This is a genomic window from Amycolatopsis sp. NPDC114484 (assembly GCF_055633755.1).
This window is the reverse complement of the sequence record NZ_JBVKDQ010000008.1, coordinates 1-55,613: the sequence shown is the minus strand read 5'-3', so window position 1 is coordinate 55,613 and position 55,613 is coordinate 1. Positions and strand designations below refer to the sequence as shown.

General features: G+C 69.0%; 58 protein-coding genes and 2 pseudogenes (1 of these 60 running past the window's edge). 36 read left to right on the top strand and 24 right to left on the bottom strand.

Translation table 11 applies throughout. The features are described 5' to 3' along the window. The 18 genes from ACZ7SW_RS20725 to ACZ7SW_RS20640 all read left to right on the top strand — a co-directional run. Positions 1 to 444 carry the 3' portion of a hypothetical protein gene (locus ACZ7SW_RS20725; RefSeq protein WP_470232055.1) on the top strand. The gene continues 129 nt to the left of window position 1, outside the view, so 444 of the gene's 573 nt are visible here — the last part of the coding sequence; its start codon lies beyond the left edge, outside the window; its stop codon occupies positions 442 to 444. After that, on the top strand, positions 441 to 845 hold the full coding sequence (locus ACZ7SW_RS20720) for a DUF6093 family protein (protein ID WP_470232054.1): 405 nt from the start codon (positions 441 to 443) through the stop codon (positions 843 to 845). The genes ACZ7SW_RS20725 and ACZ7SW_RS20720 overlap by 4 nt, the downstream gene beginning before the upstream one ends. Before the next feature lie 17 nt (positions 846 to 862). Further along, positions 863 to 1,234, top strand: a complete 372-nt coding sequence (locus ACZ7SW_RS20715; RefSeq protein WP_470232053.1) for a hypothetical protein — start codon at positions 863 to 865, stop codon at positions 1,232 to 1,234. Continuing rightward, positions 1,231 to 1,647: a hypothetical protein gene (locus tag ACZ7SW_RS20710; RefSeq protein ID WP_470232052.1), complete on the top strand. Its 417-nt coding sequence runs from the start codon at positions 1,231 to 1,233 to the stop codon at positions 1,645 to 1,647. Before ACZ7SW_RS20715 ends, ACZ7SW_RS20710 begins: the two co-directional genes overlap by 4 nt. A gap of 2 nt (positions 1,648 to 1,649) precedes the next feature. Then, the gene (locus tag ACZ7SW_RS20705; RefSeq protein WP_470232051.1) at positions 1,650 to 1,988 is read left to right on the top strand and encodes a hypothetical protein; all 339 of its coding nucleotides are present in this window, start codon (positions 1,650 to 1,652) and stop codon (positions 1,986 to 1,988) included. Between the two features lie 5 nt (positions 1,989 to 1,993). Next, positions 1,994 to 2,248: a hypothetical protein gene (locus ACZ7SW_RS20700; protein ID WP_470232050.1), complete on the top strand. Its 255-nt coding sequence runs from the start codon at positions 1,994 to 1,996 to the stop codon at positions 2,246 to 2,248. Between the two features lie 6 nt (positions 2,249 to 2,254). Further along, on the top strand, positions 2,255 to 2,734 hold the full coding sequence (locus ACZ7SW_RS20695) for a phage tail tube protein (RefSeq protein ID WP_470232049.1): 480 nt from the start codon (positions 2,255 to 2,257) through the stop codon (positions 2,732 to 2,734). Positions 2,735 to 2,821: 87 nt separating this feature from the next. Then, a complete protein-coding gene (locus tag ACZ7SW_RS20690) occupies positions 2,822 to 3,409 on the top strand; it encodes a hypothetical protein (protein WP_470232048.1) in 588 nt (195 codons plus the stop codon). Continuing rightward, positions 3,406 to 3,723: a hypothetical protein gene (locus ACZ7SW_RS20685; protein ID WP_470232047.1), complete on the top strand. Its 318-nt coding sequence runs from the start codon at positions 3,406 to 3,408 to the stop codon at positions 3,721 to 3,723. The genes ACZ7SW_RS20690 and ACZ7SW_RS20685 overlap by 4 nt, the downstream gene beginning before the upstream one ends. Next, entirely contained in the window at positions 3,716 to 7,294 is a 3,579-nt protein-coding gene (locus ACZ7SW_RS20680; protein ID WP_470232046.1) for a hypothetical protein, read from the top strand. The genes ACZ7SW_RS20685 and ACZ7SW_RS20680 overlap by 8 nt, the downstream gene beginning before the upstream one ends. Before the next feature lie 10 nt (positions 7,295 to 7,304). After that, positions 7,305 to 8,198, top strand: a complete 894-nt coding sequence (locus ACZ7SW_RS20675; RefSeq protein ID WP_470232045.1) for a phage tail family protein — start codon at positions 7,305 to 7,307, stop codon at positions 8,196 to 8,198. A gap of 15 nt (positions 8,199 to 8,213) precedes the next feature. Continuing rightward, entirely contained in the window at positions 8,214 to 9,323 is a 1,110-nt protein-coding gene (locus ACZ7SW_RS20670; protein ID WP_470232044.1) for a hypothetical protein, read from the top strand. After that, positions 9,320 to 10,474 (top strand): hypothetical protein, encoded by a 1,155-nt coding sequence (locus tag ACZ7SW_RS20665; RefSeq protein ID WP_470232043.1) that lies wholly within the window; start codon positions 9,320 to 9,322, stop codon positions 10,472 to 10,474. Before ACZ7SW_RS20670 ends, ACZ7SW_RS20665 begins: the two co-directional genes overlap by 4 nt. A gap of 8 nt (positions 10,475 to 10,482) precedes the next feature. Next, positions 10,483 to 11,241, top strand: coding sequence for a hypothetical protein (locus tag ACZ7SW_RS20660; protein WP_470232042.1), 759 nt, complete (start codon positions 10,483 to 10,485; stop codon positions 11,239 to 11,241). Between the two features lie 46 nt (positions 11,242 to 11,287). Then, positions 11,288 to 11,521, top strand: a complete 234-nt coding sequence (locus tag ACZ7SW_RS20655) for a hypothetical protein (RefSeq protein WP_470232041.1) — start codon at positions 11,288 to 11,290, stop codon at positions 11,519 to 11,521. After that, positions 11,518 to 12,258: a hypothetical protein gene (locus ACZ7SW_RS20650; protein ID WP_470232040.1), complete on the top strand. Its 741-nt coding sequence runs from the start codon at positions 11,518 to 11,520 to the stop codon at positions 12,256 to 12,258. Before ACZ7SW_RS20655 ends, ACZ7SW_RS20650 begins: the two co-directional genes overlap by 4 nt. Then, the gene (locus ACZ7SW_RS20645; protein ID WP_470232039.1) at positions 12,255 to 13,163 is read left to right on the top strand and encodes a peptidoglycan recognition protein family protein; all 909 of its coding nucleotides are present in this window, start codon (positions 12,255 to 12,257) and stop codon (positions 13,161 to 13,163) included. Before ACZ7SW_RS20650 ends, ACZ7SW_RS20645 begins: the two co-directional genes overlap by 4 nt. Next, on the top strand, positions 13,160 to 13,468 hold the full coding sequence (locus ACZ7SW_RS20640) for a hypothetical protein (protein ID WP_470232038.1): 309 nt from the start codon (positions 13,160 to 13,162) through the stop codon (positions 13,466 to 13,468). Before ACZ7SW_RS20645 ends, ACZ7SW_RS20640 begins: the two co-directional genes overlap by 4 nt. Positions 13,469 to 13,535: 67 nt before the next feature. On the opposite strand, the gene ACZ7SW_RS20635 is transcribed toward ACZ7SW_RS20640, so the two are convergent. From ACZ7SW_RS20635 to ACZ7SW_RS20615, 5 genes are all read right to left on the bottom strand, one after another. Further along, positions 13,536 to 13,775 (bottom strand): hypothetical protein, encoded by a 240-nt coding sequence (locus ACZ7SW_RS20635; protein ID WP_470232037.1) that lies wholly within the window; start codon positions 13,773 to 13,775, stop codon positions 13,536 to 13,538. Between the two features lie 76 nt (positions 13,776 to 13,851). Then, positions 13,852 to 14,148: a hypothetical protein gene (locus ACZ7SW_RS20630; protein ID WP_470232036.1), complete on the bottom strand. Its 297-nt coding sequence runs from the start codon at positions 14,146 to 14,148 to the stop codon at positions 13,852 to 13,854. A 699-nt stretch (positions 14,149 to 14,847) separates the two neighbouring features. Beyond that, entirely contained in the window at positions 14,848 to 15,144 is a 297-nt protein-coding gene (locus ACZ7SW_RS20625; protein WP_470232035.1) for a hypothetical protein, read from the bottom strand. Continuing rightward, positions 15,141 to 15,392, bottom strand: a complete 252-nt coding sequence (locus tag ACZ7SW_RS20620) for a hypothetical protein (protein ID WP_470232034.1) — start codon at positions 15,390 to 15,392, stop codon at positions 15,141 to 15,143. The genes ACZ7SW_RS20625 and ACZ7SW_RS20620 overlap by 4 nt, the downstream gene beginning before the upstream one ends. A gap of 62 nt (positions 15,393 to 15,454) precedes the next feature. Next, a complete protein-coding gene (locus tag ACZ7SW_RS20615) occupies positions 15,455 to 16,645 on the bottom strand; it encodes a helix-turn-helix domain-containing protein (RefSeq protein ID WP_470232033.1) in 1,191 nt (396 codons plus the stop codon). A gap of 255 nt (positions 16,646 to 16,900) precedes the next feature. On the opposite strand from ACZ7SW_RS20615, the pseudogene ACZ7SW_RS20610 reads away from it, so the two are divergent. Then, positions 16,901 to 17,659, top strand: a pseudogene (locus tag ACZ7SW_RS20610) (dicarboxylate/amino acid:cation symporter); the annotation flags it as partial. Positions 17,660 to 17,701: 42 nt separating this feature from the next. On the opposite strand, the gene ACZ7SW_RS20605 reads toward ACZ7SW_RS20610, so the two are convergent. After that, the gene (locus tag ACZ7SW_RS20605) at positions 17,702 to 18,421 is read right to left on the bottom strand and encodes a hypothetical protein (RefSeq protein WP_470232032.1); all 720 of its coding nucleotides are present in this window, start codon (positions 18,419 to 18,421) and stop codon (positions 17,702 to 17,704) included. Between the two features lie 50 nt (positions 18,422 to 18,471). Between ACZ7SW_RS20605 and ACZ7SW_RS20600 the strand changes: the two genes are divergently transcribed. The 5 genes from ACZ7SW_RS20600 (at position 18,472) to ACZ7SW_RS20580 (ending at position 22,932) form a co-directional block, all read left to right on the top strand. Further along, positions 18,472 to 18,771 carry an SAV_915 family protein gene (locus ACZ7SW_RS20600; protein ID WP_067590001.1) on the top strand — a complete coding sequence of 100 codons (300 nt, stop codon included), beginning with the start codon at positions 18,472 to 18,474 and terminating at the stop codon, positions 18,769 to 18,771. 101 nt (positions 18,772 to 18,872) lie between these two features. Beyond that, positions 18,873 to 20,666: an acetyl/propionyl/methylcrotonyl-CoA carboxylase subunit alpha gene (locus ACZ7SW_RS20595; protein WP_470232031.1), complete on the top strand. Its 1,794-nt coding sequence runs from the start codon at positions 18,873 to 18,875 to the stop codon at positions 20,664 to 20,666. Positions 20,667 to 20,720: 54 nt separating this feature from the next. Further along, positions 20,721 to 21,278: a DUF1707 SHOCT-like domain-containing protein gene (locus ACZ7SW_RS20590; protein WP_470232030.1), complete on the top strand. Its 558-nt coding sequence runs from the start codon at positions 20,721 to 20,723 to the stop codon at positions 21,276 to 21,278. An 8-nt stretch (positions 21,279 to 21,286) separates the two neighbouring features. After that, entirely contained in the window at positions 21,287 to 21,670 is a 384-nt protein-coding gene (locus tag ACZ7SW_RS20585; RefSeq protein ID WP_470232029.1) for a DUF1707 SHOCT-like domain-containing protein, read from the top strand. Beyond that, positions 21,655 to 22,932 carry a histidine kinase gene (locus ACZ7SW_RS20580; RefSeq protein ID WP_470232028.1) on the top strand — a complete coding sequence of 426 codons (1,278 nt, stop codon included), beginning with the start codon at positions 21,655 to 21,657 and terminating at the stop codon, positions 22,930 to 22,932. The genes ACZ7SW_RS20585 and ACZ7SW_RS20580 overlap by 16 nt, the downstream gene beginning before the upstream one ends. A 1-nt stretch (position 22,933) precedes the next feature. Here ACZ7SW_RS20580 and ACZ7SW_RS20575 read toward each other — a convergent pair whose 3' ends face one another. After that, a complete protein-coding gene (locus ACZ7SW_RS20575) occupies positions 22,934 to 24,457 on the bottom strand; it encodes a class I adenylate-forming enzyme family protein (RefSeq protein WP_470232027.1) in 1,524 nt (507 codons plus the stop codon). A 79-nt stretch (positions 24,458 to 24,536) separates the two neighbouring features. On the opposite strand from ACZ7SW_RS20575, the gene ACZ7SW_RS20570 reads away from it, so the two are divergent. Further along, positions 24,537 to 25,070, top strand: coding sequence for a GNAT family N-acetyltransferase (locus ACZ7SW_RS20570; protein ID WP_470232026.1), 534 nt, complete (start codon positions 24,537 to 24,539; stop codon positions 25,068 to 25,070). Between the two features lie 33 nt (positions 25,071 to 25,103). Here ACZ7SW_RS20570 and ACZ7SW_RS20565 read toward each other — a convergent pair whose 3' ends face one another. Next, positions 25,104 to 26,873, bottom strand: a complete 1,770-nt coding sequence (locus ACZ7SW_RS20565; RefSeq protein ID WP_449669599.1) for a glycerol-3-phosphate dehydrogenase/oxidase — start codon at positions 26,871 to 26,873, stop codon at positions 25,104 to 25,106. 207 nt (positions 26,874 to 27,080) lie between these two features. On the opposite strand from ACZ7SW_RS20565, the gene ACZ7SW_RS20560 reads away from it, so the two are divergent. Both ACZ7SW_RS20560 and glpK read left to right on the top strand, forming a co-directional pair. Next, on the top strand, positions 27,081 to 27,830 hold the full coding sequence (locus ACZ7SW_RS20560; protein WP_470232313.1) for an MIP/aquaporin family protein: 750 nt from the start codon (positions 27,081 to 27,083) through the stop codon (positions 27,828 to 27,830). Between the two features lie 22 nt (positions 27,831 to 27,852). Next, positions 27,853 to 29,361 (top strand): glycerol kinase GlpK, encoded by a 1,509-nt coding sequence (glpK, locus tag ACZ7SW_RS20555; protein ID WP_470232025.1) that lies wholly within the window; start codon positions 27,853 to 27,855, stop codon positions 29,359 to 29,361. A gap of 1,013 nt (positions 29,362 to 30,374) precedes the next feature. Here glpK and ACZ7SW_RS20550 read toward each other — a convergent pair. From ACZ7SW_RS20550 to ACZ7SW_RS20530, 5 genes are all read right to left on the bottom strand, one after another. After that, positions 30,375 to 31,172 carry a VOC family protein gene (locus ACZ7SW_RS20550; RefSeq protein ID WP_470232024.1) on the bottom strand — a complete coding sequence of 266 codons (798 nt, stop codon included), beginning with the start codon at positions 31,170 to 31,172 and terminating at the stop codon, positions 30,375 to 30,377. A gap of 82 nt (positions 31,173 to 31,254) precedes the next feature. Then, positions 31,255 to 31,839, bottom strand: a complete 585-nt coding sequence (locus ACZ7SW_RS20545; protein WP_470232023.1) for a class F sortase — start codon at positions 31,837 to 31,839, stop codon at positions 31,255 to 31,257. 59 nt (positions 31,840 to 31,898) lie between these two features. After that, on the bottom strand, positions 31,899 to 32,537 hold the full coding sequence (locus ACZ7SW_RS20540; RefSeq protein ID WP_470232022.1) for a hypothetical protein: 639 nt from the start codon (positions 32,535 to 32,537) through the stop codon (positions 31,899 to 31,901). 197 nt (positions 32,538 to 32,734) lie between these two features. Next, positions 32,735 to 33,187 carry a hypothetical protein gene (locus ACZ7SW_RS20535; protein ID WP_470232021.1) on the bottom strand — a complete coding sequence of 151 codons (453 nt, stop codon included), beginning with the start codon at positions 33,185 to 33,187 and terminating at the stop codon, positions 32,735 to 32,737. A 78-nt stretch (positions 33,188 to 33,265) separates the two neighbouring features. After that, positions 33,266 to 34,669 carry an NAD(P)H-quinone dehydrogenase gene (locus ACZ7SW_RS20530; RefSeq protein WP_470232020.1) on the bottom strand — a complete coding sequence of 468 codons (1,404 nt, stop codon included), beginning with the start codon at positions 34,667 to 34,669 and terminating at the stop codon, positions 33,266 to 33,268. A gap of 131 nt (positions 34,670 to 34,800) precedes the next feature. On the opposite strand from ACZ7SW_RS20530, the gene ACZ7SW_RS20525 reads away from it, so the two are divergent. Further along, entirely contained in the window at positions 34,801 to 35,253 is a 453-nt protein-coding gene (locus tag ACZ7SW_RS20525) for a gamma-glutamylcyclotransferase family protein (protein WP_470232019.1), read from the top strand. 626 nt (positions 35,254 to 35,879) lie between these two features. Here the strand turns inward: ACZ7SW_RS20525 and ACZ7SW_RS20520 are convergent. The 5 genes from ACZ7SW_RS20520 to ACZ7SW_RS20500 all read right to left on the bottom strand — a co-directional run bounded on the left by ACZ7SW_RS20520 (position 35,880) and on the right by ACZ7SW_RS20500 (position 42,873). Then, complete coding sequence (locus ACZ7SW_RS20520) at positions 35,880 to 37,166, bottom strand: amidohydrolase (RefSeq protein WP_470232018.1); 1,287 nt, start codon at positions 37,164 to 37,166, stop codon at positions 35,880 to 35,882. 190 nt (positions 37,167 to 37,356) lie between these two features. Beyond that, positions 37,357 to 37,671, bottom strand: coding sequence for a hypothetical protein (locus ACZ7SW_RS20515; RefSeq protein WP_470232017.1), 315 nt, complete (start codon positions 37,669 to 37,671; stop codon positions 37,357 to 37,359). 175 nt (positions 37,672 to 37,846) lie between these two features. Beyond that, on the bottom strand, positions 37,847 to 38,839 hold the full coding sequence (gene meaB / locus ACZ7SW_RS20510; protein WP_470232016.1) for a methylmalonyl Co-A mutase-associated GTPase MeaB: 993 nt from the start codon (positions 38,837 to 38,839) through the stop codon (positions 37,847 to 37,849). Positions 38,840 to 38,842: 3 nt separating this feature from the next. Beyond that, the gene (scpA, locus tag ACZ7SW_RS20505; RefSeq protein WP_470232015.1) at positions 38,843 to 41,011 is read right to left on the bottom strand and encodes a methylmalonyl-CoA mutase; all 2,169 of its coding nucleotides are present in this window, start codon (positions 41,009 to 41,011) and stop codon (positions 38,843 to 38,845) included. Further along, entirely contained in the window at positions 41,008 to 42,873 is a 1,866-nt protein-coding gene (locus tag ACZ7SW_RS20500) for a methylmalonyl-CoA mutase family protein (protein WP_470232014.1), read from the bottom strand. The genes scpA and ACZ7SW_RS20500 overlap by 4 nt, the downstream gene beginning before the upstream one ends. A 124-nt stretch (positions 42,874 to 42,997) precedes the next feature. Between ACZ7SW_RS20500 and ACZ7SW_RS20495 the strand changes: the two genes are divergently transcribed. Next, entirely contained in the window at positions 42,998 to 44,848 is a 1,851-nt protein-coding gene (locus ACZ7SW_RS20495) for a serine/threonine-protein kinase (RefSeq protein WP_470232013.1), read from the top strand. A 73-nt stretch (positions 44,849 to 44,921) separates the two neighbouring features. Here ACZ7SW_RS20495 and ACZ7SW_RS20490 read toward each other — a convergent pair whose 3' ends face one another. Beyond that, positions 44,922 to 45,542, bottom strand: a complete 621-nt coding sequence (locus tag ACZ7SW_RS20490) for a MerR family transcriptional regulator (RefSeq protein ID WP_470232312.1) — start codon at positions 45,540 to 45,542, stop codon at positions 44,922 to 44,924. Positions 45,543 to 45,657: 115 nt separating this feature from the next. Between ACZ7SW_RS20490 and ACZ7SW_RS20485 the strand changes: the two genes are divergently transcribed. The 3 genes from ACZ7SW_RS20485 to ACZ7SW_RS20475 are packed head-to-tail and all read left to right on the top strand — an operon-like array spanning position 45,658 to position 47,857. Continuing rightward, complete coding sequence (locus tag ACZ7SW_RS20485) at positions 45,658 to 46,650, top strand: hypothetical protein (protein WP_470232012.1); 993 nt, start codon at positions 45,658 to 45,660, stop codon at positions 46,648 to 46,650. Next, complete coding sequence (locus ACZ7SW_RS20480; protein WP_470232011.1) at positions 46,647 to 47,075, top strand: ABA4-like family protein; 429 nt, start codon at positions 46,647 to 46,649, stop codon at positions 47,073 to 47,075. The genes ACZ7SW_RS20485 and ACZ7SW_RS20480 overlap by 4 nt, the downstream gene beginning before the upstream one ends. Beyond that, positions 47,072 to 47,857, top strand: coding sequence for a purine-nucleoside phosphorylase (locus tag ACZ7SW_RS20475; RefSeq protein ID WP_470232010.1), 786 nt, complete (start codon positions 47,072 to 47,074; stop codon positions 47,855 to 47,857). The genes ACZ7SW_RS20480 and ACZ7SW_RS20475 overlap by 4 nt, the downstream gene beginning before the upstream one ends. 48 nt (positions 47,858 to 47,905) lie before the next feature. Here the strand turns inward: ACZ7SW_RS20475 and ACZ7SW_RS20470 are convergent, their stop codons facing one another. Next, positions 47,906 to 49,057, bottom strand: coding sequence for a glycosyltransferase (locus ACZ7SW_RS20470; protein WP_470232009.1), 1,152 nt, complete (start codon positions 49,055 to 49,057; stop codon positions 47,906 to 47,908). Between the two features lie 57 nt (positions 49,058 to 49,114). On the opposite strand from ACZ7SW_RS20470, the gene ACZ7SW_RS20465 reads away from it, so the two are divergent. Then, positions 49,115 to 50,743: a phospho-sugar mutase gene (locus ACZ7SW_RS20465; protein WP_470232008.1), complete on the top strand. Its 1,629-nt coding sequence runs from the start codon at positions 49,115 to 49,117 to the stop codon at positions 50,741 to 50,743. A 10-nt stretch (positions 50,744 to 50,753) separates the two neighbouring features. Continuing rightward, complete coding sequence (locus ACZ7SW_RS20460; protein ID WP_470232007.1) at positions 50,754 to 51,203, top strand: flavodoxin family protein; 450 nt, start codon at positions 50,754 to 50,756, stop codon at positions 51,201 to 51,203. 469 nt (positions 51,204 to 51,672) lie between these two features. Here the strand turns inward: ACZ7SW_RS20460 and hisS are convergent, their stop codons facing one another. Both hisS and ACZ7SW_RS20450 read right to left on the bottom strand, forming a co-directional pair. Further along, positions 51,673 to 52,968, bottom strand: coding sequence for a histidine--tRNA ligase (gene hisS / locus ACZ7SW_RS20455; RefSeq protein WP_470232006.1), 1,296 nt, complete (start codon positions 52,966 to 52,968; stop codon positions 51,673 to 51,675). A gap of 36 nt (positions 52,969 to 53,004) precedes the next feature. Then, positions 53,005 to 53,388 carry a hypothetical protein gene (locus ACZ7SW_RS20450; protein ID WP_470232005.1) on the bottom strand — a complete coding sequence of 128 codons (384 nt, stop codon included), beginning with the start codon at positions 53,386 to 53,388 and terminating at the stop codon, positions 53,005 to 53,007. A 160-nt stretch (positions 53,389 to 53,548) separates the two neighbouring features. On the opposite strand from ACZ7SW_RS20450, the gene ACZ7SW_RS20445 reads away from it, so the two are divergent. Both ACZ7SW_RS20445 and ACZ7SW_RS20440 read left to right on the top strand, forming a co-directional pair. Further along, the gene (locus ACZ7SW_RS20445) at positions 53,549 to 54,001 is read left to right on the top strand and encodes a hypothetical protein (protein ID WP_470232004.1); all 453 of its coding nucleotides are present in this window, start codon (positions 53,549 to 53,551) and stop codon (positions 53,999 to 54,001) included. Positions 54,002 to 54,041: 40 nt separating this feature from the next. Further along, positions 54,042 to 54,395 (top strand): hypothetical protein, encoded by a 354-nt coding sequence (locus ACZ7SW_RS20440; RefSeq protein WP_470232003.1) that lies wholly within the window; start codon positions 54,042 to 54,044, stop codon positions 54,393 to 54,395. Positions 54,396 to 54,526: 131 nt separating this feature from the next. Here the strand turns inward: ACZ7SW_RS20440 and ACZ7SW_RS20435 are convergent, their stop codons facing one another. Together ACZ7SW_RS20435 and ACZ7SW_RS20430 are read right to left on the bottom strand one after the other, a co-directional pair. Then, the gene (locus ACZ7SW_RS20435) at positions 54,527 to 55,450 is read right to left on the bottom strand and encodes a LysR family transcriptional regulator (RefSeq protein WP_470232002.1); all 924 of its coding nucleotides are present in this window, start codon (positions 55,448 to 55,450) and stop codon (positions 54,527 to 54,529) included. 23 nt (positions 55,451 to 55,473) lie between these two features. Beyond that, positions 55,474 to 55,613, bottom strand: a pseudogene (locus ACZ7SW_RS20430) (IS5/IS1182 family transposase); the annotation flags it as partial.

Genomic DNA, 55,613 nt, shown 5'->3' with positions numbered 1-55,613 from the left:
CTGACCCAGGTCGTGGACGACACGGTCACGCTCGTCGGGACCCGCGACGCCTGGTTCGACCTGCCGCAGCGGCCCGTCACCGCGGTGACCGCCGTCGCGCTCGACGGGATCGCGGTCGCCGACTACAAGCAGTTCGGGGCGCGGCTGTGGCGGCGCGACCGGTGGGCGGCCTGCCACGACGAACCGTCCGCGGTCACCGTCACCTACACCCACGGCTACGCCGACGGGAACCCGCAACTCGCTCTTGCGCGCGGCGCGGCGCTCGCGCTGGCCGCGCAGGTGTTCACCAACCCGGCCGGCACGGTCGGGATGTCGATCGACGACCTCCGGCTGCAGTTCGCTCAAGGATCCTCGGGCGTGCTCGCCGGCGTGATCCCGGACTCGCTGCGCCGCACGCTGCGCCGCACCTACGGACAGCGGGCCCGGCTGGTGAGGATCGGATGAGCATCGCCGTGCGCCTCGCGGCCGCCGGGCGGCGCCAGGCCGAGAACCTCATGGTCGACACCTGCCGGATCCGCGCGGTCACCGGCGAAACCACCGACCCGACCACCGGCCAGGTCACCCCGACGTACGGGGACCCGGTCTACACCGGGAAATGCAAGATCCAAGCCCAGAAAGCGGCGTTGCCGTCCACCCCGGACGCGGGCGAGCACAAATGGGCGGTCGTCCCCTTGGAACTGCACCTGCCCATCGTCGGCACGGCCGCGGTCCGGACCGGGCTGGTCGCGGAGATCACCGCCAGTGTCGACCCGGCGAACGTCGGCCGTGTCTTCCGGATCCGAAGCGGGGACAGGAAAAGCCTGCAGACCGCACTCCGCTGCCAAGTGGAGGAAATCACCGGCTGAACCCTCTGGAGGTGCCCGTGTCCGACGTGGACATGTCGCAAGTCGACCAGCTGGCGCGGGACCTCGAAGCGGTGCCGAAGGAAACGCTGCCCAAGTTCAAGAAGGTCGTGAGCAAAGGCGCGGTGAACGTCAAGAACGGGATGCGTGCCGACGCGACCGGGCACCGGATGTACCCCCATTTCCCGCGCAGCATCAGCTACGACACCACCGACCAAGGGCTGGGCGCGGAGATCGGGCCGGACAAGGACATGATCCAAGGCGACCTCGGCAACTTATTGTATTTCGGCCGCTCGGACACCTCGCCCGTGCTCGACCTCAACGCGCCGCTGCACAAGGAAGAACCGCGGTTCGCCGACGCGCTCGCCGACGTCGCCGAGGACATCCTGTGACCGGGCCAGTCGCTGCGCATCGAGCAGCGGTGAAAGCGCTGCTGGCACCGTGCACGATCGCCGGTTACGCGGGCGGGCAGGTGCCGGGTCGGCCGACGTTCCCGTACTGGGTGCTGTTCATGGGCACCGGGATGGACCGCGAAACGAAGCTGTGCCGTGAGCCGGACGAGATGGTTTTCCGTTTCCAGGTGACATCCGTCGGTCTCACCGACGACGCGGCTGCGGTCGTGGTCGACAAGACGCGGGCGCTGGTGCTCGGCATCCGGCCAGTCGTCGCGGGGTGGAAATGCAACCCCATCCGCAAGGAGATGGAACGCCCGATTCGTGAGGACCGGGACGTCACCGACACCGCCACCAACCGCCACCCGCTTTTCGGTGTGGATACCTACGTTTTCGAGTCCTGGAAGGACTGATCATGGCAACTCTCGCGCAGGTGCAGGCGAAAATCGGCGGCACCGTGCTCACCTCGACCGCCGCGACGGTCGGGCCGGACAAGGTCCAGCCTGGCGACTCCGGCGGCTCCGTGTACGTGGTCGTGCAGAACGGGGGCGCGTCGGCGATCACCGTCGCCGTCGCCGACCCGGGCAAACCGAAATACGGGCAGACGCTGCCCGCGATCACATCAGTGTCCGTGCCCGCAGCCGGGCTCGCGGTGCTGGGCCCGATCCAGTCGGACCTCAAGCAGTCCGACGGCTACGTGAACCTCACCGCGTCGGCGACCGCCTCGGTCAGCTTCTACGCGTTCCGGGGCTGATCGGCATGAGCAACGAACTCGTCCGCGCGAAGCACTACCCCACCGGGCACGTCGCGGCGCTGCCCGCCGACGCGCTCGAACTCGGCATGTGCCCCGGCTGGGCGGGGGTCGAGGGCCCGGTGCCGTCCGGGCCGAAGGTCGCACTCGACCTCGACCCGGGCGATGCGGCAGACCAGGAGCCGCCGCAGGACGCCGACGGCGGAACGCCGCCGGACAGCAGCAAGTCCGCCGACGCCAAGTCGGCCGAAAAGAAGGAGTAACCCGTCATGGCCGACATGCTTTCCGACGGCAACAACAAGGTCACTTTCGTTCCTGTGGTCGCGAACCTCGCGGCGCCGACCGTCGCGGAGCTGACCGGCGGCACGTCGCTGGAGTGCCTGATCACCGCCGACGGCCTCGACATCTCCACCGATGAATCGGTGGTGTCGGTGCCGAAACTCTGCGAGACGATCGACGCCGAGCAGCCGGGCCGCGCGAAGACCCAGATCAAACTCACCTGTGTCCGCAAGGACGTCCCCGCCGAGGACGTGGCGTGGACGCTGCTGCAGCGCGGCCTCACCGGGTACCTGGTGGTGCGCCGCGGAATCCCGGTCACCACCGCGTACGCGACCGCGCAGAAGGTCGAGGTGTACCCGGTCAAGGCCGGTGTGCGGCGGCCGATGAAGCCGGAAGCGAACGGCGTCGAGAAGTTCGAGAGCCAGCTGTACAACACCGCCGCGGCGAACCTCGACGCGGTCGCTGCCTGAGACCCCGGGCCGCCCGGTCCTCGACTCCCGGGCGGCCCGGCCTTTCCCTCCAGAGTCGAGAAAACCCCTGAGTCGAGGAGAACCACTGTGGACATCGACGCCCTGATCGCCAGCGCGAAATTGCCTGAAGCGACAGTGTCTCTCTGCTTGCGCCCGGACCTGCGGACGCAGTGGGAGCAGTTGGACTACGACCTGGCTGGAGCACGTACAGCGCGGACGACCATGGCACCGTCGGCACGCGAGATGGAATTGGCAGCGGAGATCAAGGCTCTTGAGGCCGAGATCGCGGAGCACACGCTGCAGGTGCGGATGCGGGGCCTCGGCCACAAGGCATGGGTCAAGCTTGTCGCGGCACACGAACCGCGCGAGGACAAGCCTGGCGACCAGAACATGGGCATCAACGTCGAGACCTTCGTGCCTGAGCTGATTCGCGCCGAGATCGTCGAACCCGAGTTGACGTTCAGGCAGTTCGAGAAGCTGGTCGAGGTCATCACCGATCGGCAGTACGACGACCTGGCCAACACGGCATGGGAACTCGGGCGCGCAGACCGGAGCGGCCCGGTTTTCAGCCACGCCGCGTCGCTGGTGATGCCCGACTCCGGCGAGACCTCGCGGCAGCAGTCCGACTCGGGATCGCGCCCAGCCGGTTCGCGGGCGAAGAACCGCAAGAGTTGACGGAATACCACTACGACGAAGCCGGTCGGCTGGTTCGGTCGGTCACCACACGCACTCCGGAGTGGACGGACACTGATCGGTCGATGGTTCTGGCCTACCTCGACTTCGAGCAGATGAGCTGTCCCGGATGCGGCGGCTTTCTACCTGAGACCACCGCCGATGAGAACGAGGGGCGGTATGTGGCCGAGCCTCCGGGCCGATGCTACCGCTGCCACGCGATCGAGCAGCAACGCGAGAAGTACAGCGACGACACCGTGCCGTTCCCGCGGGCGCTCGTCTTGTGGGTTGCGAAATTGAGGAGGCGGAATGGCTGACCGGACCGTCTCGGTAAAGCTGCGCGCGGACATCGCCGACTACGTTGCGAAAATGCGGTCGGCGGGCAAGTCCACGCGAGACCTCGAAGCAGCGGGCCGAGACCTCCGGAAGGCGCTCGACGAGGAAGAGGACGCCGCCGGCCGCGCGCGCGTGTCCGAAGCGAAGTTGGCGGAGGTACGCAAGAACTCGAAGTCGACCGTCGCGCAGTTGGCGCAGGCCGAGGAAGAGCACGCGTCGAACCTGCGCAAAGTCGAGGCCGCGTCGGTCCGGACGAAGGAAGCGACCGAGCGCTACGCCAAGGCGCAGAAGGATTCCGCTGACGACGTCGACAAATCAGGGAAGCGCGTCGAGAACATCCTGTCCCGTGTCGCGGGCCGGGCGAACGCTGCGTTCGACGCGAAAATGTTCCTTGGCTTGAGTGCCGGGCTTCCGGCCGCAGCTGCAATCGGCGCGGTCGGTGTGACCGCCGCGTTGGGAATCATGGCCGGTGGTTTCGCTGCACTCGGCGTCTGGGCCGCGTCAAGCAACCAGGACGTGCAGCAGCAGTTCGGCGACCTCACCCAGCGCGTGCAGACCGACGTGCGGGAAATGGCGAAGCCGATCCGCGGCGAACTGACCGCCGCGATTGGTGACATGTCGGAGGGCTGGAACGAACTCCGCCCCGCGGTGCAGACTGCAGTTCGGGGGTCTGCGCCCTACATCCGCGAACTCACCGGTGCTGCGATCGACTTCGCCGAGAATGCGATGCCTGGAGTCGTCGACTCCATCGAGGCCGCCGAGCCGATCGTGGCAGGCATCCGGGACTTCACCGGCCAGGCAGGGCAGGGCTTCGGCGATTTCGCGCGCAACGCCTCCAAAGGCAGCAAAGACGCCGGACTCGCGATGCGGGACCTCGGGGGGATCACGCACGACCTGCTCGGCGAGACCGGGACACTGCTCGCGAACCTCGCCGGCGGAGCGCACGGCACTCTTCCGCAGTTCGGCGGGGCGCTGCACCAACTGCTCGGTGTCGCGAACACGCTCACCTCTGACGGGATGCCGGTCCTCACCAGCACGACCAATGCGTTCCTGGGCACGGTCGGCGGCGGCCTGAACCTCGTCAACGGGTTCGCCTCCGGCCTCGGGTCTTGGGCGGCACCGCTGGGTTCGGCGGGCGGGTCGCTGCTTGCGACAAACGGGATCGCGAAACTGTTCGGCACCAGCTTGGGAGAGACCGGCTTCGGGCTGAACGCGTTCGCGACGAAGCTCGACCAGACCGGCAACAAGACGTCCCCCTTCAAGGAAGCCCTTGCGAAGGCCGACAAGGAAGGCAACTCGAAGTTCAAGGCCGGACTGAAGTCGGTGGTGTCCGGCGGATTCAACCCGCTCGGCATCGCGCTGGTCGCTGGAGGGTTCCTGCTCGACGCGTGGGGCGAGAAGTCCCAGCAGGCGGCGCAGAAAGCCGCCGAGTTCAGCGCGGGAGTCGCGGACATCAAGGGCACGCTTTCGGGCTCCACCGCTGCGGTGACAGCCAGTACTCGCGCCCGGGCGGCGAACCGGGTCGAAACCGAAAAGCTAGGTGTCTCGCAGCGCACCGCTTCGCAGTTGCTGTCGGAGTACGGGATCAGCAGTCAGACCGTCACCGATGCGATGACGAATTCGGCTGGTGCGCTCGGCCGATTCAACTACCTGATCGAGAACAACATCCAGGGCGTCGAAAAGGCCAAGCTGTCGCAGGACGACTGGAACACGTTGGCTCAGGCCAACATCTCGACGCAGGACCTCACCGCGCTGGCCGCTGGCCGGTCGGCAGCGGGGTACAAGAGCCTCGCGGACGCCGTTCAGAACACGTCCGGTTCGACCGACGACTACATCAATAAGCTGCATTCCATCTTCGGAACGATCGAGCAGGCCACGCAAGGGCAGCGGGATCTCGCCACCGAGGTGAACGATCAGGCCGCGCAGACGAAAAAGGCGCAGGACGAACTCCGACGGTTCAACACCACCCTGTCGACGTCGAGCGGCACCATCAAGCAGTCCACCGGCGACGTGCAGATGATGTCCGCTGCACTGGCGGTGCTGGGCGACGACACGAAGTCGGTGTCGGACCAGGGCAGCGGGCTGCTGACCGTCCTCGACCAGTTGTCCGGCAAGACAACCACGCTTTCGGCCGCGCAGGCTCAGTCCACGAAAGCGTTCGACGATGCCGACAAGGCGATCAAGAACATCAAGGACTCAGGCAAGAAGCTGAAGGGCTCGTTCAGCGATTTGGTATCCGGCAGCGGAGGAATCAACGGGCTCACGGCCGCGGGGGCGAACCTGCAAGGGGTGTTCGGGTCGCTGTCGCAGGCGATGGGCGCTGAGGTGGCCGCGACATTCGCCGAGTCGAAAGCGCGCGGCGACGACCTGTCCATTTCGCTCGACAAGACCGGCGCGGTCGTCGAGCGGACACGGCAGAAGTTCATCGACGCAGCCAAGGCCGCCGGGCTGAATTCGGACCAGGCGAACGCACTAGCCGACAAACTCGGGTTGATCCCGCAGGAAGTGTCAACGCAGTTCCTGTTCAAGGGCGACACCCAGTTGCAGGCCAGGGTCAGCGACGTGCTGAACCAGCTCAAAGCGATACCGAAGAACCACTCGGTTCACCTAGCTGTCGAGGACAAGGACGCCGCCGAGGCGCTGAAGTCCCTCGGCTACAAGGTGACGACCCTGCCCGACGGGTCTTTCGATGTCCGAGCGAACACCATCCCCGCCGAGACCGGCATTACCCTGGTCGTCGACAAAGCCAACCGCGCCAAGGGAACCATCACCCTCGACGCGAACGCGGTCCCCGCCGACGGGAAGCTGTCGTTCCAGATCCGGAAAGCCGACGGCTCGACCGGCACCGTCACCTACGACGCCCGCAACAATCCCGCCGACGGGAAGCTGCAGGTGTTGGTGCAGAAGGTGAACGGCAGTTGGGGCTGGATGAACATCGACGCCTTCAACTCGGCAGCCAAGAGCGTCATCGGTGACACCGTCCGGGTCGCGAACGACTCCAAGGGATACATCAAGGTCGGCGCCAACACCAGCGAGGCGCTGTCGTCGATCTACAACGTGACCAACGGGAACTACACCGCGACAATCTCGGTGAAGACGACCTACCCAGACGGGCACGTCAGCGTTTCCAAGGCGACCGCTGGATACGCCGACGGCGGCATGATCACCCACCAGGGCGCGAAGCGGTACGCGAGCGGCGGTGCTATCGACGCCACTGCAGGTGGCCTGATCTTCGGGCCGGGCGGTCCGCGCCAGGATCTCATCCCGCTGTGGGGATCCAACCGGGAGTTCATGGTCAACGCAGCGGCGACAGCGCGGAACCTGCCGCTGCTCAGGGCGATCAACCGCGGTGAGGATCCGTTGGTGCAACGGCAGATCATCAGCGGAGCGGCATCGGTCCAGCAATTCTCTCCGCGGATCGTGATCCAGCAACCGGCCGCGCCCGCGGGCCGGGGCGGTGGCCAGCCGAACGTCACGATCAACACGGCCGAGGCGGATCCGCATCGGGTCGCGGCGATGGTGTCGAGCCAGCTCGCGTGGATGCTGCGGTGAGGGGGCTCGCATGCCGTTGACCGACACGATGCAGGAGACCTACACGATCGGGTCGTGGGCGGCCGGCGGCACCGACGAGTTCGGGTGCCGCTGGTCTGTCCCGACCACCGACCTGCACGACGGGACCTCGTCCAAGCCGCATCTCACCGAGCGGCCCTTCGGGATCGGCGCCTATCGGTCCCGGTCGTACCAGGCCGGACGGTCTCTGTCGTTGCAGGGCTGGTGCATGCCTCAGGTCGAGCCGTCGTGGCCGTTGCTGGTCGCGGCGCGACGGCGGCTGATGGGTCTTTTCCCGATGGGATCGCAGCAGTTGCTCGTGGTGGACGACGGGGTGTCGCCCCGGCAGATCATGGTCGAGCGGGCCGAGTCGAAACCGAAGTGGGAAGTCTGGCCGGGCAACGGCGGCGCCGACTGGCAGCTCGATCTCTACGCTGCGGATCCGCGTTGGTTGTCCACAGTGGAACGATCGGCGCAGGCGTCGCTGGCGACGGGTGTGACGGATGGTCTCGACTGGGGCAGCGGCGGCCTGGATTGGGGAAGCGGCGGCCTGGATTGGGGCGCGAGCGCCGGGACGAACGTGCTGGCGCTGCAGAACGACGGCGACGAGGTCACCTGGCCGCTGCTGACGATCACCACCCCGTCCAGCTGCCAGAACCCGACCTTCACCGACCCGGTCACCGGCGGAATCCTCGCCTACATCGGGACCGTCACCGCGGGCCAGACCCTGCGGATCGACTGTTCGCCGTTCTCCGCGACGCCGGTGACGCTCGACGGGATCGACCGCACCGGCGCGCTCGGCTCGGCGAAGTTCATCAGCATTCCGCCCGCCAGCACGCGGGCGATCCAGTTCACCGGCATCGGCGTGGGCGCGGTCGTCGCGACCTGGCGCGATGCGGACGAATAGCGAGAGGGGGCGGTCATGGCTGCAGTGAACGCGGACGGCGATGGCGTGTGGACCGCGATGCCGCGCAGCAACAGCGCCCGGCTCGGGAGAGCCTTGTTGCAGGCGTTGTTCCTTGGCGGGTCGACGAACTCGCCGTTGTCGGCGGTCCGGTCCGGTTTGCTGTCCACCGCGTCGGACGGGACCGCTGCCTACGACGGCCGGGTGACCGTCCAGTCGGGACGGACGTTGGCGGTGAACCCGGTGATCGCGATCGTCGGGCGCGCGGGGCAGGGCGCGTACATGGGGTGGACGTTGCCGCCCGCGCGGACGGTGACCTGCGACGCGCCGCCGGCGACGAACCCGCGCAACGACATCGTGATCGCCCGCGCCTACGACACCACGCTCTCGGACATCATCCAGGGCGGCGGGACGATCCCGATGCGGATCGAGATCGTCACCGGCACCCCGGGCGCGACCCCGGTGGACCCGGTCGCCTGGGACAGTCTCGGCCTGATCACCAGCATCCCCGGCGGCGGCGGCGGTGTCGCGATCCCGCTGGCGCGCGCGCAGGTGTCGACCGGCGGCACGGTCACGCTGAGCGACCTGCGCCGCGGCACAGGTTTGATCGGCGGCGTGCGGGTGCTGCTTCCCGGCGACAGCCTCAGCGATCCGTCGTTCATGCCCGGGGACCTGACGTGGTTCAACGGCATGCGGGTGTGGGACGGCACCGTGCACCGGGGGATCACCCCGCTGAACTACCAGACTCCGGTGTGGGCTTCGGCGACGGCGAGCGTCTTCCCGTACGCGCTGGGCAGTGTGTCCATTCCGGATCCGGGATGGCCGTACCGGCTGAAGATGGACGCGCAGATCGCGATGACGTGCGGCACGGGCGGCGGGTTCGATTTCGTGGCCCGCGACGGCTCGGCGGCCGGCAGCAACCTCGCCGGGCCCTGTTCGATCCAGCCCGCCGACGGCCGCACCGGAACCGTGGCGCTGCCCTACAACTTCACCGGGACCTCCGCGGTCCTCACCGGCGCGCGGACTGTCGTCATGGCGCTCAACCGGTGGACCGGCCCCGCCGGGAACAACGCCGTGATCAACGGAAACCCCGGCCACCGGTTGACCTGCGAAGTGGTGCCGGCGTGACCGCACCGGCGGAGCGTGAGTACACCGCGCTCGTCTATGACACCGTCACCGGACGAGTGCTTTACGACCTGGCCCTCGCGGCTGAGCCGGAGTGGTCCGCGCAGATCAACGACGTCGGGTCGTGGAAGATCCAGGTGCCGCTCGACGGCGGTCCGCGCACGGCGCGGGTACGGGAGTGGGCGATCCCGGACAAATGCTCGGTCGCGGTGCTGCGCGGCGACGTCGTGTGCCAGGCCGGGCCGATCACCCCTTACGAACCGGACGACACCACGACCCTGTTCACCGTGTCGGGCAAAGGCATCTGGGACATCCTCGACCGTCGCGTTCTGCGCAACGCAGCGTTGAACCCGGCCGCTGGCCAGCGCTACACCGACCCGGCCGCAGATATCACGATCAACGGGACGTTGCCCTACATCGCCCGTGAGCTTGTGAATCACGCGATCAACATGAGCTTCATCCTCGGCTCGAACTTGCCGATCGACTTGCCGACGATCGCGCCGGGCGGCACGAACACGCGCACGTATCACGGCTACGACCTCGCCTGCTCCGGGCAACGGCTGCGCGAGCTGACCCAGGTCGACGGCGGCCCGGACGTCCTGTTCGACCCGTACCTCACCACGGCGAGCGGCCAGCGCTACATCCGGCACCGGATGCTGATCGGGAACCCGTGGTTGGTGCAACCGGGCGTGGACCTGAAGTTCTTCTACCGGCGAACCCTCACGAGCCTGAAACCTTCCGGCGGCTCGTCGCCGACCGCGGTCGAGGCGTTCGTCAAGGGCACCGGGAACGAGGCAGGCAGTCTCTACGGGCTCGCGACGAACACGACGCTCATCGCCGCCGGGTGGCCGCTGACGGATTTGGTGGACACCGGCCACACCGACGCCTCAGTGCAGTCCACGCTGGACAGTTGGGCCGCTGCGGACGTGGCGCTCTCGTCTGGGCAGTCCGAACAGTGGTCGGCGACGGTGCTGGCCGACGCCGACCCCCGTCTCGGCTCTTACACCGCAGGGCATTTCGTCACCTACTCGGTGACCGATCACCACTGGGTACCGGACGGCGACTACCGGTGGCGCGCGGTCGGTATCTCCCGCGGACCCGGCACTCCGCGCGACCGCGTGGATCACCAACTCCAGGCCGCGCGAGCCGGATAGGAACGCTGATGGTTGCGAACAACCCGGTCGAGAGGGAAGGCACCCCCGACTACATCGCGAACAAGCTGGTCGACCTGCAACGGCAGATCGACGCGCTCACGCGCCAATCCAAGTTCCCGTTCTCCATCGGCCACGGCGGTGTGCCGGACTTCGAGGTGCTCCCGGACCCGAACGACCCGGGCGGGGGCGCGAAGGTCCGCATCCTGAACGGCGCCGGGCAGCCGATTTTCGAGACGTACTACTCGACCGTCTACAACGGCAAAGCCGCGCGGATGCTCGACCTGTCCGGGACCACGATGTGGTCACTCGACGAGAGCGCCGGGTACGGGCTGTCCAACCCTGGCATGTCGATCACCTTGGGCGGGCAAGCTCGGTGGGGCTACGGCGGCAATACCACGGCCGGGACCGCGCAGGTGATAGCCGACGGGTACGGCGGCGCTTTCAACCCGGCGCTGTGGGTCGGAGCCGAAATCAACCTCGAAAACGGCACGCTGGCGAGCACGTTCAACCTCTGGGTCGAGGTCCTCCTCTCCGGGTCTGTCATCGCTTCATCCTCGACGGACGCGCAGTCCGTCGCGGCGAACACGACCGACATCAGGGGCATCAGCAAGATGCTGCTGCTCCCGCAGAGCGCGATGCAGAAAACCATCGAAGTCCGTATCAGGGCGTGGAACTCGACCGGCGGCAACGCTTTCTCGCAAGCCTTTCCCCGGCAGTGCCATGGAATCTCAAAAGCGTTTTACGACGTCAACCCGACCTATCACTGATGCCGCAACGAAACATGTCCGTCCACTGTGCACGAAAGGGGTGGGCGTGAGTGCGCTCGCACAGCTGTTCTTCGGGATCGCGGCGCTGGTCACCGCATTGCTGTCCGGCGTCGCCGGGATCATCGCCGTGGTCCGCGGGCCGAAACGAGCCGCGGAGAAAGCAGCCGAGATCGCCGTCGCCCGCACCCTCGGCGATGACGACGACGACCAGAAGGACGAGATTCTCGACGCAGTCCGCAAGCTCCTCGAGGAGAAGGCCCGGGATGGTGAGGACGAGTGACTGGTGACCTCAACCGTACGGTCGTGCAGCCCGCGGCCAAACGCGCGACGACTGGACGGCGGCGATGGATCGTCGTGGTGGGCGTGCTGTTCGTGATCTCGCTCACCGGGATCGGCCTGGTGCTGTTCTCGCAGCACAGCCAGATCGCGAAGCTGGAGACGAGCGACACCGCCCGGGGAGACACGAACCGGGAGTTGGCGCGCGACGTGGCGGCGCTGGCGGACCAGGTGAAGCGGCTCGGCGGGACCCCGGTGGTGCAGCCGCCCGCGACGCCCGCGGCCGTGCAGGCCGACCCGGCGCAGCTGCGCCAGACCGCGCGGCAGGCGGTCGAGGACTACTGCGCGTCCCGCAACCAATGCCGAGGCACCGACGGCGCGACCCCTGATTTCGACGCGCTCGCGGGCGCGGTGCTGGCCCGCATCCCGGCACCGAAGAACGGCACGGACGGGAAGGACGCGGCCACCCCGGACTACCGGGCGCTCGTCGCGGCGTACTGCGGGCAGGACAGCGACCCGTGCAGGGGCCCGGCCGGCGCCGCCGGGCAGAACGGCGTCAACGGCAAGGACGGTCGCGACGGCAAGGACGGCACGCCCGGCCCCGCCTGCCCGTCCGGTTTCGAGCTGCGCGACGCAGTGATCACCGCACCCGACGGCACCACCTACCACGGCAAAGCGTGCGTCGACCCGAACAGCGGGGCCGCGCCCACCACACCGACCGCACCCACGACCGGAGGATGACCATGTACCTGACTTCGCTCGCCGCGATCGCCCGATCGGCCGGGCTCCGGGTGGTCGAGCAGCCCGGCTGGCAGAGTCGCGGCCACGGCCAGATGGCAGGCGTGCAATGCGTTGTCTGCCACCACACCGCCACCCCGGCCACCGCTCCCGGCGACTACCCGAGTCTCGGCATCGTCACCAACGGCCGCAGCGATCTCGCGGGACCTTTGTGCAACCTCGGCCTCGGCCGCGACGGCACCGTGTACGTAGTGGCGGCGGGCGTCGCCTGGCACGCCGGTGCGGTGCTGCAGACGTGGCAGCAAAACCAGTACGCCATCGGCATCGAGGCCGAGGGCGACGGCGTAAGCGCGTGGCCTGAACAGCAGCTGGACGCCTACGCCCGGCTGTGCAAGGCGCTCTGCACCGCGTTCGGGCTGCCGGTCTCGCGCGTGCTCGGCCACAAAGAGGTCTGTGCGCCGAAGGGCCGGAAGAGCGACCCGAACTTCGACATGGGCGCGTTCCGCACCCGCATCTCCGCCCTCGGCAGCGCGCCGGCGGGCGGCGGATCCACCGGGGCCGAAGCGCCCCAGAACCAGGAGGACGACATGGCGTTCGGCACCCCGGCGAAGGCCGGTACCGGCGTGCACACCGACATCGGCGTGGCAGGCTGCAAGAAGCTCCGCATCCACACCTCGTTCAGCAACGTGGTGAAGGTGCGCGCGATCCTGTTCTATGGCGACACCGGAAAGGACCCGAAGGGAACCGGCGTCGGCGGTGGGTACGACGGGGAGTTCCGTACCCCGAAGGAATCCTGGAACTGGGACCCGAACCGTCCCGGCCCGGTCGCGATCCCGGACGGCGCGACCACGTGCACCGTGCTGCACGACGCCGCGGCCGACTTCTACATCTCCGCGAGCGTCGCATGACCGGCCAGCACGCCGACCCGGTCGGCGCACCCACGTTCCTCGAGCGGCTCGGCACGTGGGCGGGCCGCTACCGCAAGGCCCTCGCCGCGGTGTGGGGCTACCTCACCGTCCCGGCCGTCGTCGGGATCGTCGCGGTCGCCGGCGTCCACATCGACGGCGACACCGCCGCCTGGATCATCGCCGTCGGCTCGGCGCTGCTCGGCACCGGCGCGGTCGTGAAGACCAAACCGAACGACCCGCCGCCCGCGGTCGACCCGCTGTATGCCGAAGACGTGCCACGAATCCCGAAGCCCAGCACCGAGTAACCCACTGCCGAACTAAACGACGAGGGCCCCCGCGCACACGCGCGGGGGCCCTCAAATCGCGTCTGGGTCAGGACGACCGCGCGCGTCGACGATCTATCGCGGCGACCACGAGTAGGTAGATCGACGCCGCCACGATGATCGTGTAACCGAGCGCCGTCAATACGGCCAGGCCAAGGGCGAGGCTCGGCAGAACGAACGCGCCGAGGCAGACTCCGGCGATCAGGATCAATGCGAGAACGCCACCGGCCTCGCCGACTGTGAGCATCGGGCGGGTCGCAGCTTGGGGCCGCTGTTCAGCGATCGTCACGGTCAGCTCCCTCGTTGGGCAGTTTCGCGGATCCACGCATTGGTTCGCGTTGATCACCTCTGGTGTTACAGCGGTCTCACCGGTAGACGCAGGTGTCACGGCCGAGGTGTTCGCCGCCTGGCCCGCAATCCGACCACGGTTCGCGGAAAACGGTCAGTGCCAGGACCAGAATCGTGACGATCACCAGGAGCACGGGAAGGCCCCATCGCCAGGCCCACCGCCGCATGCACGCCGGGTCGTCACATTGGGGGCTCGCACCTTCCCATTCGGTCGATCCGTGCGGGCAAGTCGGCTTGATGCGGCTCGTGTGCCGGACCTCGCCGAGGTAAACCGATGGCGGGAGGTCCGATTTGCGGCGGTGGGTGTTGTTCATTGGCCGCAGTGGCAGGCGGAGCCGCAGACGATGCAGAACTGGCTCTTGCCCTTCGCGTCGTGCAGGCAGGCGTGGTCGTAGCCGAGAATCCTCTTCAGCATGCCGATCATCGTAGCTGGTCCTCTCCGTGTTGTATTCGAATCAGATAACCGTGGTGGCAGCCCTGGTGCTACCGCCAGTAGCGCGAGAGTTCGGTTCCCGGCCGCCGCGCCCCCTGATGACGCGGCGACCGAGGAGTTTGGCGGGCCGGTGACCGGGGAGAACAACGGTCACCGGCCCTTCCCCGCGCCATGACTACGCGGGTCCTGACCGCGCGCCTGGGGGTCGCCCGTCGCTGCGGTCAATCTCACCGGTCGTCGCGCCGCCCATTCGCCAAAAGCGACGCGACGGCCGGGAGTTTTGGATGGCGGTGGCCTCCCGGAGGGATGGGCCGGGGGAAGGCCACCGCCGCGCGCCCCGTCCGGTGGGGCGCAACCCGGGGTGCCGCGGCAGTGTCGGGGAACTATCGCGGCAGCCGGGGGATAGGGGCGGGGTGTCATCGACGTCCCAGGTGCGATCCGGGAGCGGAGACGCCGTGGCGCGGGTAGCGCTGGTTTACGTAGCGCACCCACTCGTCCGGGCTCGCATCCGGACCGGGCTCGACTGGGACGGGCATCTCTTCCGTCGTCTCGGAGGCGACGTTGTCGTCCGGATCCGACGTCATCGCGCACCCAGCCCGGTGCAGCCGGGACACCGGTCGGCAACAGCGAAACCGGTCATGGCGATCTCGCCGCGCTCATGGCGCTCCGGGTAGGGATCGTCGCCAGAGCAGCAGGGGATCAGCCACTGCACCGACGGGTCGGCCAGCTCCCGCTTCCAGTAGCGATGCACGGTCCGCCGGTGCGCGGCGGTCGGGTCGGAATGCACCCGCAGCACGAGGTCCGACGTGCGGTGCACAGCGGACCTCACCGCGGCCACGTCCTCGGCGGGCAGCTCGCCGCACAGCACGCCCATCACGACGGCCGCCTGCCGGTTTTCCTGGCGTGGTCGTCGAACGATGCCTCCAGGTTCGCGATCAAACGCCCACAGAGGGGGACAGGAATGGTCGCGCTCGGCCCGGCAGCCAACTTGCTGTCGATCCCCAACCCCACGACGAGATGACCTTGAGCGTTCGTGGTGAGCCCGGTCGTGATTTTGACGGGCCGTCCCGTCGAGTCAACTGTTTCGATGCTGCGCTCTTTGTTCCATCCCCGTCCTTCGTGCATGACGAGGACGCTAAACATCGCTGGTCAGAGTTTGTGCACTAGAAGTGCACAAAGGCACCGGATCACCCGACCGGGGCAACACCCATCCGCCACGCAAGGCCACGCAGTTCCCGGCCTCCGGCGTCACGTCGCGCCTTGCGCAACTGGGCCGTCACTGCCTCCCGCACGAACACGTTGTTGCGGACCTGCTGCGGGGTCAGGGACTCGGCTTTCAAGATCGCGCGAAGACCGGCGTCGGCGCTCTTGCGGTCCTGCATCAGACCTCGCCCGAAATCCATCCAGAAAGCTCCCTGGCGAGAGAGAGGCAGCGACCACCACTCGACATTGCGGCCCAACTCCGCGACCTTGCCGCCCTCGCCGACCTCGGTGCCGATCGCGACACGCCAGATCCCCACGTTGGCCTCGGTGAAATTCAGGGTGGCCAGACCCCACGAGTCGGCAACCGGCGCGCGAGCAGCCATTCGCTCGGCGTCGTCGAGATGCTCTTTCGCCGTGGCCGTGTCCCCGCGTGCAGCCGCCGACATCGCCGCGGTGAGATGACCCATGCCGCGGGACTCAAGCCGGGCACCGGGGGCATCGATGGCCTCGAGAGCCAACTTGTACTGGCGCGGCCGGGATGTGGAGCTGAGGAACTGGGCGCGGACCCACGTGGCGATTCCCAGCCATTCCGGGTCGTCCAGCAATTCGGCGCTAGCACGGACACGCTCTCCGGCCAGGTACGCCAGTTGCCGTCGTCCGAGGCGTCCGGAGACGTTGCCAGTGGCGTAGTAGGCCGTCATCAACCCTTCGAGTGCCAGTTGCCGATGCGGGCCGTGCGCATGATGAAGGAGATCAGTGATCAGTGATGGCAGGAGTGCGACCTGGCCCGAATAGTCCGACTTCGGACGCAGCACGTTCGTCAAGGTGTCGAGATCGGCCACGGTTTGCGTCCACGGCCGAGCCGGTGCGTCGGGGATCTCGCCGGGCAGCCATTCGCTCAACGTCGCTTCGAGCGCATCGAGCGCGGCATGGGTTTGGCTGTCGAGCTGCTCCGCCGGGATGTGGGGAACATCGGCCAGTTCGGCAGGAGAAACACGCAGGGCGTTCGCGAGCGCTTCGAGCACCTGGCGGGAGTTCACGGGCTTCTCGCCGCGCTCGATCTGACCGAGATAGCTGTAGGAGATCCCGGCAAGATCCGCCAAGGTGCGGATGTTCAGCTTTCGCCAGGATCGGATCTCTCGGACCCGGTGACCGAGGTCGATTGAATCGGACATGCGGCATCCTCATTCGCGGAGTAGCCCCCTTCGCGTGGCCCCGGGAGCTACCCGGGGCCGTCCCTCCGCGAAGAGGAGCAGCATCATCGTACCGCGACGAGGCAGCTCGACGGGCATGCATCCGCGCGTAGGGTATGCAGGTTGAAGACGCTTTGCGCCATGATCAAGTCCCCTGATCCCAGTCAAGGATATTCTGAGCCGGACGCTCCGGGCGGACCAGCGGATAGGCATCATCGTATGCCGCTAGTCAGTGGAATAGTCCAGCGGTACCTCGGCTGGATCGTGCGGCTCGCGCCCCTCGGCATCATCGGCCTGATCGGTGCCGCGGTCTCCAACTACGGCGACGCGCTGTTCCGCCCGCTGCTGTCGACCACTCTCGCGGTGTACGTCGGCTGCCTGCTGATCCTGTTCGTGGTCTACCCGATCCTGCTGCAGTTCGTCGCGAAGGTGAACCCGCTGACGTTCTTCGCCAAGGCAGGCACCGCGATCCAGTTCGCGTTCGCGTCGCAGTCGAGCTCGGCGACGCTGCCCCTCACCCGGCAGTCCGCGGTGAACCTCGGCGTCGACCCCGGGTACGCCGCCTTCGCCACCCCGCTCGCCAGCGCGACCAAAATGGACGGTTGCGCCGCGGTGTTCCCGGCGATCGGCGCGATCTTCATCGCCAACCTCGCCGGAGTGCCGCTGAGCTTCGGGCAGTACGTCGGGATCGTGGTCGTCGCCGTGCTCGGCGCGCTGGCCACCGCGGGCACCACCGGCTGGCTGACCGCGCTCACCCTGACCACCGCGTTCATCGGCCTCGACGCCAAGCAGGTCGCGATCGGCATCGCGCTGATCTACTCAGTGAACCCGATCATGGACATGATGCGCACCGCCACGAACGTCGCGGGCCAGATCGTGGTCCCGACGATCGTCGCGCGCAGCGAAGGCCTGCTCGACGATGAAATCCTCAGCACGCAGACCGCTCGCCCGAACCACCGCGACGAGGGCGGCGCCGCCCGTCCCGCGACCGCCTGACGCCTCGTGCGCGGCAACGCCGGTTAGAACCGGAATCGCCGCTCACGAGGTGCCGGAACACCGGCGCAGCTGGGATTTCTTCAGCTCGACGTCCGGCCAGCCCCGGAAGTTCGACGGCGAGGTGACGGTGCTCGTGCAGCCCATCACCTCGCCGTCGAGTTCGTACACCTCCGCCACCACCGGCGCAGCCTGGCAGCGCGGCGAGCCGGACACCGCCTGCGGGCATTCGTGCCGGACGACGATCACGTCCGGACGGCCGTCCTGGCTCACGTCGTAGAGCGACAGCGAACCCGCGTCGGAGAAATACGGCTTGCCGTAGTCGCGCCACACCCCGCCGGACTCGGTGAGCAATTCGCCGTACGAACCGCCGGCCGCGTCGCCGCGGATCAGGCACGCGGCGGTCGATCCGTCGATACAGCGCAGGGAAGTCTCGGTCAGCTTCGCGCCCAGGTTCGTGATCGCCAGTTCGAACGGCTGCTGCCCGACCTGGACCCGGCCCGATCCGCCCGCGGCGTCCGCCAGCAGCACGACCGGGGTACCGCCGACACTCATCGCCGCCAGCTGCCGACAAGGCCCGTTCCCGCAGGTCGAGGACGGTTCGGTCACCGGGGCCGCCGCGGGCTCCCTCGGCATCATGGTCTCCGCGCCGTCCGGCTTCGGGCGCAGCGCGACGACCACCGCGAGCGCCGCCGCCGTCACCACCGCCGCGAGAACGGCGGTGAGCAGCGCGGATCGCGGGATGCGCTTCGGCCAAGTCGCCATATCCGAGACTGTAAGCGACCTTGCGCACCGTGTCCGTCTATGTTGTCGGAGTGACGAACCCCAATCTGCCCCCGGCCCTTTATCTGCCGACCGGCCCCACCGGCCCGACCACCGACGGCCAGACCGGAGCCAACGTCGAACTGCGCCGCACTCCGGACGGCCGCACCGCGCTGGTCGCCTTCACCGCGCTCGACCGGCTCGTCGACTGCTGCGGCGAGCACCAGCCGTGGATCCTGGTCAACACCGAAAACCTGGCGCTGGTGCACCAGGTCAACCCCTACGACGTCATCGTGCTGGACTCCGAACTACCGGCGCGACTGCGGCATCAAGCTCCGGCCGGCCGGGTATAAACAGGACCGAACTGGGTGGTCCACCTCTCAATCCAGGCCCTGCCTGGGTCCGTAGACTCCCGGTTGACCAGCAGCGCGGCGACGGGCACGGGAGGTATGTGGTGAGCGAGCAGGACACCGCGAGCACAGGCGGTCCGGTGACCAAGATCCTGGTCGCGAACCGGGGCGAGATCGCGGTCCGCGTGATCCGGGCCGCGAAGGACGCGGGTCTGCAGAGCGTGGCCGTGTACGCCGACCCGGACCGCGACGCTCCGCACGTGCGCCTCGCCGACGAGGCGTTCGCCCTCGGCGGGAACACCGCGGCCGAGAGCTATCTCGCGATCGACAAGATCCTCGACGCCGCCAAACGGTCCGGCGCCGATTCGGTCCACCCCGGCTACGGCTTCCTTTCCGAGAACGCCGAGTTCGCCCAGGCCGTCCTCGACGCGGGCCTGACCTGGATCGGGCCGAGCCCGCAGGCGATCCGCGACCTCGGCGACAAGGTGACCGCGCGGCACATCGCGATGCGCGCGGGCGCGCCGCTGGTGCCCGGCACCAAGGAGCCGGTGAAGGACGCCGGCGAGATCATCGCGTTCGCCGACGAGCACGGCCTGCCGGTCGCGATCAAGGCGGCGTTCGGCGGCGGCGGCCGCGGCCTGAAGGTTGCCCGCACCCGCGAGGAAATCCCCGAACTGTTCGAGTCCGCGACGCGCGAGGCGGTGGCCGCGTTCGGCCGCGGCGAGTGCTTCGTGGAGCGCTACCTGGACAAGCCGCGGCACGTCGAGGCGCAGGTGCTGGCCGATCAGCACGGCAACGCGATCGTCGTCGGCACCCGCGACTGTTCGCTGCAGCGCCGCCACCAGAAGCTGGTGGAAGAGGCCCCCGCGCCGTACCTGTCCGACGACCAGCGCGCCCGGATCCACGAGTCCGCCAAGGCCATCTGCAAGGAGGCCGGCTACTACGGCGCCGGCACCGTCGAGTACCTCGTCGCGGTCGACGGCACCATTTCCTTCCTCGAGGTGAACACCCGGCTGCAGGTCGAGCACCCGGTGTCGGAGGAGACCACCGGCATCGACCTGGTCCGCGAGATGTTCCGCATCGCCCGCGGCGAGAAGCTGCGGATCACCGAGGACCCGACGCCGCGCGGCCACTCGATCGAGTTCCGCATCAACGGCGAGGACGCCGGCCGCGGCTTCCTGCCCGCGCCGGGCACGGTCACCAAGTTCGTGGCCCCGTCCGGTCCGGGCGTGCGCGTCGACTCCGGCGTCGAGTCCGGCAGCGTGATCGGCGGTCAGTTCGACTCGATGCTCGCCAAGCTCATCGTCACCGGTTCGGACCGGCAGAACGCGCTGGAGCGCAGCCGTCGCGCGCTGGCCGAGTTCGAGGTCGAGGGCATGGCCACGGTGCTGCCGTTCGACCGCGTGATCGTCGACGACCCCGCGTTCATCGGCGACGACAACGGCTTCAGCGTGCACACCCGCTGGATCGAGACCGAGTTCGACAACAAGATCGAGCCGTTCGTCGCGCCGGACATCGAGGCCGAGGAAGAGGCTCCGCGGCAGAACGTCGTGGTCGAGGTCGGCGGACGCCGGCTCGAGGTTTCGCTGCCGGGCGGCTTCGCCCTTGAGGGCGGCGGCGCTCCCGCGGCGACGAAAGCCAAGCCCCGCAAGCGGGCCGGCGGCGCGAAGGCAGCGGTGAGTGGCGACGCGGTCACCGCGCCGATGCAGGGCACCATCGTGAAGATCGCGGTCGAGGAAGGCCAGCACGTCGAGGCGGGCGAGCTGATCGTGGTGCTCGAGGCGATGAAGATGGAGAACCCGGTAACCGCGCACAAAGCGGGCACTGTCACCGGGCTTTCGGTCGAGATCGGCTCCGCGGTCACGCAGGGAACGCAACTCTTGGAGCTCAAGGACTGAAGTTGTGCTGAATGTCGTGGGTGCCGCGCGCTCGCGCGGCCTACCATCGACTACGTGACTGAGGTTCCGTCTCCGCAGCTGCGGATCAGCGACCAGGAGCGAGAGTCCGCGCTGAATGCTCTCGGTGAGCACATGAGCGCGGGGCGGATCGACATCGACGAGTTCGGCGAGCGTTCCGCCCGGATCACCGCGGCCAAGACCCGCGGCGAACTGGGCGAGCTGTTCACCGATCTGCCGGTGCCGCATCCGGTGTTCGGCGCGGGCGCGACCGCCGCGCCACAACCGGCCGTGGCGCCGCCGATGCCGGTGCCGCAGCCCGCGGCGTCCGGCGAGGTGGCCGCGCGACAGCCGGAGTGGTCGGCCGGACAACGCGCCGTCGCCGCTTTGATTCCGCTGGTGTGGATCGCGGCGATCGCTCTGATCGCCACGGGCACCGCCGGCTGGCCGGTGATTTTCGCGCCGATCGCGCTCACCGCGGTCGGCCGCGCGCTCTGGGGCAAGGGTTTCGAGCACCACGACCATCACCACCGTCACGACTGGCACCGGGAGCGCCGCGAGGAGTTCCGGGCGATGCGCGACGAACACCGGCGGCAGCGCCGTCTGGACCCCTGAGGCGGACCATGCCTGACCTGCGGTTGAGCGACGACGAACGGCAGGACGCGCTCGACGTCCTCTCCGAGCACGTCCGCACCGGACGCCTCGACATCGACGAATACGGCAGCCGCTCGGCGAAAGTCACGTCGGCCAAGCTGGTGAGCGAACTGGTGCCGCTGTTCGACGACCTGCCCTCGCCGCGCCCGAGCGCGCTGCTGGCCACGGCCCGGCCGCGACCGGCCGTGCCGTCCGCCGGAAACGGCAAGGTCGGTTCGTTCGTGATGCGTTATTCGGTGCCGCTTTCGATCGCGTTGGCGGTCGTCGTCCTCATCGTGACGCGCGGACGGCTGTTGATCGTGTTCGCGTTGCCGTTGCTGCTGATCCTGCTCAGCGGATGGCGACGCCGCTGAGCCCGCGAGAACGCGCGCCGCGGCTCAGCCCGATGATGGGGCTGCGGCCGGGCTCGGTCGATCCGAAGGCCGAGCGATGGGCGGGCCCGGTGTTCGCCGGGATCGGGATTCTGGCGCTCGCGGTGTGCACGATCATCGCCGCAGGTCAGCCGCACGGCGATCCCGCGCAGTGGCGCACCACCCTGCTTCTCGCCGCGGCGAGCGGGCTGTGGCTGCTGGTACTGATCCCGGTTTTCCCGCAGCGCACGCGAAAACCGTGGCTGGCCATCGGATTCTTCGTCGTGCTGCTGGCCGGCGCGACCCTGCTCACCTCCCGGCTGGATCCGTTCACCGCTTTCGCTTCGATCGGTTACCCGATCGCGTTCGTGTTGTTCCCGACGCGCTGGAGCATCTTCGCGGCGGCCGCCACGGCGGTGGTTCCATTGCTGGCCAAGGGAATTTGGCAACCGTCGCCGCCGTGGATCACCGCGGTGTCGATCGTCGGGCCGATTCTGTACGTGGCGTGGTTCGTCGGCGCGGAGAACGAACAACGCCGTCGCACCAACGAAAAACTCGCGCAGTCGAACGCGCAGCTGGAAACGGCGTTGACGGAAAACGCGGCGCTGCAAGCACAACTTCTCACCCAAGCCCGCGAGGCAGGGGTGCTCGACGAGCGACAGCGCATGGCCCACGAAATCCACGACACCGTCGCCCAGGGATTGACCGGCATCGTCACGCAGCTGCAAGCCGCCGACCGGGCCACCGAAGCCGCGGATCGGCAACGGCACCTCGACCACGTGCACACGCTGGCGAAGGACAGTCTCAGCGAGGCGCGCCGAGCGGTTCAGGCGTTGCGGCCGGAGCCATTGGCGGACTCGCACTTGCCGGAAGCGTTGGCAGGCTTGGCGAATCGCGTGTCCGACACCTCTGGCGCCAAGGTGACCGCCGACGTCGAAGGCGACGCGCGGCCGCTGCTGCCGGAGCTGGAAGTGGCGATGTACCGGGTGACGCAGGAAGCCTTGGCCAACGCGGAAAAACACGCGCGCGCCAGCCGGATCGGCATCACGCTGACCTACACCACTGACCTGGTCATGCTCGACATCCGCGACAACGGAAGGGGTTTCGCCCCCGGCGATCGCGGCGACGGCACCGGCTTCGGGCTGGAAGCGATGCGGCAACGCGTGCAGCGGGTCGCGGGCTCGCTGACCATCGAGTCCGCGCGAGGGGAAGGGACCGCCGTGCACGCGGAGTTCCCGGCGATCCCTTCCCCCGGCACCGCTTAGCTCACTGCCCTCCCGCGGTACGCAGCTGCCGCCGCAGCACCTTGCCGTTCGCGTTGCGCGGCAACGCTTCCAGCCAGGTCACGTCCTGCGGAACCTTGTACCACGACAGGTGCTCGCGGGTCAGCGCGACCAACTCCGCGCCGAGATCGTCGTCGCCAGGCCCCGAGGTCGCGACCACGTACGCGCGCAGCGTCGTGTCCCCTGCCTCGCGTCGCACCGCGCTGACCGCCGCTTCGCGCACCTTCGGGTGGCTTTCGAGAAGCCGTTCGACCTCGCCGGGAACCACGTTCTGCCCGCCGATCACCTCGACGTCGTCCAGCCGTCCGTAGACGTGGATGACGCCCTGTGCGTCGATCGACCCGAGATCGCCGGTCGACCACCAGGTGTCGGTCACCTGATCCGGGCCGAGACCGCCGCGAGCGACCCCCCGCGTGGCGAACGGGACCAGAATTTGCAGTTCGCCCTGCACACCGGCCGCCACCTCCTGCCCGTCGACCACGACGCGCGCCGAACGGCCCTCGAAAACCGGCCCGACCGCCGACGGGTCGGCGTAAGCCGCCGGTTGGCCTGCGGCGTACCCACCAGCTTCGGTGGAACCGTAAAGATTCATCAGCCGGTCACCGAAGATCGGCACCAGCTTCTCGCGCAACCGCGCGGAAAGCACTTCGCCCGCACACGTCGCGCCGCGCAACTGTCCGAGCGTCTCGGCGTGCCCGGGCTCCTGAAGCAACCGCGCGTAGAAACTCGGCTGCGCGAAAAGCGTCGCGACGTTGTGGCGGCGGATCAGCTCCAGCGCGGCGGCCGGAGTCGCGCGCGGACGCGAGAGCACCGACGTCTGGCCGGTGCAGATCGTCGCCATCGCGGAGGAGTACAGGCCGCCGGCGAAATACATGCGCGACACCGAGAACGCGACCGTGCCGACGCCGTCTGTGCGGAGCATCGCCGAGTCGAAGTTGCGGTGGAGATAGAAGCACAGCTTGGGCACGCCGGTCGTCCCGGATGTGAACATCGCGTGCGACGGATGGTCTCCGCCCGGTGCGAACTCCGTCTCGGGTTCTGCCGCCGCCAGCCGCTCCGGGCCGGTGGTCGGGGCGAGACCAGCGTCGTCGAGCCAGCTCGCGGTCTCCGGGTCGACGATGATCAGCGCGGGTTCGGCGGTGCGGATGTCGCGGGTCAGATCGTCTTGGCTCATCTGGACATTCACCGGAATCGCGACGATTCCGGCCTGCCAAGCGCCGAGCAGGCACCAGACCATTTCGATGCTGTCCGGAAGCGCGAGCAGTACGCGATCGCCGCGGTACAGCCCGGCGGCTCGATAACCGCCCGCGACGCGCGCGGCCCCGGCGTAGACCTCGGAGAACGTCCAGGTCCGGTCGTCGGCGAGGAAAGCGGGAAGGTCGTCCCATCCGTGCAGACGGGAATGTTCGGCGGCAAACTGGGTCAGATTGTCCGGCATAACCCGCAACGCTGCCAGGGTGATCATCGCCCGCGGCGGCTTTTCCCTCAGCGCTGCCCGAAACGGCAAGGATTTTTCACCCTTCGTCCGCCCCGGTGGTGACGCGGCACGCAGCCGTTTCCCGGTTCCGGACGGTTAGGCTCGAGTTGTGGAACCCGTGGAAATCAACGCGGGCGCGTACTACCTGCGTCAGCTGCGCGCGGACCGGAATCTCGACGACCGGCCCGCGCTGATGGAGGCGTTCGCGGACCCGCGGCATCGGCGGTACGTGCTGAACTACCGGTTGCGCACCCCCGACGAAGCCACCGAATACGTGACGCTGCGCGCCGCGCAGTGGGCGTGCGACGAACGCTGCTCGTGGGCGGTCGCGGAACCGGCGACCGGCCGTCTGCTCGGCGAGGTCGGGCTGCGCGACCTGGACCTCGATTTCGGCACCGCCGAGGCGTCGGTGTGGACGCATCCGGCCGAACGGGGCAAAGGCATTGCGGCAGCGGGACTTTCGGCCGCCGTCCAGTTCGGGTTCGCCCGGCTGGGCCTGCACGAGATCGCCTACCGGCACGACGAAAGCAACACCGCGTCCGAGGTCGTCGCGAGGCGAGCCGGATTCACCCGGGTCGGGCCTGAAGACCGGCCCTCGCCGAGCGGGGAAACGCTCATTCGCTGGATCCTCAAGCCCTCGTGAGTGCCGGGTTGTCCCCGGCACCCACGAGAAAGCTCAGCTGACCGGCTCGATCAATCCCGCCCGGGCCTCCGGAGCCGCCGCCCGCAACGCGTCCGCCGACTCGTCCGTCGGCTGCAGCTGCGAATCCCGCTCCGCCTCGACCCGCGCCCGGTAGACCTCGACCTCGCGCTTGGTCTCGTCCTCCGACCAGCCCAGCACGCCACCCACCAGCTGGGCGACCTGCTCAGCGCAGTCGACGCCGCGGTGGGCGTACTCGATCGAGATCCGCGTGCGCCGCGCGAGGACGTCCTCCAGGTGCAGCGCGCCCTCGTGGCTGGCCGCGTACACGACCTCCACGCCGAGGTAATCCGGCGCGGACTCGATCGGCTTGAGCAGCTCCGGCCGGTCCGCGGCGAGCGCCAGCACCTCGTGCACCAGCGAGCCGTAGCGGTCGAGCAGATGCCGCACGCGGTACGGGTGCAGCCCGTGCTCCGCGGCCAGGTGATCCGCCTGGTTGACCAGCGCGTGGTAGCCGTCCGCGCCGATCAGCGGGACCTTGTCGGTGATGGACGACGGCGGGCGGCCCGGCAGGTCGACCACCGCGGCGTCGACGGCGTCGGCCGCCATCACCCGGTACGTCGTGTACTTGCCGCCCGCGATCGCGACCAGCCCCGGCGCGACCCGCGCGACCGCGTGCTCGCGCGACAGCTTCGACGTCTCTTCGCTCTCGCCGGCCAGCAACGGCCGCAGACCCGCGTACACGCCTTCGATGTCGTCGTGCGTGAGCGGCGTCGCGAGCACCGAGTTCACGTGTTCGAGCAGGTAGTCGATGTCGTGCTTGGTGGCCGCCGGGTGCGCGAGGTCGAGGTTCCAGTCGGTGTCGGTGGTGCCGACGATCCAGTGGTTGCGCCACGGGATCACGAACAGCACCGACTTCTCGGTGCGCAGGATCATCCCCGACTCCGACACGATCCGGTCGCGCGGAACCACGATGTGCACGCCCTTGCTGGCGCGCACGCGGAACCGGCCGCGGCCGCCGGACAGCCGCTGCAGTTCGTCGGTCCACACCCCGGTGCAGTTGACCACCGCGCCGGCGTGGATCTCGGTCTCGCGGCCGTCCTCGACGTCGCGCACGCGCACGCCGGAAATCCGGTCCGCCTCGCGCAGGAAGCCGACGACCTGGGTGGAGGTCCGGACCACCGCGCCGTAATGCGCGGCGGTGCGCGCGACGGTCATCGTGTGCCGGGCGTCGTCCGACTGGGCGTCGTAATACCGGATGCCGCCGATCAGCGCGGACCGCTTGAGCGCGGGGACCATTCGGAGGGCACCCGCGCGGGTGAGATGTTTCTGGCCCGGTACCGACCGGGCACCGCCCATCGTGTCGTACATCAGCAAGCCGGCGGCGGTGTAGGGCCGCTCCCAGATCCGGTGCGTCAGCGGGTACAGGAAGCTCACCGGCTTCACCAGGTGCGGGGCGATCTTCGTCAGCATCAGCTCGCGCTCGTGCAGCGCTTCGCGCACCAGGCCGAACTCGAGCTGTTCGAGATAGCGCAGGCCGCCGTGGAAGAGCTTGCTGGATCGGCTGGACGTGCCGGACGCCAGGTCGCGGGCCTCGACGAGGGCCACCCGCAGGCCGCGGGTCGCCGCGTCGAGCGCCGTGCCCGCGCCGACGACGCCGCCGCCGATCACGACCAGGTCGAAGGTCTCGTCGCCGAAGCGCCGCCAGGATTCCTCCCGGCCCGCCGGACCCAGCTGGGCCGGCTCGCTGCCGTTGCGCGGATTCGTCACCACTCGTTCCTCCTCGTGCTCCACCTTCCCCAGCATCGCACGCTTGCGTGATCGTCTGCTGACCCCGAGGTGACACGTGTGGCGGAACCCATGACGATCATGGTCACATTGCTTCGCCCGGCTTATGGATTGCGCGCGTACGCGGCGGTAACGTGCCGCGGACTGGGGTCGGCGACGAGGCTGTGGCCGGACGTGTTCGGCCCTGCACAGACTGTCCAGTGTGGAGGTGCGGAGAACGTGAGCCTGAGTCCGGGTGCGATCATCGTCTGGGAGACGCTGGGCACAGCGGTACTCCTGTTATTAGGCAACGGCGTGGTGGCCAACGTCGTGCTGCGCAAGAACAACGGCCACCAAGCGGGAACTCTGTTCATCACTTTCGGGTGGGCTTTCGGCGTTTTCGCCGGGGCCAGTCTCGCCGCGCCGACCGGCGCGCACCTGAACCCGGCGGTCACCCTCGGCCTGGCTATTTCGGGCAAGGTTTCGTGGGCGGATGTGCCGTTTTACCTGATCGGGGAAATGCTCGGCGCGATTCTCGGCGCCGTGCTGTGCTGGCTGACCTACAAGCTCCAGTTCGACGACCACCCGAATCCGGAGGAGACGCTGGGCATTTTCTCCACCGCCCCGCAGATCCGGAACAAGGCGTGGAACCTGGTGACCGAGATCATCGGCACCTTCGTTCTCGTCGGCTGGATCCTGCTGACCCCGGCGTTCAAGACCGCCGCGGACGGGACGCCGACCTTCGGCAACACCGCGCTCGGCTACGCCGGGGTGTCGTTCGTCGTGCTGGTGATCGGCATCTCGCTCGGCGGGCCCACCGGTTACGCCATCAACCCGGCCCGCGACCTCGGCCCGCGCATCGCGTACGCGTTCCTGCTGCCGATCAAGGGCAAGCGCGACCCCGACTGGGGCTACTCGTGGGTGCCGGTCGTCGGGCCGCTCGTCGGCGCGGCGCTGGCCGCGGTGGTGTACCTCGCCGTGCACAACTTGACCTGATCCCCTTTCCTGGAGGAAATCCATGACTTCGTACGTGGCCGCGATCGACCAGGGCACCACGTCGACGCGTTGCATGATCTTCGACCACTCCGGCCGTGTCGTCGCGGTCGACCAGCGCGAGCACGAGCAGATCTTCCCGAAGGCGGGCTGGGTCGAGCACAACGCCGAGGAGATCTGGGAAAACACCCGCGCGGTCGCGGCGGGCGCGCTCGCCAAGGCCGACCTGCGGCCGACCGACATCGCCGCGGTGGGCATCACGAACCAGCGCGAGACGGCGCTCGTGTGGGACCGCAAAACCGGGAAGCCGGTGTACAACGCGATTGTCTGGCAGGACACCCGCACCGACAAGATCGCCGCTGAGCTGGGAGCGCTCGGCGGCGGCCAGGAGCGTTACCGCTCGAAGACCGGCCTCCCGCTCGCGACGTATTTCTCCGGCCCGAAGATCAAGTGGATCCTCGACAACGTCGAGGGCGCGCGGGCCAGGGCCGAGGCGGGTGACCTGGTGTTCGGGAACATGGACACCTGGGTGCTGTGGAACATGACCGGCGGCACCGACGGCGGCGTGCACGTGACGGACCCGACGAACGCGTCGCGCACGCTGCTGATGGACCTCGACACCCTGAAGTGGGACGAGGACATCGCGGCGGAAATGGGGATCCCGCTGTCGATGCTGCCGGAGATCCGGTCGTCGTCGGAGGTGTATGGCAAGGTCCGCCCGCGCGGAGCACTGGCCGAGGTGCCGATCGCGGGCATCCTGGGCGACCAGCAGGCGGCGACGTTCGGCCAGGCGTGCCTCTCGCCGGGCGAGGCCAAGAACACTTACGGCACCGGCAACTTCGTGCTGCTGAACACCGGCACGGAGAAGGTGCTGTCGGAGAACGGCCTGCTGACGACGGTCTGCTACAAGATCGGCTCGAACGACACGGTGTACGCACTGGAGGGTTCGGTCGCGGTCACCGGTTCGCTCGTGCAGTGGCTTCGGGACAACCTGGGGTTGATTTCATCGGCGGCCCAGATCGAGGAATTCGCCCGAACGGTCGACGACAACGGCGGCGCGTACTTCGTGCCGGCGTTCTCCGGCCTGTTCGCCCCGTACTGGCGCTCGGACGCCCGCGGCGCGATCGTCGGCCTGACCCGGTTCGTGAACAAGGGCCACATTTCAAGGGCGGTGCTGGAGGCGACGGCGTTCCAGTCGCGAGAGGTGATCGACGCGATGAACGCCGACTCGGGTGTCCCGCTGAAGTCGCTGAAGGTCGACGGCGGGATGGTCGTGAACGAGCTGCTGATGCAGTTCCAGGCGGACATCCTCGGGGTGCCGGTGATCCGTCCCGTGGTGAACGAGACGACCGCACTGGGAGCGGCGTACGCGGCCGGGCTGGCGGTCGGGTTCTGGGAGTCGGAGGACGACATCCGGACCAACTGGGCGAAGGACAAGCAGTGGGACCCGTCGATGGACGAGTCCCGGCGGGAGAAGGAATACCGGAACTGGAAGAAGGCTGTCACGAAGACGTTCGACTGGGTGGAGGACTGATCCCTTCCCGGTTGGAGCTGGGCGGCTTGACTGGCTGATGGTCGGTGAGGGGGACTTTGGGGGAATCTGATTCCTTCAGGGTTCCCCTCACGGACTTTCTGGCCCATGCCCATGCCCATGCGTGGGCACGGCACGGCACCACACGGCTCGGCTCGGCTCGGCTCGGCACGGCACGGCACGGCACGGCACGGCACGGCACGGCACGGCACGGCACGGCACGGCACGGCACGGCACGGCACGGCACGGCACGGACCAGCTTGGCCCGCTCCGCTCACCGCAACTCGCCCGGCCCAGCACAGCGCGAATCGGCACGACCCGGCGCGGCACGGTCTAGTGGGCGCAGCGCGAATCGGCACTAGCTAGACCACCACTGCACGGCTCGGCACCTATTCGGCTCGGGCCGCCACCGCAGGACCCGGCCCAACGCGCCAGCCCGGCCCGGCACCACACGGCTCGGCACAGCACCAATTCGGCTCGGCCTGCCACCGCACAGCCCGATCCAACGCGCCAGCCCGGCCCGGCACCACACGACCCAGACCAACACGCCAACTCGGCCTGGCCCCGCCACCACTCAGCTCGGCCCCTGCACCAATTCGACTCGGCCCGCCACCGCACGACCCAGCTCAACACGCCAACTCGGCCCGGCCCACCACGCGGCTCGGCCCTGCACCATCTCGACTCGGCCCGCCACCGCACGACCCAGCTCAACACACCAGCCCGGCCCGCCGCACAGCTCGGCTCCTGCACCAGCTCCGCTCGGCACCGCACGACCCAGCTCAACACGCCGACTCGGCCCGGCCCGCCACCACGCAGCTCGGCCACAGCACCACCCCGGCTCGGCCCGCCCCGCGCGACCCAACATACCAACCCGGCCCAGCGAGGCAGGACTACTCCAAGGTGGGCCTGCTCAGCTCACTACCGCGCGGCACCAGCCGGTTCAGCTCAGCCGGTGCCGCGCCCAGCAACGCCCGGCCCCGCGCCTCTCCCCTGCCGGTCCGGCGAGACCCGAAGCCTCACCCCCACCCGTCCGGTGTCCCCGACTGGGCGTTGGGCGCCATCAGCGAGAACCCCGCCCCCTGGTCATCCACCGCGACCACCAGCCGCCCATGTGGCGTATCCACCGGCGGGTTCACCACCGTCCCGCCCAGTTCCGCAACCCGGGTCGCTGCCGCGTCCGCGTCTGACGTCCAGAAGTACGTCACCCACCCGGGCTGCGCCGGGCTGTCCGCGGACAGCTCGCCAAGGCCTCCGACGGGGCGGCCGTCCACGTCCAGCGTCGCGTAGGTGAAACCCGGCCCGGACATATCGCCGAAGCCGTACCCGAACACATCCCCATAAAACTGCTTGGCCGCCGCGAAATCCCGCGTCATGCATTCGTTCCACGCGGGTGCTCCGGGCGTGAGCGTGGCCTGCGTTCCCGAGTGCCGACCGGGCTGCCACAGCCCGAAAGTCACCCCGGTCGGGTCGGTCGCGATGGCCATTCTGCCCTCGGTCAGGACGTCCATCGGCGGGGCGATGACCTGTCCTCCCGCCTCCACGATCGCGGCCACTGTCTTGTCCACATCGGACACTGACAGGTACGTCGTCCACACCGGCGGCATGCCCGCCTGCTCCGGTGGGATCTGGCCGATGCCCGCCACCGGTTTTCCGGCTACCTGCGCCATTCCGTAGAAACCGGTCTCCGGACCGCCGGATTCGACGGTCCAGCCGAGCAGCGACTCGTAGAACGTGACCGCCTTGTCGCGGTCCGGCACCATCAAATCGCCCCAGCACGGTGTGCCCGCGGGCCACGGTTCGGTCCTGGTGATCATGCGCGCCTCCCGGAATTGTGCCAACCGTCACAGTGTCGCACCGGGGACCGACAAAATCGGGAGCGTCTTGTTCAATGCCCGGTCAATGCCCGCCATTCACCAGGTGGGCGTACACGATGATGTTGTCCACATAGCTGTGCTCGGCCCGGTCGAACGCGCCGCCGCAGGTGATCAAGCGCAGTTGCGGGTCCGAAGTGTCCCCGTAGACCGCGTCGCTCGGGAAGACGTCCTTGGGCACCTGGTCCACTTTGGTCACCTCGAAATGCGCGGTGGTGCCGTCGCGGCGGGCGATGTCGACGTCGTCTCCCGGCTTCATTTCCTTGAGCCGGTAGAAGATCCCTTTTTGCTTGTTCCCGTCCACATGTCCCAGCACGACCGCGGGACCGACCTCACCGGGCGTCGGGCCGTTTTCGTACCAACCGGCCTGCAACGGCTTGCTGACCGGCGGGACCTGCACCGAATTGTCGGGATTGAGGCCGAGCGGCACCAGGCTGGAATGCGCGTCGATGCTCGGGATGTCCAGCGACACCGGCTCCGATTTCGGCATCGCGGCCGACGAACTGGACGGGGTGCCGGAAATGGGCGCCGCGGTCGTCGAGCCGACCGAGCATCCGGCCAGCAGCGCGGCGAGCGCGACGGCCGTCGCGGCGATTGTCTTCCTGATCATCATTCCCCCGATCCGCCCAGGCCTGGCCGCGAGAAAGGCAGCCAGGCCCAGGAGACTAGTCAGCCACGCTGGCGACGACGCGCCACCACGAACCCGGTGCCGCCGAGCGCGAGCACGCCCATCGCGCCGGCCGCGATCGGCAGGCCGAGGTTCGACTGGCTGTCCACCACCGGACCGTCCGTGCCACCGGTCTGCGGCGCGCCGGACGGGACCTTGCTGACCTGCTTCGGCGCGGGAGTCGTCGGCTTCGGAGCGGGCTTCGCGCCCATCACGGTGAACTTCGTGCTGAGGTCCGCGCTGCCGCAGGAGAACGCCACCTGGTACACACCGGCCTTCACCCCCGTGCGGACGGTCGCGGCACCCTGCGAGACCGGTGCCTTCGACGGGTCGTTCTGCGCACCGACCGGGTGCAGCTTGCCGAACTGCAGCGCCGCCGAGTTCAGGTTCTTGATTTCCGAGGCCTCGCAGCCGACGCGCACCGTGACGCGGTCCCCAGCGTGGCCGGAGGACGGCAGCACCCGGATGAACGCCTTGGGCACGCCGGCGTTGTCGTCCGTCGGCTCCTCCGCAGCGGGAGACGAAGACGGCGCGGCGGTGCTCGTCGCGGGCGGCGTGGTGGGCGCCTCGGCGGCGAAGGCAGGCGCGGCCGAAAGCATTCCGGCGGCGACCAGGGCGGAGAAAACAACGGTACGCTTCATGACACTCCCCTTGATGAAAAATGCGATTCCCGCCGCGTGCGGGCGGCGGCGAATCCGCGCCCAGCCAGCAGTTCCCCCTGCGGCTCAGGCGTTTTCGTTCCGACAACAACCAAGACGTCTCCACCCGTCGCGGGGTTGCCCCGGGAACGAAAAAACCGCCGGAAACAATTTTCCGGCGGTTTTCGAAGGGTGGACGATTAGCTGGCGAGGCTTCCGTCGCCCGCTTTCGCCGCGCCCTTGGGCACTCGCGACACCTGCGCGGCGGGCACGGTGAACGTCGCGTTGTACGACTTCCCGCCGCACATGACGGTGAGCGGATAGCTGCCGGGTTTGGTGCCGGGCGCCAGGTTCGCCTGCGCGCTCATCGTGGCCTTCACCCCGACCATCTCGCCGTAGAAGTACTGAGAGAACTTCAGCGCGGGCGAACTGAACGTCGCCGCACCGGCTTTGGCCCCGGGGCAGTAGGCGAACGCCATGTTCGGCTCGGAGCCGCGCTGGTAGGCGTTGACTTGGCCGTGCAGCACCGCGGTGTCCTGGTTCAGCTGCACAGTCACCGGATCGGGAGCCGGACCGTCCGCCGCCACCGCCGGAACCGCTGTCCCGGCCAGTCCGATCGCCGCCGCCACCGCGAAAATCGCGCTCTTGCGCACCCTCGTTCCTTCCCCGTGCCACACGTCTTCACCCCGCTAGACGCGGTGTGCGGCACGGGGTTGCCCGGAGGGGAGAAATCAGTCCAGATCGTCGTGCCGCATGAGCTGACGGCCCGCTTCGGTGATCGATCCGGACAGCGACGGGTACACCGAGAAGGTCAGCGCGAGGTGGTCCACCGTCAGCTGGTTCTGCACGGCCAGCGCGATCGGCAGGATCAGCTCGCTCGCCGACGGCGCGACCACCACGCCGCCGACCACCACGCCGGTGGCGGGACGGCAGAACAGCTTCACGAAACCGCGGCGCAGGCCTTCCATCTTCGCGCGCGCGTTGGTGGCCAGCGGCAGCATGATCGTGCGCGCCGGGACCTCGCCGGAGTCGATCGCCTGCTGGCTGATGCCGACGGTGGCGATTTCCGGGTGCGTGAAGACGTTCGCCGCGACGGTCTTGAGCTTGATCGGCGCGACGCCCTCGCCCAGCGCGTGCCACATCGCGATGCGGCCCTGCATGCTCGCCACGGACGCGAGCATCAGCACGCCGGTGCAGTCGCCCGCCGCGTAGACACCGGGGACGCTCGTGCGCGACACCCGGTCCACCGCGATGAAACCGCCGGGGCCGGGCTCGATGCCGACGCGGTCGAGGCCGATGTCCGCGGTGTTCGGAATGGACCCGACGGTCATCAGCGCGTGGCTCGCCTCGATCACGCGACCGTCGGCCAGGTGAACTTTGACGCCCTTCTCGGTGCGCTCGACGCGTTCCGCACGGGCCTGCTTGGCCACCGTGGTGCCGCGCTGAGTGAAGACCTCTTCGAGCACCGCGGCGGCGTCGGCGTCCTCGTGCGGCAGCACGCGGTCGCGGCTGGACACGACAGTGACCTTCACGCCCATCTCGGTGTACGCGGAGGCGAATTCGGCCCCGGTGACGCCGGATCCGATCACCGCGAGGTGCTCGGGCAGCTCAGTCAGGTCGTACAGCTGACGCCAGTCCAGGATCCGCTCGCCGTCCGGCACCGCGCCGGGCAGCACGCGCGGGGTGGCCCCGGTGGCGATCAGCACGACGTCGGCGGACAGCGATTCCACCTTCCCGTCGGCGTGCTTGATTTCCACCGTGTGGGTGGCCAGACCCGGCTCGTCGTCGGCGAAGCGGGCTTCGGCGGTGATCACGCGAACGCCCTCACGCTGCACGCGGGCGCGGATGTCGGCCGACTGCGCGAGCGCGAGGCCTTTCACCCGGCCGTGCACAGTCGGCAGGTCGACGGTGGTGTCCGCGAGGTCGGTGTTGATGCCGAGCTCGCCGAGGTCGTGCATCTTCGCGAGCGCGCCGGACGAGGCGATGAACGTCTTCGAGGGCACGCAGTCGTAGAGGACACAGGCGCCGCCCAGGCCGTCCCGCTCGACGATCGTCACGTCGGCGCCGTGCTGCGCCGCGACCAAGGCGGCTTCGTAGCCCGCCGGGCCGCCACCCATGATCACGATCCTGGTCACCTGGGTCCTCCTATGTACGCGTGCTTGGCGGTGGTCCTGACCCTACGCGGCGAACCTGACCGGCAAACGAAGTGCCCGGACACGGCATGTGCATCCATTCGCGGCGGACATGGGTCGCTAGGCTGTGCCGCGTGCCGTTGTATGCCGCTTACGGATCCAACATGGAGCCCGCCCAGATGCTGGAGCGCGCCCCGCACTCGCCCATGGCGGGAACCGGCTGGCTGGAAGGCTGGCGGCTGACCTTCGGCGGCGAGGACATCGGGTGGGAAGGCGCGCTGGCCACCATCGTCGAAGACCCGTCGTCGCGGGTGTTCGTGGTGACCTACGACGTGACCCCGCTCGACGAGGAACGCCTCGACCGCTGGGAAGGCGGCGAGCTGGGGATGCACACGAAGATCCGGCTGCGGGTGCAGACCATGGACGGGTCGGTGCTGGCCTGGCTCTACGTCCTGGACGCCTACGAGGGCGGGCTGCCCTCGGCGCGGTATCTCGGGGTGCTCGCGGACGCCGCGGAAGCGGCCGGTGCACCGGTGGATTACGTAGACGATCTGCGCACTCGGCCGTGCACCGGGATCAGCGGCTGACGCTCACTGTCTTGACGGTCCGTGAGGGCCACCCTCGCGGACTCTGATTCCCCCAGGGTTCCCCTCACGGCCTTTCAGCCGTTCGAGAGGCGAACCAACCCGCGCTTCCGGCACTGGCCCAGCCTCGCGACGGCAGCCCGGAACGCTCGTTTTCCGAGTCATCCACAGCCAGGCCGGACCGTCCCCAGCCGAGGCCCGAGGTTGTCCCCAACGACACCACCCTGTGGATAACTCTGCGTCTCCGGACGATCCGCAGCCCGGCCGGACAGCCGCCCAATACCACACGGCAGGGGCTCACCCACACGGGCATCCGGCACCGCAGAGCGCAGGAAAAATCGCAGCGCGTCACGAAAAGTGGCGGCACAATTCAGGACAGAGAATCAGCCCGGACGGCCACAGATTTCGTTGAAGCCGTTGCCGCGCAACACGAAATCCGCCAGAGGCAGCCAAAGGCCAACCGTCGATCCCGGGCAGCACAAAAGTCCGAAATGACTCTCGGTAAACGGTCGGCGGCAAGGGCACCGGCGGTCTAGACCACAGTGCGTGACTCCCCGCTGACACCCCCGCACGAGGGGTACCTCTCACCCGCCTGAGTTATCCACATCGGCGCGAAGCCTGTGGATAACTCAGGCCAGCGAGGCCAGTGCGGTGTGCACCAAAGTGCGCACTCCGACGAGCAGCGCGCGCTCGTCGAGAACGAACGTCGGACGGTGGATGTCGGCCTGCGGAGCGGGCGGACCGGACCACACGCCGAGCCGGGCGAAGGCCCCGCCGACGTGCTCCAGGTACCAGCCGAAGTCCTCGCCGCCGGACGACTGTTCCGTCCCGGCGAGCCCCGTTTCGCCGACCGCCGCCTCGACGCCGGCGCGCATCAGCGCGGTCGACTCCGCGTCGGAGACCACGGGCGGCACGCCGCGCCGGTAGTCGAGCGAGAAGCCGACGCCGGTCGGGGCCAGCAGCGATTCCACCGAAGACGCCACGAGCGGCTCCAGCGACTTCCACACCTCGTGCTCGGCGGTCCGCAGCGTGCCGCGCAGGACGCCGTCCTGCGGCACCGCGTTCGCGGCCTGTCCGGCGTGCACCGCGCCCCACACCAGCACCGTGCCGGACCGCGGGTCGACGCGCCGGGACAGCACCGACGGCAGCGACGTGATGACCGTGCCCAGCGCGTACACGAGGTCAGCGGTCAAATGCGGCCGCGAAGTGTGCCCGCCGGGCGAGGTGAGGCGCAGTTCGATCAGGTCGGCGGCGGACGTCAGCGCGCCGACCCGGGTGCCGACCTTGCCCGCTTCGAGCCGCGGGTCGCAGTGCAGGCCGTAGATCCGCTCGACGCCCGCCAGCGCTCCCGCGGCGATCATGTCCAGCGCACCGCCGGGCATGACCTCCTCCGCGGGCTGGAAGATCAGCCGTACGCGGCCGGGCAGCTCGGGCGCGCCGGCGAGCGCGCGAGCGGCTCCGAGCAGGATCGCGGTGTGCGCGTCGTGGCCGCACATGTGCGCCGCGCCCTCGGTGGTGGAGGAATACGGCAGGCCGGTGTCCTCGGTCAGCGGCAGCGCGTCGATGTCCGCGCGCAGCGCGACACAGCGCTCGCCCTTGCCGATGTCGCACACCACGCCGGTGCCGCCGGGCAGCACCCACGGCTTCAACCCGACCCGGCGCAGCAGCGAGACGATCAGCTCGGTCGTCGCGTACTCGTCGCGCGACAACTCGGGGTGGGCGTGGATGTGCCGCCGCCACGCGAGCACGTCGGTCGCGTTCGCGCGCAGCCAGTCGTCCAGCCAGAACGGGCCGCGGCCCGCGCCAAGGTCTTCCACCGGAGCCATGCTGACGCCGGCTTCGGACAGCAGCGCGCCGGGCGCCGCGATCGGGTTGTGGTCACCTGGAACGTCCGGCCGTGAGTCCAGCACCGTCACGCCGCACCTCCTCCCGCAACACGAGCGCAGGGAAACACGCACCGTGCCGATCGATCTTTCTTACGCATTGCAGTCGATCGTGCACCATGCAGGTGGCAAGCGGCGGGGCGCTGCCGTTCGACCCAGACGGCCGGTAGCGGATCTGCGGCGAACGGCTGACGAAGTTCGGCGTGGGTGAACGCCGGAAAGCTCAGCCGCCTTGGGCCTTGCGGCGCTTGATGCGGTGACGGCGGCCGAAGAACACAATGGCGAGCAGCACCACCGCGGCCCCGCCCGCGATGAGGTTCTTCTTCGTCTTGTCGGCGTTGGCCTTGTCGGTCTGCGTCGGGTCCAGCACCGGCCCGGGCGGTGCCTGATGGACCGCGTTCACCTGCGTGATCGCCGTCTCAGCCGCCACGGTGACCGCGGCGGGAGCCGAGGTCGCCGCCGACGCCGCCACCGGTGCCGCTCCGGTGAGCAGCACGCCGAGCAAACCGGCCAGCAGCAGTCCCCGCACCTTCGCCATGACTTCCCTTCTACGCCGTCACCGTGCATTGTGCCCGCCGAAGCGCGGGCGCGTCAGCCGCCACGCGGTGGAGCCGGGTCCGCTCGCCCCGTGCTGACGACCGTCGGGCGCAATGGGCCCCTGGGACGGTCAAAAGACACTTGTGCGCAGAGCGTTTTCCCTTCTTGGACAACGTTCAAGAAGGGGGCTCGGTGAATGCGGCCAAGATCCGTTGCGCGGCCAGCGTCGCGGTGAGTTCTCCGTCGCGCACCGCTCGTTCCACGTCAGCGACTTGCGCGCGGACGGCGGGATGCGCGGTGAGCCGGTCGAGCAGCTGCTCGCGGACCATCGACCAGGTCCAGTCAACCTGCTGTCGTTTGCGCCGTTCGCCAAGATCACCCGATTCGGTGAGCACCTCGCGGTGTTTTCCGATCGCCGCCCACACCTCGTCGAGGCCGCTGCCCTCAAGTCCGCTGCACGTGAGCACCGGCGGCGTCCAGAGCGCGTCCTTGCCGTAGATCATCCGCAACGCGCCTTGCAGCTCGCGCGCGGCGCGCTTGGCGTCGCGTTCGTGCGGGCCGTCGGCCTTGTTCACGGCGATGACGTCGGCGAGTTCCAGCACGCCCTTCTTGATGCCCTGCAACTGATCGCCGGTGCGCGCCAGGGTCAGGAAGAGAAAGCAGTCGACCATGTTCGCCACGGTCACCTCGGACTGCCCGACCCCGACCGTCTCCACCAGCACGACGTCGAAGCCGGCCGCTTCCATCAGCACGATCGTCTCGCGGGTGGCGCGGGCGACGCCGCCGAGAGTGCCGGACGTCGGCGAGGGCCGGATGAACGCCTTCGGGTCGACCGCCAGCCGCGCCATCCGGGTCTTGTCGCCGAGGATCGAGCCGCCGGTGCGGGTCGAGGACGGGTCGACGGCCAGCACCGCGACCCGGTGCCCGGCCGAGGTGAGGTCGGTGCCGAGCTGGTCGATAAATGTCGACTTGCCGACTCCAGGCACGCCGGTGATGCCGACGCGTTTCGCGCCGCCCGCGTGCGGGAGCAGCTCGACCAGCAGTTCCTGGGCTTGCCGCCGGTGGTCCTCCCGATGCGATTCGACCAGCGTGATGGCCTTGGACAGGGTCCCCCGGTCGCCCGCGAGCACGCCCTTGGCGTATTCGCCGACGTCGATCCGCCGCGGCAAGGTTCAGGACTCCTGCGCGGCCAGCTGCTGGAGCAGGTCGATCGCGGCGTCCGCGAGCACCGTGCCCGGGCCGAAGATCGCCGCCGCCCCCGCTTCGCGCAGCTCGGGATAGTCCTGCGGCGGGATCACGCCGCCGACCACGACCATGATGTCCTCGCGACCCAGTTCGGCCAGCTCGTGGCGCAGCGCGGGCACCAGCGACAGGTGCCCGGCGGCCAGCGAGGACACGCCGATCACGTGCACGTCGGCTTCCGACGCCTGGCGCGCGACCTCGGCCGGGGTGGAGAACAGCGGGCCGACGTCGACGTCGAAGCCGAGGTCGGCGAAGCCGGTCGCGATGACCTTCTGGCCGCGGTCGTGGCCGTCCTGGCCCATCTTCGCGACGAGGATGCGCGGGCGGCGGCCTTCCTCTTCAGCGAATTTGTCGACCAGTTCGCGGGCCTTCTCGACGTTGTCCGACTTCCCCACCTCTTCCCGGTAGACGCCGGAGATCGTGCGGATCTGGCCGGAGTGGCGGCCCCAGTTCTTCTCCAGCGCGTCGGAGATCTCGCCGACGGTGGCCTTCGCGCGGGCAGCGTTGATAGCCAGCTCAAGCAGATTGCCGTCGTTCTGCGCGCCTTCGGTGAGCCGGCGCAGCGCGTCCTCGGTGGCCTGCGGGTCGCGTTCTTCGCGCAGCCGACGCAGCTTCTCAAGCTGCTGTGCGCGTACGCCCGCGTTGTCGACCTTCAGCACGTCGATCTGCTCGTCGTCGGTGACCTGGTACTTGTTCACGCCGATGACCGGCTGTCGTCCCGAGTCGATGCGCGCCTGCGTACGCGCGGCCGCCTCTTCGATACGCAGCTTCGGGATGCCTTCGTCGATCGCGCGCGCCATGCCACCCGCGCCCTCGACTTCGGTGATGTGGCCCCACGCCTTGCGTGCGAGGTCGTAGGTGAGCTTCTCGACAAACGCGCTGCCGCCCCACGGGTCGATGACGCGCGTGGTGCCGGATTCCTGTTGCAGCAACAGCTGCGTGTTGCGCGCGATCCGCGCGGAGAAGTCGGTGGGCAGTGCCAGCGCTTCGTCAAGAGCGTTGGTGTGCAACGACTGTGTGTGCCCCTGGGTGGCGGCCATCGCCTCGACGCACGTACGCGTGACGTTGTTGAAGACGTCCTGCGCAGTAAGCGACCAGCCGGACGTCTGCGAGTGCGTACGCAGCGACAGCGACTTCTGAGACTTCGGGTCGAACTGCTTCACCAGCTTCGCCCACAACAGTCGCGCCGCACGCAGCTTCGCGACCTCCATGAAGAAGTTCATGCCGATGGCCCAGAAGAACGACAGCCGCGGTGCGAACTTGTCGACGTCCAGACCGGCTTCGACGCCCGCGCGGATGTACTCGACGCCGTCCGCGAGCGTGTACGCGAGCTCCAGGTCGGCGGTCGCTCCGGCCTCCTGCATGTGGTAGCCGGAGATCGAGATGGAGTTGTACTTCGGCATGTGCTGCGAGGTGTAGCCGAAGATGTCGGAGATGATCCGCATCGACGGCTGCGGCGGGTAGATGTAGGTGTTGCGGACCATGAACTCCTTGAGGATGTCGTTCTGGATGGTCCCCGCGAGCTGCTCCGGCTTCACCCCCTGCTCCTCGGCCGCGACCACGTAGAGCGCGAGCACCGGCAGCACCGCGCCGTTCATCGTCATCGAGACGGACATCTTGTCCAGCGGGATGCCGTCGAACAGCTGGCGCATGTCGTAGATCGAGTCGATCGCCACGCCCGCCATGCCGACGTCGCCGGACACGCGCGGGTGGTCGGAGTCGTAGCCGCGGTGCGTGGCCAGGTCGAACGCGACCGACAGACCCTTCTGCCCGGCCGCGAGGTTGCGGCGGTAGAAGGCGTTCGACTCCTGCGCGGTGGAGAACCCGGCGTACTGGCGGATCGTCCACGGCTGGTTGACGTACATCGTCGGGTACGGCCCGCGCAGGTACGGCGCGATGCCAGGGTACGTGCCCAGGAAGTCCACATCGGACAGATCGGCGGCGGTGTAGACCGGCTTCACGCCGATGCCCTCGGGGGTTTCCCAGGCCAGCGCGTCCGGGCCCTTGCCGGTGGCGTCTTGTACGGCCTGCGCCCACGCTGCTCGGTCGCCGGGCTCGGGCGTGCCGAGGGGAACGTCGGCGAAATTCGGGATGCTCATGCGGAGACTCCCAGCTGTGCGTGGAGGCTGGTCAGGACTTCGAGCGCGTCGCACCCGGCGTACAAATTGCCGTTGATTCCGTCGTAGGTTCCCTTGCCTGCCAACAGCACGCCGTCGGCGCCGAGCGAAGCCGCGACGGATGCGGCCTGCTCCTCGTACGCCGCGTCAGTACCGCAGACGCAGGCCACCTTCGCGCCGCTCTCGCGGAACGCGCCGGGCAGATCGTCGGTCGCGCCGGGGTTCACCGCCTCGATCCCGGCCGCCTGCAACAGGTTCGTCGCGAACGACGCGCGGCCGGTGTGCGCGGCGACCGGACCCAGCGTGGCCAGGAAAACCTTCGGCCGCTCGCCGTGCTCGGCGAGGTAGGCGTCGGACGCGTCGCGCAGCTTCTCGTACTCCTCGGCGTACCGGTGCCGCGGCAACCCGCCGTCCACAGTGGACGGAATCGGGTCGCGGGTGACCGGCTTTTCGGTCAGGTTCGGGAACTCGCTGACGCCGGTGAGCGGATCGCGCCGGGTGGCGATGCGGCTCGCGCGTTTCTCCCAGGTCTGCGCGAGGCGTCCAGCCAGCGCGCCGGACGCCAGCTCGGCCTCGATGCCGCCCGCCGCCTCGATCGCGGTGAACTCGCGCCACGCGGCTTCGGCGAGTTCGTCGGTGAGCTTCTCGACGTACCAGGAGCCGCCCGCCGGGTCGATCACGCTGCCCAGCTTCGACTCTTCGATGAGGATCGCGTTGGTGTTGCGGGCGATCCGCGAGGAAAACGCGTCCGGCAGGCCGATCGCCGCGTCGAACGGCAGCACCGTGACCGCGTCCGCGCCGCCGACCCCCGCCGCGAAGCAGGCGACGGTGGTGCGCAGCATGTTCACCCACGGGTCACGCTGGGTGAACATCGACGGCGACGTGACCGCGTGCTGATGCATCCCGCGCGCGTCCGCAGCCGCGCCGGAGACTTCGAGGACCCGGTCCCACAGCCGGCGCGCGGCGCGGAACTTGGCGATGGTGAGGAACTGGTCCGCGGTCGCGGCGAGCCGGAACTCGAGCTGCGCGGCCGCCGCGGCGACGTCCAGGCCCGCCTCGGTGAGCGCGCGCAGATAAGCGACGCCGGACGCGATCGTCGCGCCGAGTTCCTGCGAGTCGGAGCCGCCAGCCTCGTGAAACGGCAGTCCGTCGACGACGATCGTGCGGACCTTGGGGTACTTAGGGGCAACCTTCGCGGCCAATTCGGCGGCCGGACCGAGAGGCAGGGCCTGCCCGGTGCGCGCCGTGGTGCCGAGCGGGTCCGCACCGAGCGTGCCGACGGCTTCGCTGGCCGGGACCTCGCGCTCGGCGAAGAGGTCGAGCAGTGCCTGAGCTGCGGTTTCGTACTCCGCGCCAGCATCGAGGACGACCGGCGCGAGGCCGACGTACACCTCGTTCAGCACGTCCGCGAGCGCGGAAATCGGCAGCGAACCCTCGCCGAGCCGCAGCCACACCGAAGACGCGCCGCCTTCGAGGTCAGCGAGGATCGCCGCGTTCGCCGCGCGGACGTCTTCCCGCTGGTGACGGACCCGGATGTCCCACCCGGTGTCGACGACCCCCTCCGGCCGGGCACCGCGCACGAACGGCGGCAGCCCCGGGAAACCGAGGTCGCCGCTGTTGTCCTCAGCGGTGTATAGCGGCTGGATCTCGATGCCGTCGTAGGTGCGCGAGACGAGCTTGCTCTCCGGCGCACCCGCGAAATCCTCCGGGAGCCTGCCGCTCTTGCGCAGCACCCCCGCCACCAGCTCCTGCCACTGGGCGCGGTCCGCGGTCGGGAACTCCGCCGCGAGCGCGAGCCCGGGCTCGGAAGTCGGCGCCGACTCCGGACCAGCCACGTTCGTCATACCCAGTGATGGTAGAGGCAGGCCACCGGCCGCACCTGTGACTCTGCTCGCCCCCCGTACGGGTGAACTCAGGGGTAGCGGTGCTGAGTCGAAGAGTGACGGCGGCGTGGGCCACAATCATGGGGTGCCCTCGGAGAACAGCGACCTGGACCAGCCCGGCAACACCGACAGCACCGGCTCCGCGAAAGCCGAGCCGTCGACCGGCGGCGACCAGCCGCGGGTAGTCGCCGGGCGCTACCGGCTGCGGTCGATTCTGGGGTCGGGCTCGATGGGCACGGTCTGGTCGGCCTACGACGAGTTCCTGCACCGCCCGGTCGCGGTCAAGGAGATGAAGGTTCCGCCGGGCATCCCGGCGGAACAAGCGGACGAACTGCGTGAGCGCACGCTGCGCGAGGCACGCGCGATCGCCGTGCTGTCGCATCCGAACGTCATCACGCTGCACGACGTAGCCCGCGAGAACGACGCGCCGTTCGTCGTGATGGAGCTGCTGCCGTCGCGCAGCCTCGCGCACCTGCTGCGCGACCACGGCCCGCTGACTGTCGAGCAGGCCGCAGCAGTCGGCATCGCGGTAGCCGCCGCGCTCGAAGCAGCCCACGACGCAGGCATCACGCACCGCGACGTGAAGCCAGGCAACGTCCTGGTCGCCAGCGACGGCCGGATCAAGCTCACCGACTTCGGCATCGCCCGCAACGTCTCCGAAGCCACCATGACGCGAACCGGAATCATGCTCGGCTCGCCCGCCTACATCTCGCCGGAAGTCGCTTCCGGCGGCGCGGTCACCCCCAACGCCGACCTGTGGGGCCTCGGCGCGACGCTGTTCGCCGCCGTCGAAGGCGCACCCCCGTACGACGCGGACGGCGACCCGCTGGAAACCGTCGGCAAGGTCGTCAACGGCAAGGTCCCGCGCCCGAAGCCGGGCCCGCTGGCCGACGTCATCACCGCGTTGATGAAGAAGGAGCCGGAAAAGCGGATCTCGCTGCGCGAGGTGCGCCACCGGCTGTACCCCATGCAGAACAAGGCCGCTCTCGACCTGTTCGGCCCAGAACTTTTCCGCACCCCAGACGGCAAGAAGACGGCCGCCCACCTGGACGCCACCGACACCCAGGTGATCAAAACGGTCGCCCCGAAGCCCTCGACCCCGGATCAACCCGCCGCCCTCGCAGCGGACCCGGGCCCGCTGCCGTTCATGCGCTCGGGAAACACCGGCGCCGCCCCCGCCTTCACCCCCGCGCCCCCGCTGCCTGCTCCACCACCGCTGCCCGCCCCGCTGCCGCCGCCACCCCCACGCCGCAGCAGCAAGGCGACCGCGATGCTGGCAGTCGCCTCCATGGTCCTGTTCGCCCTGGCCTGCGGCGGCGGTTTCGCGCTGGCCCGCGTGGTGAGCGGGCAAAACCTGCTGCCGCCGCAAAGCCCGGAAACCGGAGTGCTGGCCAACCTGGGCACAGTCGCCGGCTCGTCGCAGCCCCTGAAGCTGGTCTCCCAGCACGGCAACGCGAGCTCGACAGCGAACGTCTCGCGAGACAGCGAATACACCGTCTCGGTGCCCGAAGGATGGAAACGCTTCATCGCGTCGAGGAAATCCTCCTTCGGCACCTCCACGGTGGTCCAATACGTCTCGCAGGACGGCCGCCAATCCCTGCGCCTGGAACGAATCCCCAGCTCGCCCGGAAAATATTCCCTGACCGACGGAATAGAAGCCCTGCCGACTTCGCATTCGCCTGATTCGTTCAGCGTCGCCCGAGCCCCGGTTCAAACGCCCATCGGCCTGGAAATCACCTACCGCTCGGTCGAACGAGCACAAGACCGCTCCGCCAAACCGGACGCCGTGATCACGCGCGCAACATTCGCCCTGATCAAACAAACAGACAACGCCCTATGGCTCCTGTCACTAACAGTCCCAGCAGAACAAGAAGACACCGCCTCCACCACCTTCACCCAAATCGCACCAACCTTGTCTTTCCCAGCAACTTCTTAAGGTTCGTGAGGGGAACCCTGAGGGACCCTGATTCCCTCAGGGTTCCCCTCACGACCCTCTGCCAGCGCGACTCTTATCCCTCCGAATACCGCCGAGCAGTCTCCGCAGCCTGAGCCAACCTCCGAAACCCCTCGAACAACCGATCCCCCAGCACAGTCCCTACCACCGCCGCCTCAACAATCCGATCCATAGACCCGACCGCGTCAATAGTATCCAAATCAACCCCAGCAATCCGATCGGCGACCTCCGCATACCGCCCGATCTGATCCAGCAACGCCTGATGCCCTAACGCACGAATAGTGCACACAGTCCCCACCAGCAAATCCGCCACCGGATTATCGGCCCCGAACTTCCACCCATGCTCCCGGGCCAACTCGGACAATATCCCCATCGCCCACTCGCGATCATCGGCCGGAACATCCACAGCGGATCTGGTCAACGCCCGCTGCATCACCCCCAGCACGTTGTACGCCGCCCGATCCGAATCGACCGCCGCGACCACCTCCCGCACGGTCGCCACCGACAGCCCGCCGACCTCGACCAACGCCCGGATCAGCTTCAACCGCCGCACGTGCTCCTCGCCGTAGCGAGCCTGATTCGGACTGGTCCGCTCGCCGGCCGGGAGCAGCCCCTCCCGCAGGTAGTACTTGATCGTCGCCACCGGGATCCCGGACTCGGCGCTCAGCTCTGCCATCCGCACCCGCTCGACCCTACTTCCGGACTTCCGGGAAAAACCCTGAGGACATCTCAGGATGGATAGTTTAACTTCCCATAGTGGAGAGCATCACTATCCATCCTGGGAGGACCTCATGACCACCACCGTCGACCCGCCCGCGACCGACCCGCCCGCGACGCTGAGCACCGCCCGGATGCGCACCTGGCACCGCCCGTCGCTGTGGTTCGCCGGGGCGATGGCCGTCGCGACCGTGCTGTCCGTCGCGGCGATGCTGATCGACCACCGGACCCTGCTCGGCGCGCCGGTGTGGGCGAAACTGTTCAAGTTCGCCGTCTCCGGCGCGCTCTACTTCTTCACCTGGAGCTGGCTCGTCTCGCTGCTGCGCGGCCGGTTGCGCAAGGTCGCGAGCGTCGCCACGACCGTCGCCGTCGTGCTGTTCGCCGCCGAGTACGTGGCGATGGCCTTCCAGGCGGCCCGCGTCCGGCCGAGCCACTTCGCGAACACGTCCCCGTTCGACGCCGCGCTGTTCCAGGCGATGGGCGCGATGGTGGCGGGACTCTGGCTGGCCACGCTCGTGGGCACCGTCGTGCTCATGTTCACCCGGATCGAGGACCGCGCGGTGTACTGGGCGGTGCGCGCCGGCGCGGTCGTCGCGCTGATCGGCGCCGGCCTCGGCGCGACCATGACCCAGCCGACTCCGATAGAACGGGCCACGATCAAAGCCACCGGACATTCCGACCTCATCGGCGCGCACAGCGTCGGCGTCGCGGACGGCGGCCCCGGCCTTCCGCTGCTCGGCTGGAGCACCACCGGCGGCGACCTGCGCATCCCGCACTTCATCGGCCTGCACGCCCTGCAAGCGTTGCCGCTCTTGGCGTTTGGGCTCGCAGTGCTCGCGACGCGACTCCCCCGGCTGCGCGAGAGCGCGGTGCGCGTGCGGCTGGTGTGGACGGGTTCGGTCGGCTACGCGGGGCTCGTCGGGCTGATCCTGTGGCAGGCCGAACGCGGCGAACCGCTCATCCACCCGAGCGGCCCGACGCTGGCCGCGGCCGGTCTGCTGGTCGGCCTCATCGCGGCGGCTGCCGCGGCTTCGGTGATGGTGCCGGTCCGCAAGGCGGTCCGGTGAGCGAGCTGACCGTCTTCGCCTGGACCTTCCCGGTCGCGGTGCCGTTCTGGGCGCTGATGATCTTCCTGCCCGGCTGGCGCGGCACCCGCCGGATCCTGGCCTCGCCGTGGGTGCCGCTGCTGCCGCTGGTCTGGTACTTCGTGCTGGCCGTCCCGCATTTCGGCGAGCTGTGGCACGCCATGCAGCGGCCGGATCTCGGTGTGCTGCAAGGGTTCCTGAGCGCGCCGTACGGGGCCGCGCTGGTCTGGGCGCACCTCATCGCGTTCGATCTGTTCATCGCGCGCTGGATGTTCTTCGAGGCGCGCACGCACCGGATCCCGTGGTGGGTGCTCAGCCCGCTGCTCCTGCTGACGATCTTCTTGTCGCCGTTCGGCCTGGTCGCGTTCCTCGCCGTGCGCGCCGCCCGGATACGCTCGGCGGCATGAGCAACCTGGAGGAGGCGGCCGCGGCCGTCATCGCCGAGCGCACCGGCGTCGAGAAGCACGACATCGCCGTGGTGCTGGGTTCGGGCTGGCGTCCGGCCGCGGACGTGATCGGAACCGCCGACGCGGAGATCCCGTTCGGCGAACTGCCGGGCTTCACCCCGCCCGGAGCGGTCGGCCACGGCGGCACGGTGCGGTCCCTGCGGATCGGCGACAAGCGCGCGCTGGTCCTGCTCGGCCGCACGCATTTCTACGAGGGCAAGGGCATCGACCCGGTCGTGCAGAACGTGCGCACGGCCGCGGCGGCGGGCGCGCGGACCGTGCTGCTCACCAACGCGGCGGGCGGGTTGCGGGAGGGCATGAGCGTCGGGCAGCCGGTGCTGATCTCCGACCACCTCAACCTGACCGCGCGCTCCCCGATCGTCGGCGCGAACTTCGTCGACCTCACCGATCTCTACGCCAAGCGGCTGCGCGAGCTGGCGCGGGAGATCGACGATTCGCTGGAGGAGGGCGTGTACGCGGGCCTGCCCGGACCGCACTTCGAGACGCCCGCCGAGATCCGGATGCTGCGCACCATGGGCGCGGACCTGGTCGGCATGTCGACCGTGCTGGAGGCGATCGCCGCCCGCGCGGCCGGGCTCGAGGTGTTCGGGCTGTCGCTGGTCACGAACCTGGCCGCGGGCATGACCGGCGAACCGCTCAACCACGAGGAGGTCCTCGAGGCCGGGCGGCAGTCGGCGACGCGGATGGGCTCGCTGCTGAAGGAACTCGTCGCCCGCGCGTGAGCCTGCGTTGAGTGTTGGCGCCGGGGACAAACCGGCGCCAACACTCGCTCAGACGTACTGCGGCAGCTGCGCGACCACTTCTTCCGGCGAAGGCATCTCCGAGACCTCCGCCGCCAGCCCGCGCACGACGTCCGCCACCGTGCTGTCTCCCAGCAACCGGCCAGCCGTCTCGCGAACCGCGTCCGTCGTCAGCTCGTCGCCGACGAGCTTCGCGCCCGCACCGGCCTCGACCACCGCGGCGGCGTTGGTGAACTGGTCCGCACCCTGCGGCAGCACCAGCTGCGGCACCCCCGCGGCGAACGCGCCCAGCGTGGTCCCGCTTCCGCCGTGGTGCACCACCAGATCGACGTGCGGCAGCAGTTTCGACTGCGGCACCCACGCCTCCAGCTGCACATTCGACGGCACCTCGCCGAGCGCCGCGACGTCAACGGACGGACCGGTCGCCACCAGCACGTCCACGTCGAGCGAGGCCAGGCCGTGCAACGCCGACGTCAGCAGATGCGCCTGGCTCGCTCCCGTGGTGCCGAGCGTCAGATACACCAGCGGGCGGCTGCGGTCGCGGCCTTCGACGCCGGACGGCAGCTCGCCCGGTTCGCTCCAGCCGACCGGGCGCAGCGGCACGCGCCGGGCCCCGGCGACGAATTCCGGTGCCTGCACCGACGACGGGCAGATGTCCACGAACGGCTGGCCCCAGAAAAACCTGCTGGTTCCGGTGAGGCCGAGTTCGGCGGCGAACGCGTCGATCTGTTCGCTGATGTAGTCCATCGGGCCGCCGGAGGAAACCCGGCCGAAGCCGTGGCCGATCGCGGGAATCCGGGCCTGGTGAGCGGCGAACGCACCGCCCGGATTGCCCATTTCGTACACGACCAGGTCCGGTTTCCGCTCCGCGATCACCGGCGCGAGATCGGCCATGAACCGCTCGGGCAGCAACCGGCCGAACCCCTTGCCGATCGCCTCGTTCAGCTCGGCTTCCGGGATCTCGTGGCGGCTGCGGGCATCTCCGGCGAACAGGTGGCCGAACGCCTCCTGCAGGGTCATCCCGGCCGCGGCGGTTTCGAGGCCGGCCTTCTCGAGCGTCGGATGGAAGTCGGGGGCGGTCGCGTATACGACGTCGTGGCCGGCGTCGCGCGCGGCGACGGCGAGCGGCAGCAACGGATAGAGGTGTCCGTAAGACGCGAGGGAAGTGAAAAGAATGCGCACCACCCGAGCGTATCGCCAGCCACCACCCGGTTTCCGGATCCGCGTAAGCTGGCCCGGGTGTCCGACAGCCTCGATTCCCGCCTGCGCGATTCCGTCTACCGCTGGATCACCGACGATCCGGATCCGGCGTCGCGCGAGGAGCTGACCGCCGTTCTCGCCCGTGCGATGGGCAAGGAGCCCGGCGCGGCCGAGGAGATCGCCGACCGGATGGCCGGGCCGCTGGAGTTCGGGACCGCGGGCCTGCGCGGGCCGGTGCGCGCTGGTCCGAACGGCATGAACGTCGCGGTCGTCACGCGGACCACCGCGGGCGTCGCCGCTTGGCTCGCCGCGCAGGGGCACGCGGGCGGCGTGGTCGTGATCGGCCGGGACGCGCGGCACGGTTCCGAAGCGTTCGCCACCGCGGCCGCCGAGGTCCTGACCGCCGCCGGATTCGCGGTGAAGGTGCTGCCGCAGCCGTTGCCGACGCCGGTGCTGGCGTTCTCGGTGCCGCACTACGGCGCGGTCGCCGGAATCCAGATCACCGCGTCGCACAACCCGCCCGCGGACAACGGGTACAAGCTCTACGACGCCACCGGCGGACAGATCGTGCCGCCGTCCGACGGCGAGGTCGAGCGCGCGATCCAGTCGGCCCCGGCCACCCGGAGCATTCCGCGCAAGCCCGGTGCCGAGGTCGTCGATCCGCGCGAGGCATACCTTTCCGCGGTCGGGGCGCTGCCGCGCGGCACGACGCGCGAGCTGCGGATCGCCGCGACGGCACTGCACGGCGTCGGCGCGGAGACCCTGCGAGCCGCGCTGTCGCGGGCCGGATTCACTGACGTGCACCTGGTTTCCGCGCAGTCCGAACCGGACGCCGACTTCCCCACCGTCTCGTTCCCCAACCCCGAGGAACCCGGCGCGACCGACCTCCTGCTGGCACTGGCGTCCGAAGTGGACGCTGACCTCGCGGTGGCGCTCGACCCGGACGCCGACCGGTGCGCGCTCGGCGTCCGCGGCCCCGACGGCTGGCGGATGCTGCGCGGCGACGAGACCGGTGTCCTGCTCGGGTCGCACGTTCTGTCCACAACGGACAATCCAGATCCGTTGGTGGCCACCACGATCGTGTCCTCGTCGTTGCTCGGCGAGGTGGCGAAAGAAAAGGGCGCGCGCTACGCGGAGACGCTCACCGGGTTCAAGTGGCTGGTCCGTGCCGGCGAGGGCTTGGTGTTCGCGTACGAGGAAGCGCTCGGGCTGTGCGTGAACCCGAGCTTTGTTCGCGACAAGGACGGCATCTCCGCCGCGGTCGCGGGCGCGGACCTGGCCGCCACGCTCAAGGCCGAAGGCCGCACTCTGCTGGACGTCCTCGACGACATCGCGACCCGGCACGGCGTGCACCTCACCGACCAAGTGTCGTTGCGGGTCACCGACCTTTCCGTGCGCGGACGCCTCATGGCCGCGTTGCGTTCGAACCCGCCGGCCTCGCTCGGCGGGGTGCCGGTGACGCTCGAAGACCTCCTGCCGGACGCCGACGTGCTCCGGCTGAGCGGCGACGGCGTGCGCGTCGTGGTGCGACCGTCCGGCACTGAACCGAAACTGAAGGCGTACCTGCAAGTGGTGGCTCCGGTGACCGGCGGACTGGCCGAGGCGCGGCGCAGCGCGACGGAAGTCCTCGACGCGGTCCGCGAGGAGATCACCGCACTGCTGCGCTGACGGGAGAACCATGCCAACGTTGCTGATCGTGCACCACACGCCGTCGCCGTCGATGCAGGCGATGTTCGAGGCCGCGCTCGCCGGCGCGAAGCACCCCGACATCGAAGGCGTCGACGTCGTCCGCCGTCCCGCACTCGGCGCGACCGTGTCCGACGTGCTGGCCGCCGACGGCTACCTCCTGGGCACGCCGGCGAACCTCGGCAGCATGAGCGGTGCGTTGAAGCATTTCTTCGACACCGTGTACTACCCGTGCCTGGACGCGACGAAAGGGCGTCCGTTCGGGGCGTACGTGCACGGCAACAACGACACGTCCGGGACCGTGCGGCAACTCGACGCGATCACGACCGGACTCGGCTGGACCCGGGTGGCGGAGCCGGTGCTCGTGACGGGCGAACCGGGCAAGGCCGAACTGGAAGCGGTGACCGAACTCGGCGGAACCCTTGCCGCGACGCTCATGTGAGCAACGATCGCCGTCTTGAGCAGGACCCAGAGCCCGCTGGGAAAGTCCGCCAGAAAAGTTAAGAGGCCTGTCACCGGAAGCCCTGGGGGTCGACCTCCGGCAACAGGCCAAGTCAAGGGTTCGCAACGAAGGCGATCAACCTCGACTACGCAAGGGTACTACAAAGAACCGATCATGACGACCCCGCAACGACAACCAAGCGTGCTCGATTCAACGCCGAGGGCGCCGACCAGGCCCGAGAAGCCGGAGAAACCTGGATTTAGCCCGGCCGCCGTCCCAGTCAGTGGACCATCGTCCCGCGGCGCGCGACGCGGGGCGACGATCTTGAGTGTCCATTGTGGAGCGTCCAGTCGGGTGGCCGATTCATCGGCGGCCGGCTGCCGTGAGTGACGAAACCGCACCGGATCCGCCACTCGGCGGACAAAGAAGGCGGGCGCCGATCCGGAGACCGACGCCCGCCTCAGGGAAATCAGGCAGGCGAGACCATCGCCCGCACCGCCGCCGGCACGTCCGCCAGCGCCACCTGCTGCTGCTCGCGGGTGGCCAGGCTCCGGACCGTCACCCGGCCCGCCGCCCAGTCTTCCTCGCCCACGATGACGACCGCGACCGCGCCCGCCTTGTCCGCGCGAGTGAGCTCCTTGCCCAGTTTGCGCAGTTCGAGCGGGGTCGACGTGCGCAGGCCCGCCTTCCGCAGCGCCGTCGCGACGTCGCGGGCCGGGTCCGCCAGGTCCTCGGTGACCGGGATGACCGTGACGTCGACCTCGCTGCGCGGCTGCGGCGTGAGGCCGTGCGTGTCGAGGAAGTCCATCAACGTCACGTCGCCCATGCCGAACCCGATGCCGGAGATCTGCTCCTTGGTGAACATCGAGGCGAGGTTGCTGTACCGGCCGCCGCCGAACAGCGCGCGGCGGTTCTGCGGCGAGGTGTCGAAGACCTCGAACACGGTCGACGTGTAGTACGCCAGCCCGCGCACGATCAGCGGCTCGTACCGGACCAGGCTCGCCGCGCTGCTGGAGAGCACCTTGACCAGGTTCGACTCGGCCTTGACCTCCGCGGGCAACTCGTCGAGCAGCGCCGGGCCGGCACTGAGCGTCTCGGCGAGCTTCTCGTACTGCTTGTCAGACAACCCGATCTCGGCCGCGCTCGCCGCGTGCTCCTCGGCCGAGGTCTTCTCCCACCGGTCGACGAGCGCGAACACCTGCGACAGGTGGTCCGGCGAGATGCCGACGACATCGGTCAGCGCCGACGACAGCAGGTTCCGGTCGTTCACGCGCACCGCGAACATGTCCGGCGTCGCGCCGACCGCTCCCATCAGGTCGTGGATCAGCTCGAACATCTCGATCTCGCAGTTCGCGCTTTCCGAACCGAAGATGTCGGCGTTGATCTGCCAGTGCTCGCGGACGCGGCCGCGCTGCGGGCGCTCGTAGCGGTGGCAGTTCGGGTGGCTGTACCAGCGCACCGGGAACGACAGCGATTTCGCGTGGCCGGCGATCATCCGGGCCACCGAGGGCGTCATCTCCGGGCGCAGCGCGAGCCGTTCGCCGCCGCGCGTGGTGAGCGTGTACAGCTGCTGGTCGGCGATCTCCTGGCCGGACTTCCGCTCGTAGACCTCCGCCTGCTCCAGGATCGGACCGTCGTAGCGGAGGTAGCCGTAGCGCTCCAGCACGTCGTAGAGATGGCCGAACACCTGCGTACGGACGGACATTTCGGCGGGGAGGAAGTCTCGGGTCCCCTTGACAGGCGCAGTCGACAGGTATTCAGGCACGTCATCAAGCTTAACGACCCGGCGCCAGCGATTTCGTCAGGGGAACGCGACGCCGTAGGCGGTGAGCAGCATGGCCGCGCCGAGCAGCACCGCGCCGCCGGTGGTGACGCTCATGCCGACGCGGGTGCGCAGCATCGCGATGAAGAACCCGCCGGACTGCGCGAGCACGCCGAACAGCAGCAGGAAGCAGACGATCCAGCGCGCGGTGTCGCCGAGCCCGCCGTGCTCGACCAGCTGCAACGCGGCGAGCGTGAGGACGAGCAGCACCCCGGCGTGTGCGTGTCCGGCGCGGAAGAATCCGCGCTGCTTCTCGGTGAGGTCACCGCGGCGAAGGACGCCGCTGAGCGCGTAGCCGCCGTACATGACGGTGGGCAGCGATACGAGCGCGATGACGGTGAACAACTGGACTGGGCCGTGCATGGTCGCCTCCTTGAGGTTGCGGAAGTGACCATAACACCGTTTTAAAACACTGTCACGAAACTTCTGGGGACGGTCACGCTGTCCCTCTTGCCGGCGGCTGTCCCCTGACAGTCGAGGGAGTTGGCCAGCGGAGCGAACGGTGGTGCATTGCGCTGGGTCCATGACTACGACGTCGATGCGGCGACCTGCCCGATGGGCCGGTCTCGCCTTGTCCCTCGCTCTCAGCGGCCTCTGCCTGACGGCGCCCGCCCAGGCGGCCGTCCCGCAGGCCAGTGCTCCGGCCGCGCACCAGGCGGGGAAGAAGAAGTCCGTCCGCCTCAAGGCCGGACCGGTCAAGTCCAAGGTGCGCAAGGGAGAACAGCTGCGGATCCACGGGCACTTCGCGACCGGCCCGGCGGGTCGCGCCGCCGACGACGGAATGTTGTACCTGCAGGAGGAAACCCGGGCCGGGGTCTGGGTGAACCTCGCCTCCACCTCGTGCTCGCCGGACAACGACTTCGACCTCGGCGTCCGGCTGAACGTGTCCGGAAGTCTGACGCTGCGGGTTTTCCACCCCGAATCCACCCTGTTCACCGCCGCCGTCTCCGCGGTCTTCACGGTGGTCGTGCTCTAAAAACCGATCCAGTGGATGTCCGCGGCGGAGACCGGGCATCATGTCGGGCGTGAGCCAACCCGGGGACGCCGCTTCGCCGCAGTTGGCTTATGCCGACCACCTCCGCCAGCAATCGGCGACCTGCCGGTTGCTGGCGGAGAGACAGCGCGAGAACACCGCCGCGTTCGAGGGGTTCGCCGAGCGCGGCCTTCCCGGTTCCGCCGAGATGGCGATCCGCTCCGAACGCTCCGCCCGGTTCCTGGTGCTGCTCGCGTCGGTGATCGCGGAGCAGGCGATCGCGCACGACGAACTGATGGCGGCGGGCGGGCCGGACAACTCGCGCGCGTACGTCGAATACGAGGCGACGACCCGGCGGTTGCGGGCGTTGCTGCCGACGGACACGCTCACCGACTGACTCGCCTCTCGCTGCCCCAGTGTGGTTTCTGGGTAGCGCCCTGGAATTCTCGCCCCGCCGCCGGGCCTGCGGCGCGATGCCAAGGTCCGTGAGGGGAACCCTGAGGGAATCAGATTCCCTCAGGGTTCCCCTCACGGACTTTCGCCGGAACACGGGGGGCGGGGGGCGGGGGTAAGTGCGCCCACGATGTCCTCGGCCAGCAACAGACTCGCCAGGCCGTGGCCGTGTTTTTCCCGGCGTACCAACGAAACGACGTTGTTGCTGAACGCGTCGCGGACCGGACGGAAGACGAGGCGGCCGTCCCGGATCTCCTCGGCGATGTCGAATTCGCTGAGGAACGCGATGGCGTCGCCGGACGCGGCGAGCCGCTTCATCGTCTCGATCGAGTTGGTGTGGAAGGCCGGTTCGATGTCGAGACCGGCCTTGGCGAAGGCTTCCGCGACGATGCCGTGGATGACCATCGAGCGGTCGGCGAAGATCAGCGGGTAGGGCGGGCACTGCGCGAGCGGGATCGGGTCCGCGCCGGCGAGCGGATGGTGCGGGGCGACGACGACGCCGAGCCGGGTGTTCATCTGCCAGCAGACCTCAATGTGCGCCGACGGCGGCACGTTGAAGCCGAGCCCGAGGTCGGCTTCGCTGGCCTCGACCGCGTGCAGGATGTCCGGGGTCGTCATCGTGCGGATCGAGATCCGGACTCGCGGATGCCGGGCCCGGAACGCCGCCGCGGCGGTGGCGACGACACTGCTGGCCAGGCCGGTCATCGTGGCGATCACGACCTCGCCGCTGCCGAGTGCGTGCAGGTCGCGGATGTCCGCGACGGTCTCGCGGTACTGCTGCAGCGTGCGCCGGACGTGCGCGAGAAGCGCTTCCCCGGCGGGCGTCGGACGCATCCCGCGCGGCAGCCGGTCGAACAGCGGCTGGCCGAGTTCCGCTTCCAGGAGCAGGATCTGCCGGTTGATCGCCGACGGCGCGACGTGCAACCGGGCGCCGGCCGCGCGGATGGACCCGAGGCGCGCCACTTCGTCGATGTACTGCAGCAACCGGGAGTGAAGCACAGCGGACCTCCTTAGAGCATGTCTCATTTGGTGAGTTTCTTGTAGCAGGTGATGGCGGCGCCGAGGGCGAGGAAGGCGAGGTAGTGGCTGGGTTTGCGTTCGTAGCGGATGGTGAGGCGTCGGTAGCCGGTCAGCCAGGCGATCGTCCTCTCGATGACCCATC

What these genes read in the sequence shown, in the direction of transcription:
- ACZ7SW_RS20565 (WP_449669599.1), bottom strand. Translation starts at nt 26,873, where the DNA reads ATGCTGGGGAAGGTGGAGCACGAGGAGGAACGAGTGGTGACGAATCCG.
- ACZ7SW_RS20490 (WP_470232312.1), bottom strand. Translation starts at nt 45,542, where the DNA reads ATGGCAGAGCTGAGCGCCGAGTCCGGGATCCCGGTGGCGACGATCAAG.
- ACZ7SW_RS20620 (WP_470232034.1), bottom strand. Translation starts at nt 15,392, where the DNA reads ATGCACGAAGGACGGGGATGGAACAAAGAGCGCAGCATCGAAACAGTT.
- ACZ7SW_RS20485 (WP_470232012.1), top strand. Translation starts at nt 45,658, where the DNA reads ATGACCACCACCGTCGACCCGCCCGCGACCGACCCGCCCGCGACGCTG.
- ACZ7SW_RS20460 (WP_470232007.1), top strand. Translation starts at nt 50,754, where the DNA reads ATGCCAACGTTGCTGATCGTGCACCACACGCCGTCGCCGTCGATGCAG.
- ACZ7SW_RS20680 (WP_470232046.1), top strand. Translation starts at nt 3,716, where the DNA reads ATGGCTGACCGGACCGTCTCGGTAAAGCTGCGCGCGGACATCGCCGAC.
- ACZ7SW_RS20540 (WP_470232022.1), bottom strand. Translation starts at nt 32,537, where the DNA reads ATGAAGCGTACCGTTGTTTTCTCCGCCCTGGTCGCCGCCGGAATGCTT.
- scpA (WP_470232015.1), bottom strand. Translation starts at nt 41,011, where the DNA reads ATGAGCATCCCGAATTTCGCCGACGTTCCCCTCGGCACGCCCGAGCCC.
- ACZ7SW_RS20705 (WP_470232051.1), top strand. Translation starts at nt 1,650, where the DNA reads ATGGCAACTCTCGCGCAGGTGCAGGCGAAAATCGGCGGCACCGTGCTC.
- ACZ7SW_RS20630 (WP_470232036.1), bottom strand. Translation starts at nt 14,148, where the DNA reads ATGAACAACACCCACCGCCGCAAATCGGACCTCCCGCCATCGGTTTAC.
- glpK (WP_470232025.1), top strand. Translation starts at nt 27,853, where the DNA reads ATGACTTCGTACGTGGCCGCGATCGACCAGGGCACCACGTCGACGCGT.
- ACZ7SW_RS20580 (WP_470232028.1), top strand. Translation starts at nt 21,655, where the DNA reads ATGGCGACGCCGCTGAGCCCGCGAGAACGCGCGCCGCGGCTCAGCCCG.
- ACZ7SW_RS20475 (WP_470232010.1), top strand. Translation starts at nt 47,072, where the DNA reads ATGAGCAACCTGGAGGAGGCGGCCGCGGCCGTCATCGCCGAGCGCACC.
- ACZ7SW_RS20500 (WP_470232014.1), bottom strand. Translation starts at nt 42,873, where the DNA reads ATGACGAACGTGGCTGGTCCGGAGTCGGCGCCGACTTCCGAGCCCGGG.
- ACZ7SW_RS20615 (WP_470232033.1), bottom strand. Translation starts at nt 16,645, where the DNA reads ATGTCCGATTCAATCGACCTCGGTCACCGGGTCCGAGAGATCCGATCC.
- ACZ7SW_RS20440 (WP_470232003.1), top strand. Translation starts at nt 54,042, where the DNA reads ATGTCGGGCGTGAGCCAACCCGGGGACGCCGCTTCGCCGCAGTTGGCT.
- ACZ7SW_RS20545 (WP_470232023.1), bottom strand. Translation starts at nt 31,839, where the DNA reads ATGATCAGGAAGACAATCGCCGCGACGGCCGTCGCGCTCGCCGCGCTG.
- ACZ7SW_RS20695 (WP_470232049.1), top strand. Translation starts at nt 2,255, where the DNA reads ATGGCCGACATGCTTTCCGACGGCAACAACAAGGTCACTTTCGTTCCT.
- ACZ7SW_RS20550 (WP_470232024.1), bottom strand. Translation starts at nt 31,172, where the DNA reads ATGATCACCAGGACCGAACCGTGGCCCGCGGGCACACCGTGCTGGGGC.
- ACZ7SW_RS20645 (WP_470232039.1), top strand. Translation starts at nt 12,255, where the DNA reads ATGACCATGTACCTGACTTCGCTCGCCGCGATCGCCCGATCGGCCGGG.
- ACZ7SW_RS20700 (WP_470232050.1), top strand. Translation starts at nt 1,994, where the DNA reads ATGAGCAACGAACTCGTCCGCGCGAAGCACTACCCCACCGGGCACGTC.
- ACZ7SW_RS20585 (WP_470232029.1), top strand. Translation starts at nt 21,287, where the DNA reads ATGCCTGACCTGCGGTTGAGCGACGACGAACGGCAGGACGCGCTCGAC.
- ACZ7SW_RS20670 (WP_470232044.1), top strand. Translation starts at nt 8,214, where the DNA reads ATGGCTGCAGTGAACGCGGACGGCGATGGCGTGTGGACCGCGATGCCG.
- ACZ7SW_RS20675 (WP_470232045.1), top strand. Translation starts at nt 7,305, where the DNA reads ATGCCGTTGACCGACACGATGCAGGAGACCTACACGATCGGGTCGTGG.
- ACZ7SW_RS20640 (WP_470232038.1), top strand. Translation starts at nt 13,160, where the DNA reads ATGACCGGCCAGCACGCCGACCCGGTCGGCGCACCCACGTTCCTCGAG.
- ACZ7SW_RS20605 (WP_470232032.1), bottom strand. Translation starts at nt 18,421, where the DNA reads ATGGCGACTTGGCCGAAGCGCATCCCGCGATCCGCGCTGCTCACCGCC.
- ACZ7SW_RS20515 (WP_470232017.1), bottom strand. Translation starts at nt 37,671, where the DNA reads ATGGCGAAGGTGCGGGGACTGCTGCTGGCCGGTTTGCTCGGCGTGCTG.
- ACZ7SW_RS20445 (WP_470232004.1), top strand. Translation starts at nt 53,549, where the DNA reads ATGACTACGACGTCGATGCGGCGACCTGCCCGATGGGCCGGTCTCGCC.
- ACZ7SW_RS20450 (WP_470232005.1), bottom strand. Translation starts at nt 53,388, where the DNA reads ATGCACGGCCCAGTCCAGTTGTTCACCGTCATCGCGCTCGTATCGCTG.
- ACZ7SW_RS20660 (WP_470232042.1), top strand. Translation starts at nt 10,483, where the DNA reads ATGGTTGCGAACAACCCGGTCGAGAGGGAAGGCACCCCCGACTACATC.
- ACZ7SW_RS20720 (WP_470232054.1), top strand. Translation starts at nt 441, where the DNA reads ATGAGCATCGCCGTGCGCCTCGCGGCCGCCGGGCGGCGCCAGGCCGAG.